This is a genomic window from Microvirga aerophila (assembly GCF_003332305.1).
GTDB lineage: Bacteria > Pseudomonadota > Alphaproteobacteria > Rhizobiales > Beijerinckiaceae > Microvirga > Microvirga aerophila.
This window is the reverse complement of record NZ_QOIO01000002.1, coordinates 170,663-226,803: the sequence shown is the minus strand read 5'-3', so window position 1 is coordinate 226,803 and position 56,141 is coordinate 170,663. Positions and strand designations below refer to the sequence as shown.

56 protein-coding genes and 1 pseudogene (2 of these 57 running past the window's edge) are annotated in these 56,141 nt (G+C 61.2%); 34 read left to right on the top strand and 23 right to left on the bottom strand.

Annotated features, from left to right (window positions below):
• The 3 genes from DRB19_RS02345 to DRB19_RS02335 form a co-directional block, all read right to left on the bottom strand.
• Positions 1-237: the 5' end (the start) of an ABC transporter ATP-binding protein gene (locus tag DRB19_RS02345; RefSeq protein ID WP_308494255.1), read on the bottom strand. It extends 843 nt beyond the left edge of the window; 237 of the gene's 1,080 nt are visible here — the first part of the coding sequence; the start codon lies at positions 235-237; its stop codon lies off the left edge, out of view.
• Between the two features lie 238 nt (positions 238-475).
• Positions 476-1,543: an ABC transporter substrate-binding protein gene (locus tag DRB19_RS02340; RefSeq protein WP_114184411.1), complete on the bottom strand. Its 1,068-nt coding sequence runs from the start codon at positions 1,541-1,543 to the stop codon at positions 476-478.
• A gap of 58 nt (positions 1,544-1,601) precedes the next feature.
• On the bottom strand, positions 1,602-2,375 hold the full coding sequence (locus tag DRB19_RS02335) for an enoyl-CoA hydratase/isomerase family protein (protein WP_114184410.1): 774 nt from the start codon (positions 2,373-2,375) through the stop codon (positions 1,602-1,604).
• Positions 2,376-2,503: 128 nt separating this feature from the next.
• Here DRB19_RS02335 and DRB19_RS02330 point away from each other — a divergent pair, with 128 nt between their 5' ends.
• The 6 genes from DRB19_RS02330 to DRB19_RS02305 all read left to right on the top strand — a co-directional run bounded on the left by DRB19_RS02330 (position 2,504) and on the right by DRB19_RS02305 (position 8,566).
• Positions 2,504-3,316, top strand: coding sequence for an IclR family transcriptional regulator (locus DRB19_RS02330; RefSeq protein ID WP_246690403.1), 813 nt, complete (start codon positions 2,504-2,506; stop codon positions 3,314-3,316).
• Between the two features lie 152 nt (positions 3,317-3,468).
• Positions 3,469-3,795 (top strand): (2Fe-2S)-binding protein, encoded by a 327-nt coding sequence (locus DRB19_RS02325; RefSeq protein ID WP_114184409.1) that lies wholly within the window; start codon positions 3,469-3,471, stop codon positions 3,793-3,795.
• Positions 3,788-5,161, top strand: coding sequence for an FAD/NAD(P)-dependent oxidoreductase (locus DRB19_RS02320; RefSeq protein WP_114184408.1), 1,374 nt, complete (start codon positions 3,788-3,790; stop codon positions 5,159-5,161). Before DRB19_RS02325 ends, DRB19_RS02320 begins: the two co-directional genes overlap by 8 nt.
• Positions 5,158-6,333: an NAD(P)/FAD-dependent oxidoreductase gene (locus tag DRB19_RS02315; protein ID WP_114184407.1), complete on the top strand. Its 1,176-nt coding sequence runs from the start codon at positions 5,158-5,160 to the stop codon at positions 6,331-6,333. The genes DRB19_RS02320 and DRB19_RS02315 overlap by 4 nt, the downstream gene beginning before the upstream one ends.
• 5 nt (positions 6,334-6,338) lie before the next feature.
• Positions 6,339-7,304: an ornithine cyclodeaminase family protein gene (locus DRB19_RS02310; RefSeq protein ID WP_114184406.1), complete on the top strand. Its 966-nt coding sequence runs from the start codon at positions 6,339-6,341 to the stop codon at positions 7,302-7,304.
• A gap of 11 nt (positions 7,305-7,315) precedes the next feature.
• Positions 7,316-8,566, top strand: coding sequence for an NAD(P)/FAD-dependent oxidoreductase (locus DRB19_RS02305; protein ID WP_162815559.1), 1,251 nt, complete (start codon positions 7,316-7,318; stop codon positions 8,564-8,566).
• Between the two features lie 396 nt (positions 8,567-8,962).
• On the opposite strand, the gene DRB19_RS02300 is transcribed toward DRB19_RS02305, so the two are convergent.
• Entirely contained in the window at positions 8,963-9,754 is a 792-nt protein-coding gene (locus DRB19_RS02300; protein ID WP_114184438.1) for a DUF4394 domain-containing protein, read from the bottom strand.
• Between the two features lie 179 nt (positions 9,755-9,933).
• On the opposite strand from DRB19_RS02300, the gene DRB19_RS02295 reads away from it, so the two are divergent.
• Genes DRB19_RS02295 through DRB19_RS31785 form a run of 3 tightly spaced genes read left to right on the top strand, consistent with a single transcriptional unit; the run spans position 9,934 to position 11,207 of the window.
• Complete coding sequence (locus DRB19_RS02295) at positions 9,934-10,437, top strand: sigma-70 family RNA polymerase sigma factor (protein WP_114184404.1); 504 nt, start codon at positions 9,934-9,936, stop codon at positions 10,435-10,437.
• Positions 10,438-10,475: 38 nt separating this feature from the next.
• Positions 10,476-11,027 carry an anti-sigma factor gene (locus tag DRB19_RS02290; RefSeq protein ID WP_245439235.1) on the top strand — a complete coding sequence of 184 codons (552 nt, stop codon included), beginning with the start codon at positions 10,476-10,478 and terminating at the stop codon, positions 11,025-11,027.
• A gap of 12 nt (positions 11,028-11,039) precedes the next feature.
• On the top strand, positions 11,040-11,207 hold the full coding sequence (locus DRB19_RS31785) for an anti-sigma factor domain-containing protein (protein ID WP_276330593.1): 168 nt from the start codon (positions 11,040-11,042) through the stop codon (positions 11,205-11,207).
• Between the two features lie 129 nt (positions 11,208-11,336).
• Here the strand turns inward: DRB19_RS31785 and DRB19_RS30985 are convergent.
• The 4 genes and pseudogenes from DRB19_RS30985 to ampH form a co-directional block, all read right to left on the bottom strand.
• A pseudogene (locus tag DRB19_RS30985) lies at positions 11,337-12,226 on the bottom strand (cyclase family protein).
• A gap of 472 nt (positions 12,227-12,698) precedes the next feature.
• A complete protein-coding gene (locus tag DRB19_RS02275; RefSeq protein WP_114184401.1) occupies positions 12,699-13,763 on the bottom strand; it encodes a DUF2279 domain-containing protein in 1,065 nt (354 codons plus the stop codon).
• A gap of 251 nt (positions 13,764-14,014) precedes the next feature.
• A complete protein-coding gene (locus DRB19_RS02270; RefSeq protein ID WP_276330592.1) occupies positions 14,015-14,440 on the bottom strand; it encodes a YqhA family protein in 426 nt (141 codons plus the stop codon).
• A 166-nt stretch (positions 14,441-14,606) separates the two neighbouring features.
• Positions 14,607-15,743 carry a D-alanyl-D-alanine-carboxypeptidase/endopeptidase AmpH gene (ampH, locus tag DRB19_RS02265; protein ID WP_114184399.1) on the bottom strand — a complete coding sequence of 379 codons (1,137 nt, stop codon included), beginning with the start codon at positions 15,741-15,743 and terminating at the stop codon, positions 14,607-14,609.
• Positions 15,744-16,145: 402 nt separating this feature from the next.
• On the opposite strand from ampH, the gene DRB19_RS02260 reads away from it, so the two are divergent.
• The gene (locus tag DRB19_RS02260; RefSeq protein WP_114184398.1) at positions 16,146-17,306 is read left to right on the top strand and encodes a L,D-transpeptidase family protein; all 1,161 of its coding nucleotides are present in this window, start codon (positions 16,146-16,148) and stop codon (positions 17,304-17,306) included.
• A gap of 144 nt (positions 17,307-17,450) precedes the next feature.
• Positions 17,451-17,924: a VOC family protein gene (locus DRB19_RS02255; protein ID WP_114184397.1), complete on the top strand. Its 474-nt coding sequence runs from the start codon at positions 17,451-17,453 to the stop codon at positions 17,922-17,924.
• 62 nt (positions 17,925-17,986) lie between these two features.
• Here the strand turns inward: DRB19_RS02255 and DRB19_RS02250 are convergent, their stop codons facing one another.
• Positions 17,987-18,709: a GntR family transcriptional regulator gene (locus tag DRB19_RS02250; RefSeq protein WP_114184396.1), complete on the bottom strand. Its 723-nt coding sequence runs from the start codon at positions 18,707-18,709 to the stop codon at positions 17,987-17,989.
• A gap of 156 nt (positions 18,710-18,865) precedes the next feature.
• On the opposite strand from DRB19_RS02250, the gene DRB19_RS02245 reads away from it, so the two are divergent.
• The 6 genes from DRB19_RS02245 (at position 18,866) to DRB19_RS02220 (ending at position 25,145) form a co-directional block, all read left to right on the top strand.
• A complete protein-coding gene (locus DRB19_RS02245) occupies positions 18,866-19,873 on the top strand; it encodes an ABC transporter substrate-binding protein (protein WP_162815560.1) in 1,008 nt (335 codons plus the stop codon).
• 68 nt (positions 19,874-19,941) lie between these two features.
• Entirely contained in the window at positions 19,942-20,706 is a 765-nt protein-coding gene (locus DRB19_RS02240; RefSeq protein ID WP_114184437.1) for an ABC transporter ATP-binding protein, read from the top strand.
• Between the two features lie 11 nt (positions 20,707-20,717).
• On the top strand, positions 20,718-21,581 hold the full coding sequence (locus DRB19_RS02235) for an ABC transporter permease (protein ID WP_114184436.1): 864 nt from the start codon (positions 20,718-20,720) through the stop codon (positions 21,579-21,581).
• A 52-nt stretch (positions 21,582-21,633) separates the two neighbouring features.
• Entirely contained in the window at positions 21,634-23,370 is a 1,737-nt protein-coding gene (gene araD, locus DRB19_RS02230) for an L-arabinonate dehydratase (protein ID WP_114184394.1), read from the top strand.
• Positions 23,371-23,385: 15 nt separating this feature from the next.
• Complete coding sequence (locus DRB19_RS02225) at positions 23,386-24,105, top strand: ribonuclease activity regulator RraA (RefSeq protein ID WP_174799907.1); 720 nt, start codon at positions 23,386-23,388, stop codon at positions 24,103-24,105.
• Positions 24,106-24,143: 38 nt separating this feature from the next.
• Positions 24,144-25,145, top strand: coding sequence for a 2-hydroxyacid dehydrogenase (locus tag DRB19_RS02220; RefSeq protein WP_114184393.1), 1,002 nt, complete (start codon positions 24,144-24,146; stop codon positions 25,143-25,145).
• Between the two features lie 23 nt (positions 25,146-25,168).
• Here the strand turns inward: DRB19_RS02220 and DRB19_RS02215 are convergent, their stop codons facing one another.
• The 10 genes from DRB19_RS02215 to DRB19_RS02170 all read right to left on the bottom strand — a co-directional run bounded on the left by DRB19_RS02215 (position 25,169) and on the right by DRB19_RS02170 (position 35,997).
• A complete protein-coding gene (locus DRB19_RS02215; protein ID WP_114184392.1) occupies positions 25,169-26,251 on the bottom strand; it encodes a Gfo/Idh/MocA family protein in 1,083 nt (360 codons plus the stop codon).
• Positions 26,248-27,288 carry a Gfo/Idh/MocA family protein gene (locus tag DRB19_RS02210; RefSeq protein WP_114184391.1) on the bottom strand — a complete coding sequence of 347 codons (1,041 nt, stop codon included), beginning with the start codon at positions 27,286-27,288 and terminating at the stop codon, positions 26,248-26,250. The genes DRB19_RS02215 and DRB19_RS02210 overlap by 4 nt, the downstream gene beginning before the upstream one ends.
• 1 nt (position 27,289) lies before the next feature.
• On the bottom strand, positions 27,290-28,474 hold the full coding sequence (locus DRB19_RS02205) for an extracellular solute-binding protein (protein WP_114184390.1): 1,185 nt from the start codon (positions 28,472-28,474) through the stop codon (positions 27,290-27,292).
• A 202-nt stretch (positions 28,475-28,676) separates the two neighbouring features.
• Positions 28,677-29,576: an aldose epimerase family protein gene (locus DRB19_RS02200; RefSeq protein WP_114184389.1), complete on the bottom strand. Its 900-nt coding sequence runs from the start codon at positions 29,574-29,576 to the stop codon at positions 28,677-28,679.
• 45 nt (positions 29,577-29,621) lie between these two features.
• The gene (locus tag DRB19_RS02195) at positions 29,622-30,803 is read right to left on the bottom strand and encodes an extracellular solute-binding protein (protein WP_114184434.1); all 1,182 of its coding nucleotides are present in this window, start codon (positions 30,801-30,803) and stop codon (positions 29,622-29,624) included.
• Positions 30,804-30,842: 39 nt separating this feature from the next.
• On the bottom strand, positions 30,843-31,880 hold the full coding sequence (locus tag DRB19_RS02190; protein WP_114184388.1) for an N-acetylglucosamine-6-phosphate deacetylase: 1,038 nt from the start codon (positions 31,878-31,880) through the stop codon (positions 30,843-30,845).
• A 7-nt stretch (positions 31,881-31,887) separates the two neighbouring features.
• Entirely contained in the window at positions 31,888-32,640 is a 753-nt protein-coding gene (locus DRB19_RS02185; RefSeq protein WP_114184387.1) for a glucosamine-6-phosphate deaminase, read from the bottom strand.
• Between the two features lie 387 nt (positions 32,641-33,027).
• Positions 33,028-33,795: an ABC transporter ATP-binding protein gene (locus DRB19_RS02180; protein WP_114184386.1), complete on the bottom strand. Its 768-nt coding sequence runs from the start codon at positions 33,793-33,795 to the stop codon at positions 33,028-33,030.
• The gene (locus DRB19_RS02175; RefSeq protein WP_114184385.1) at positions 33,789-34,853 is read right to left on the bottom strand and encodes a FecCD family ABC transporter permease; all 1,065 of its coding nucleotides are present in this window, start codon (positions 34,851-34,853) and stop codon (positions 33,789-33,791) included. Before DRB19_RS02175 ends, DRB19_RS02180 begins: the two co-directional genes overlap by 7 nt.
• Positions 34,854-34,857: 4 nt before the next feature.
• Positions 34,858-35,997 carry an ABC transporter substrate-binding protein gene (locus DRB19_RS02170; protein ID WP_114184384.1) on the bottom strand — a complete coding sequence of 380 codons (1,140 nt, stop codon included), beginning with the start codon at positions 35,995-35,997 and terminating at the stop codon, positions 34,858-34,860.
• A gap of 208 nt (positions 35,998-36,205) precedes the next feature.
• On the opposite strand from DRB19_RS02170, the gene DRB19_RS02165 reads away from it, so the two are divergent.
• Positions 36,206-36,982, top strand: a complete 777-nt coding sequence (locus DRB19_RS02165) for a class I SAM-dependent methyltransferase (protein ID WP_114184383.1) — start codon at positions 36,206-36,208, stop codon at positions 36,980-36,982.
• 133 nt (positions 36,983-37,115) lie between these two features.
• On the opposite strand, the gene DRB19_RS02160 is transcribed toward DRB19_RS02165, so the two are convergent.
• Positions 37,116-38,519, bottom strand: coding sequence for a fused MFS/spermidine synthase (locus tag DRB19_RS02160; protein WP_147021657.1), 1,404 nt, complete (start codon positions 38,517-38,519; stop codon positions 37,116-37,118).
• A gap of 164 nt (positions 38,520-38,683) precedes the next feature.
• Positions 38,684-39,967 (bottom strand): histidinol dehydrogenase, encoded by a 1,284-nt coding sequence (gene hisD / locus DRB19_RS02155; RefSeq protein WP_114184381.1) that lies wholly within the window; start codon positions 39,965-39,967, stop codon positions 38,684-38,686.
• Positions 39,968-40,150: 183 nt separating this feature from the next.
• On the opposite strand from hisD, the gene DRB19_RS02150 reads away from it, so the two are divergent.
• The 6 genes from DRB19_RS02150 (at position 40,151) to DRB19_RS02125 (ending at position 46,537) form a co-directional block, all read left to right on the top strand.
• A complete protein-coding gene (locus DRB19_RS02150) occupies positions 40,151-40,699 on the top strand; it encodes a cupin domain-containing protein (protein ID WP_114184380.1) in 549 nt (182 codons plus the stop codon).
• A gap of 143 nt (positions 40,700-40,842) precedes the next feature.
• Positions 40,843-41,880 (top strand): ABC transporter substrate-binding protein, encoded by a 1,038-nt coding sequence (locus tag DRB19_RS02145; protein WP_114184433.1) that lies wholly within the window; start codon positions 40,843-40,845, stop codon positions 41,878-41,880.
• Between the two features lie 158 nt (positions 41,881-42,038).
• Positions 42,039-43,103, top strand: a complete 1,065-nt coding sequence (locus DRB19_RS02140; RefSeq protein ID WP_114184379.1) for an ABC transporter ATP-binding protein — start codon at positions 42,039-42,041, stop codon at positions 43,101-43,103.
• On the top strand, positions 43,100-44,287 hold the full coding sequence (locus tag DRB19_RS02135) for an ABC transporter permease (protein WP_114184378.1): 1,188 nt from the start codon (positions 43,100-43,102) through the stop codon (positions 44,285-44,287). Before DRB19_RS02140 ends, DRB19_RS02135 begins: the two co-directional genes overlap by 4 nt.
• 3 nt (positions 44,288-44,290) lie before the next feature.
• Positions 44,291-45,085 (top strand): ABC transporter permease, encoded by a 795-nt coding sequence (locus tag DRB19_RS02130; protein ID WP_114184377.1) that lies wholly within the window; start codon positions 44,291-44,293, stop codon positions 45,083-45,085.
• Positions 45,086-45,148: 63 nt separating this feature from the next.
• On the top strand, positions 45,149-46,537 hold the full coding sequence (locus DRB19_RS02125; protein ID WP_114184376.1) for an aspartate aminotransferase family protein: 1,389 nt from the start codon (positions 45,149-45,151) through the stop codon (positions 46,535-46,537).
• A 142-nt stretch (positions 46,538-46,679) separates the two neighbouring features.
• On the opposite strand, the gene DRB19_RS02120 is transcribed toward DRB19_RS02125, so the two are convergent.
• On the bottom strand, positions 46,680-47,372 hold the full coding sequence (locus tag DRB19_RS02120) for a GntR family transcriptional regulator (protein WP_114184375.1): 693 nt from the start codon (positions 47,370-47,372) through the stop codon (positions 46,680-46,682).
• A 180-nt stretch (positions 47,373-47,552) separates the two neighbouring features.
• Between DRB19_RS02120 and DRB19_RS02115 the strand changes: the two genes are divergently transcribed.
• From DRB19_RS02115 to DRB19_RS02080, 8 genes are all read left to right on the top strand, one after another.
• Positions 47,553-48,533 carry a TRAP transporter substrate-binding protein gene (locus tag DRB19_RS02115; RefSeq protein WP_114184374.1) on the top strand — a complete coding sequence of 327 codons (981 nt, stop codon included), beginning with the start codon at positions 47,553-47,555 and terminating at the stop codon, positions 48,531-48,533.
• Positions 48,534-48,605: 72 nt separating this feature from the next.
• Positions 48,606-49,145 carry a TRAP transporter small permease gene (locus tag DRB19_RS02110; protein WP_114184373.1) on the top strand — a complete coding sequence of 180 codons (540 nt, stop codon included), beginning with the start codon at positions 48,606-48,608 and terminating at the stop codon, positions 49,143-49,145.
• A gap of 4 nt (positions 49,146-49,149) precedes the next feature.
• On the top strand, positions 49,150-50,430 hold the full coding sequence (locus tag DRB19_RS02105) for a TRAP transporter large permease (protein ID WP_114184372.1): 1,281 nt from the start codon (positions 49,150-49,152) through the stop codon (positions 50,428-50,430).
• Between the two features lie 37 nt (positions 50,431-50,467).
• The gene (kduI, locus tag DRB19_RS02100; RefSeq protein ID WP_114184371.1) at positions 50,468-51,304 is read left to right on the top strand and encodes a 5-dehydro-4-deoxy-D-glucuronate isomerase; all 837 of its coding nucleotides are present in this window, start codon (positions 50,468-50,470) and stop codon (positions 51,302-51,304) included.
• Between the two features lie 10 nt (positions 51,305-51,314).
• Positions 51,315-52,073 carry a 2-dehydro-3-deoxy-D-gluconate 5-dehydrogenase KduD gene (kduD, locus tag DRB19_RS02095; protein ID WP_114184370.1) on the top strand — a complete coding sequence of 253 codons (759 nt, stop codon included), beginning with the start codon at positions 51,315-51,317 and terminating at the stop codon, positions 52,071-52,073.
• A 17-nt stretch (positions 52,074-52,090) separates the two neighbouring features.
• On the top strand, positions 52,091-52,441 hold the full coding sequence (locus DRB19_RS02090) for a cupin domain-containing protein (RefSeq protein ID WP_114184369.1): 351 nt from the start codon (positions 52,091-52,093) through the stop codon (positions 52,439-52,441).
• A gap of 272 nt (positions 52,442-52,713) precedes the next feature.
• The gene (locus DRB19_RS02085) at positions 52,714-53,931 is read left to right on the top strand and encodes a multidrug effflux MFS transporter (protein ID WP_114184368.1); all 1,218 of its coding nucleotides are present in this window, start codon (positions 52,714-52,716) and stop codon (positions 53,929-53,931) included.
• A gap of 92 nt (positions 53,932-54,023) precedes the next feature.
• On the top strand, positions 54,024-55,112 hold the full coding sequence (locus DRB19_RS02080; protein WP_245439231.1) for an AbrB family transcriptional regulator: 1,089 nt from the start codon (positions 54,024-54,026) through the stop codon (positions 55,110-55,112).
• Positions 55,113-55,151: 39 nt separating this feature from the next.
• Here DRB19_RS02080 and DRB19_RS02075 read toward each other — a convergent pair whose 3' ends face one another.
• A complete protein-coding gene (locus tag DRB19_RS02075; RefSeq protein ID WP_114184367.1) occupies positions 55,152-55,610 on the bottom strand; it encodes a MarR family winged helix-turn-helix transcriptional regulator in 459 nt (152 codons plus the stop codon).
• A 102-nt stretch (positions 55,611-55,712) separates the two neighbouring features.
• Between DRB19_RS02075 and DRB19_RS02070 the strand changes: the two genes are divergently transcribed.
• A complete protein-coding gene (locus tag DRB19_RS02070) occupies positions 55,713-56,066 on the top strand; it encodes a DUF1428 domain-containing protein (RefSeq protein WP_114184366.1) in 354 nt (117 codons plus the stop codon).
• A 10-nt stretch (positions 56,067-56,076) separates the two neighbouring features.
• Positions 56,077-56,141 carry the 5' end (the start) of a VOC family protein gene (locus DRB19_RS02065; RefSeq protein ID WP_114184365.1) on the top strand. Its footprint extends 712 nt past the window's final position, so 65 of the gene's 777 nt are visible here — the first part of the coding sequence; its start codon is at positions 56,077-56,079; its stop codon lies beyond the right edge, outside the window.

Below are 56,141 nucleotides of genomic sequence, written 5' to 3'. Positions count from 1 at the left end.
CTGGGTCTGGTCGCGTCCGTCGACGAGAATGCGGCCCGAGCTCGGTTCGACGAGGCCGCAGATCATCTGCAGCAGCGTCGTCTTGCCCGATCCCGAGGGTCCAAGCAGGGTGAGGAACTCCCCTGTCGGAACATTCAGTTGTGTCGGCTCCAATGCCGTGACGTCGCCATAGCGCTTGGACAGTCCGTCAATGATGAGCTTCGGCGTGGTCACGCCGTCCTTCGCTACCATCGTCATTGCAACGTGTTCCTTTGTCTCGTCGCGCGCGTCAAAAGCAGATTGCCGCTGCCGTCCGCCGGGAGAATGCAAGAAGCGCGAGCTTCGCCGGGTTCCCGACCAACTGCGTCAGAACCGCGATCAAACCATAAGGTGCGCGCGAAAGCGGCTCCCCGGATGGTTCATGCGCTCCGACTTGGCTTTCCAGGGAGGCGCCGCCGCTCCAACCGCAGATTCCGGCTCGCGGCGGCGCTCGCTATCAGCTCAGCAGCCAGCTGTTGAAGCGCTCGGTTACGGCCGCGCGGTTCTCGCTCCACCAGGCTTCGTTGGCGACGCGCATCTTCTTGAGGTTGTCGGGCGAGGTCGACAGCACTCTGGCTCGCTCCGGCGAGATGCTCTTGTACGCATCGAGATTGGTCGGCCCATAGGCCAGAGCTTCCGTGAACACAGCCTGACGGTCTGCGGTGGAGCAGAACTTGATGAACTGCTTCGCGGCGTCCGCGCGTGGACAGCCCTTGGGGATCGCCCAGCCCTCGATGGAGTAGAGCCCCTGATCCCAAACGATCGTTGCGGGCGCGCCGCCATCGATTGCAGCCTGAAGGCGTGCGTTCCAGCCGGTCGTAAGATCGACCTCGCCACTTTGCAGGATCTGCGTCGACTGTGCGCCGCCGGTCCACCAGATGGCGATGTGCTGCTTGATTTTATCAAGGCTCTTGAAGGCCCGATCGACATCGAGCGGATAGAGCTGATCAATATTCACGCCATCGGCCAACAGGGCCTGCTCGAGAGTGTCGATGGGGTTCTTGCGCAGGGACCGGCGGCCCGGAAACTTTTCTACGTTCCAGAAATCGGCCCAGCTCTTCGGCGCATTGTTCTTGAAGTGGTCGTTCCTGTAAGCAAAGACCGAAGAATAGACGTCCGTGCCCATCCAGTGCTCGGTGATCGCCTCCGGCATCAGGCCAGGCGCCGCGTCCCGGGTGAAGCCGATCGGCTCGAGAAGATTCTGCTTCGCCAGAATGTCCCGGGCTGAGAGCGTCAGCGTGCAGACATCCCAGGTATAGGACTTGGTTTCGACGATCGCCTTGAACTGGGCCGTCGGCTCGGCCTCGCGGGCGACGTTGACCACCTTGATCCCGGTCGCCTTCTCGAAAGGATCGTAGAATGCCTTCCGAAAGGCCGGGCCGAAGGGACCCCCTGGATCGGCAACGGTGATTGTCGTCGCGGCGAAAGCCCGGCCGGAGAGACCGGGCATTCCCAGAGCCAGTGCTGTGCCTCCAGCCGTCTTGAGCAGGTGCCTTCGATTCATCTTCAGAGTCGTATCACTCATGTCGTCCTCCTGTTGCGCAGGTCTTGAACCCGCATTCCCTCGTATTATGGCCCGGGCTTCAGCCCTTCTTTGCCGCGGCCTTGCGGGCCAAGAACTGTTCCATCATCCGTGCCGGCTCTCCCGACGCGTATGCCTCTCTCTGAATCCGGACGCCGGCGGCTAGGCAGTCCCGGAAACCTTCCTCCGTCATCTCGCGGAAGCGCTGGCGATCCAGGCGCATGGCCACGGGCGGCTTGCTCGCGAGCAGCTCCGCGAGTGCAAGCGCCTCGCTCATCACCTTGTCCTGGGGGACCAGACGGCTGAGCACGCCGACGCGGTAGCACTCTTCCGCATCCATCATGCGCCCGGTGAGCGTCAGGTCGATAGTATGGGCAAGGCCGATGATCTCGCGCATGATCCAAGGGCCGGTGGTGCTGGCGATCCCGGAGTTGATCTCCGGTTGGCCCATGGTCACGCCCGGGTGACCGACCCGGAGGTCGCACAGGAGCGCCACCTGGAACGCTGAACCGGCCGCAACCCCATTCAGCGCAGCGACGATCGGCTTCGACAGTGAGCGGATGCGGTCGTACAGCCGCTCCCATTCGCCGATCCACTGTTCCGCCCGCTCGGCGTCGAAGCTCTTGGTCTCGTTGAGGTCCTGTCCGGCCCCGAACGCACGATCGCCGGCGCCCGTGAGGATAACGGCACGAACCTCGGAATCCTCCTCCATGGCCGACAGGGTAGCGGTCAGCTCGTCCCGCATTGCGGCGTTCCAGGCGTTGAGAACCTCGGGTCGGTTCAAGGTGATGACGCCAACAGCGCCTCGCCGCTCACTCAAGACGAATTCAGCCATGGTTAAGAGCCTCCTGTGACTTTTATTGCAATGCAATAGTTATTATTGCATGTTCGGCTCAATATGCTACTATTGTCAACCTCCTTCGGATTTTTTATCGAGCTTGTTTCAGCGAGGGAAACACAAGTATGGCCATCAGCAACGCAAAGAAGATCGAAGACGAGGGACCGCCAAAGCGCAGTCGCGCCACAGATCCGTTGATGGTAATGTCGGTTGAAAAAGCTTTTCGGGTTTTTTCTGTCTTCGATACGCAGAGTGCGAGCTTGAGCTTGTCGCAGATTGCCGCCGCCACTGAGATGGATGTCAGTGCGGCGCAGCGTTTCACCCATACTCTCACAAAGCTGGGCTATCTCCGCAAGGATGCGGAGACGAAGCGATTCGAGCTTACCGCGAAGACACTTCAGCTGGGCTACTACTATCTGCGCAGCAATCGCTTGGTCGAGCGGGCGATGCCTTACCTGATGCATCTCTCGAAGGAGACGGAGGAAACCGTCAACCTCACCCTGCTCGACGACACCGAGATCATCTTCATCTCCCGCTTCATGAGCCGGCATATGCTGAACACCGACGTGATCATCGGTTCACGGATGCCGGTTTACTGCACCGCTCCTGGCATCGCGATCCTGTCGCGCCTGCCGGAAGACGAGGCGATCGCCATTCTCGAGCGTTCGGACCGAAAGCCCATTACTCCCTCGACCACGTGGAAGATGGACGATCTTGTGAGAAAGCTGCGGTTATCGCGGGAACAGGGTTTCGCTACCGCCTTCGAGGAGTTCTATCGCGGCGACGCCTCCATCGCGGCGGCTGTCCTGGACGGGAACGAGCGCCCGTTGGGCGCCATCAACATCGCGGTTCCGCTGTCGCGCTTCTCCGGCGAGGAGGTCGTGGAACGCTTCGCGCCGCTCATCATCTCCGCGGCCCACGCGATCTCTCGCACCTGACAGGCTGACGGGCATTCGCCACCGGCGCGAGAGCTTGAGCTAACGACGCAGAACGGGCGCGGCTTCGGCTCCTATCCTTGACAGCACTTCTCGCTCGATCCTACCATTCCCCAAAGTTTATTGCATTGCGATAAAGCTGTGGTGGTGAAGTGATGTCAGATGAAGCCTTGGGTCGGGTATCCAAGGGGCAATTCGTGAGGGTCGCCACCCGTCGCGGCGCATCATTACGCCTGACCGTTGATGGGGATCCCGTCGAGGCCGTCGAAGGTGACAGTTTGCTCGCCGTGCTCATGCTGAATGGACGGGCTGTCCGGCATCTCGAGTTCGGCGGTGAGCCACGCGCCGGCTTCTGTCTCATGGGAGCTTGCCAGGATTGCTGGGTCTGGCTCGGGGATGGTGAGCGCGTGCGGGCCTGCACCACGCTGGTTGCCGATGGCATCACCGTGTGGACCGATCCCCGGAGGAGCGGCCATGTCTAAGGTGGTCATTGTCGGCGGCGGTCCGGCGGGCATTCGCGCGGCGTCCGTTCTCGTGGAGGCGGGCCTGCGGCCGGTTCTGGTGGACGAGGGTCGCAGGGCGGGTGGGCAGGGCTACCGTGCGCCGGCTCCCAATCTCGACCTCGATATGAAAAGCCTGATGGGAACGGAGGCGGATAAATACAGCCGCCTTCATGCGCTGTTCGCTTCTATGCGGGAGCGGATCGACTACCACCATGGCACTCTCGTCTGGGGCGTCCATGAGCGGGCCCTCCACACCCTGGCCGACGGGGTCGCACGCACGATACCCTACGATGCGCTGATCCTCGCAACCGGCGCCACGGACCGCATCATGCCCTTGCCGGGATGGACCTTGCCCGGCGTCTTCACGCTCGGCGGCGCCCAGGTGATCCTCAAGGATCAGGGATGCCTGATCGGGAACCGGGTCGTCTTCCTCGGCAGTTCTCCGCTGCTGTTTCTGGCCGCGCTCCAATACCGGAAGTCCGGTGCGTCGGTCGCAGCGGTCGTCGACACGACCCCGCTCTCCGCCAAGCTCGTGGCCATGCGCGATCTTATGGCGAGCCCACGCACCCTAGCTCGCGGGGTCATGTACCGCACGGCCCTGCGCAGAGCTGGTGTTCCGTTGATCGACGGAGCGACAGCACTTGGGGTCCATGGGAAAGAGCGGGTGGAGGGCGTTCGGATCAAGGACGGCCGCGGGCATGAGCGGTTCATCCACTGTGATGCCGTCGCGTACGGTCACGGCCTCAAGCCGGAGACGCAACTGGCCGAACTGGCTGGAGCTCACTTCCGGTTCGACCCGGTGTTCCGGCTCTGGTTGCCGGAGACGGACACGGATGGACGGGCCGGACCGGATCTCTATCTGGCTGGCGATGGGGCCACAATCGGCGGAGCGGATGCCGCAGAGGCGAGCGGCGCGCTCGCGGCCCACGCGCTGCTCGCCGACATGGGGCGGCCTTCACCCGAGCCGGAGCTGGCGCGGCTACGGCGGCAGGTCGGTCGTTTGAGGCGCTTCCAGCGTGGGCTGGCCCGGGCTTTCGCGTGGCCGGTCTCGCAGGCAGCAGCTCTTCCGGACGAGACTATCGCATGCCGATGCGAGGCGGTGACTGTGGGAGAAATCAGGGCCGCCATCCAGACGCCGCTCGGCCCTCGGGAGGTGAACCGCGTCAAGGCCTTGACCCGTTGCGGCATGGGCCGCTGCCAGGGACGCTTCTGCGGTCCGGCCCTGCAAGAGATCGTGTCGGGCGCCTGCGGAGAACCCGTCGCGGATGTCGGCCGGTTGCGCTCGCAGGCGCCGGTGAAGCCCATCCCTCTCCATGCAGTGTCGGAGCTGGAGCAAACACGATGAAGACGGCACAGGTTGTCATCGTCGGGGGCGGGCTCATCGGGACCTGGTCGGCCTTCTTCCTGGCCAAGCGCGGCTTTCAGGCGATCCTTATCGAGAAAGGCGTCGTCGGCGCGCAGTCGAGTGGAGTGAATTTCGGCAACCTGCGCCTCCAAGGGCGCTATCCGGGGCAGTACCCACTCTCCCTGAGGTCGCAGGCAATCTGGGAGGAGATCGGGAGCCTGATCGGCGATAGCTGCGAGTTCGAGAAGACCGGCCACCTCTACGTCGCGACGAATGAGGCCGAGCAGGAAAAGTTGGAGCAGCACGCGCGGGTCGCCGAAGGGCACGGCCTCGTCATTGAGCGGATCGACCGCACCGGACTCCGGCGCCGCTGGCCGTGGCTGGGCGAGGAGCTTCAAGCAGCGACCTATTCGGCGCGGGACGCCACAGCCAATCCGCGTCTCGTGTCGCCGGCCGTCGCCCGGGCCGCGCAGCGCCTTGGCGTTGAGATTGTCGAACATGCGTGTGTGCATCGGGTCCGCAAGAACGGCGATGGCTTCACCATCGAGACCGATACGGGCCTCACGGTGAATTGCGCCGCAGTGGTGAACGCGGCAGGCGCATGGGCCTTGTCCATTGCCGAGGCCTTCGGCGAGACAGCGCCCATGTTCGCGGCCGGGCCGCCCCAGTTCGTCACCGAACCCATACCCTACCGGGTCGTGCCGTCCGTCCAAGCTGTGAGCGGCTCCGTTATCTTTCGGCAAATCCCGCGGGGCAACGTCATCTTTGCGGGATATCCACGAACCGTCGCGGATCCCGTGCTCAACCGGGCGCCTGTGCCGCCGCAGAAGACACTCAACGGCATGCGCAATCTGGTGCGGATCGCACCGTTCCTGAAATCAGCGCAGGTCATCCGCGTCTGGTCCGGGATCGAGGGCTATCTTCCCGACATGCTGCCGGTGATCGGGGAGAGCGAAACGACTCCGGGGCTGTTTCATGCCTTCGGTTTCTGCGGGCATGGTTTCCAGGTGGGCCCCGGAGTCGGCGCGGTGCTTGCGGATTTGATCGTGGACGGCAGGACCGACACTTCCATCGCGCCCTTTTCCATCAAGCGCTTTGAAAACGACGTTCAGGTCTCGGAAAAACTGGCGCATGAATTCGATGCGCCAGCGTCTCCTGGTCGGCCGGAGTGAAGGCGATGGGGACACTTCTTTATCTTTCGGCCGAGGATATCGCCGCACTTAGGATATCGCCTCGCGCCGCCCGGGAGGCGCTCGCGCATGCTTTCCTGCGTCACGCTAAGGGAAGAACTCACGTTCAGCCGAAGCTCACCATACCGATCGGGGCAGGTCACTTTTTCCAATCCCTCTGCGCCGCCATGCCTGATCCGCCATACGCGGCGACGAAATGGGTCGGAGTTTCGGCTGTAAACAGCGAAGCCTCTCTACCGAACGTCAACGCGTTGATCGTGGTAAGCGATTTCACCACCGGCGTTCCGGTCGCGGTGATGGACGGCACGCGCCTGACGGTGCTGCGTACGGCCGCCATGTCGGCTCTGGCGGCCCTCCATCTCGCCCGCCCGGACAGCGTCTCCATCGGGTTCGTCGGTTGCGGCGCCCAGGCTTATGGGCACCTCGCCAGCCTGCGGGAGGCGCTGCCGGGGCTGCGCGAGGCGGTGTGCAGCTCGCGCAGCCGCACGTCCGCGGAACAACTCGCGGCATCGGCGATGGAGATCGGTTTCCAGGCCCGGGTTGCGGAAAGTCCCAACGAAGCGCTTGCCTGTGACGTCGTCGTTACGACAGTCCCGGCGCAGCCCGGCCTTGAGCCGTTCCTCGATGCCTCCCTGCTGAGGCCCGGCTGCTTCGTCGCGGCAGTCGATCTCGGACGCCCCTGGCGCGGCGACATGCTCAGAAGCGTCGAGATCTTGGCCACCGATGATCATGCCCAGGCGGCAGATCCCGCCAATCGGGCCAAGCTCGCCTACCCGGGGCCTTTCGATGCCGATCTGGCGTCCCTGGTCAGCAGGACAGCTGCCGGCCGCACGGGCGAGCAGCAGCGCGCCATGTTCCTTTTTCCCGGCTTCGCGCTGGCCGATCTTGCGATCGCGGCCGAGGTCATTGAGCAGGCCCGGCGGAGCGGCCGCGGAGTGCAACTGCCACTTTGAAGGAGAGGGCTGTGGCCAACATCGCTATCGTCGGAGCGGGCGTCATCGGTGTTTCGTGCGCCGCCTTTCTGCAGCGGGACGGGCACTCCGTCACGATCTACGATCCGGAGCCGCCGGGGGAGGGATGCTCCTTCGGCAATGCCGGAAGCATCGGGCCAGGCTCCGTGGTACCGCTGTCGACGCCGGGTATCGTGCGGCAAGCGGCGTCGTGGCTCACGGATCCCGACAGTCCGCTGTGGATCGACTGGCGCTACCTGCCCCGGGCTCTGCCCTGGCTCGCCCGGTTCATCGCGGCGGGCACGCGGCCGCGCGTCGATGCCGTCGCGAAGGCGCTCCGCGCCCTGCATGCCGACAGCTTCAAGCATTACCAGTCGCTTCTCGGCGTCGATGCTGGAAGCCTGCTTCACGTGTCCGGTCAGCTCTATCTCTACGAGAGTGAGGCAGCCTTCGTGAAGGATGCGCTCGGCCGGGAGCTCAGGGCCGCGCTTGGCATTCGCTCCGAGATCCTGGAGCCTGACGAGATCAGGGAGATGGAGCCGTCGCTTGGACCTCGTTTCACGAAGGCGGTCTACCTTCCGGACGCGGGCCATTGCAGCAATCCACATCGCCTCGTGGCGGCAATCGCCGAAGGCGTCGCCCGTGAAGGCGGCCGGTTCGTCCGTGCTGCCCTGAAGGATTTCGAGCGAGAGGGCGAGAAGGTTCGCGCCGTCGTAACGGAGGCCGGCCCGATGCCCTGCGACTTGGTCGTGATCGCGGCCGGCGCATGGTCGGGGCGGCTGGCGAAACGGCTCGGGCTCAGCATCCCGCTCGAGAGCATGCGCGGTTATCACGTGATGTTGCCCATGCCGACGCCGGGTCCGACACGCCCGATCTATCCCCTGGCGGCGAAAATCATGATGACACCTATGGATGAAGGCCTTCGGATCGCCGGAACGGCGGAGATCGCTGGCCTGGATGCGCCGATGAACGAGCGTCGCGCCGCCGTGCTGGGGCGCCTCGCCAAGCGCTACTTCCCGAGCCTGACGGGGGAACCTGTCTCCACGTGGATGGGACATCGGCCGGCGACACCCGATTCCCTGCCGGTGATCGGTCCCTCGCCTCGGCACTCGAATGTCGTTCTCGCATTCGGGCATGGCCAAACCGGGCTCATCGGGGGCTCGACCACCGGACTTCTGATCGCGGACATCATTGCGCGCAGGAGACCGATCATCGATCCTTCCCCGTATAGGGCAGACCGTTTCCAGAGCGTCAGGCGGCACTAGCGGAAACGCGTTTTGCGATCCATCCGACGCTCCACTCCATAGGCACCGTACCATTGAGTGAACCGAAGGCTCCGGTCAGTGAGGCATCGGGTTCAATTCTCTAAAGGATGCGCGAGAGCATTCTCCGGCGAAGCGGCTCCCAGCTAGGAAATGCGGCATGGCGGCGAGGAGAGATGATCCCGCCCAAGAGGGGGGCAGCTCTAGAGCTCACTGGATCTTAAATGTGCTTGGTCAGGCTGCGTGTTGATTATGTCGAGCTGACAATAACGGTGACGGCTATGTTCGACGGAACCTGCTGGTCAACCTTTGCATTGCTGGCATCACCAGGGAGGCCCTCTGTGAGCGCCTCCCTGTACCTGTGCGCTATCCCCGATCACGAGAGCGCTAGTCCCGCCATCACATCATCGCCGGCAGCGCCGCGATGTCCCGGACCAGACCGCTCACCCCAGTGATCTTGCCGACCGAAGTTGCCTTGCCGGTCGCGAGATCGACCTGGTAGAGGGTATCGCCAGCCATGAGCCAGCCCGTGTTCATGCCCTGGCCCGCAGTCTCCCCATAGACGATGTCAAACGCTGCATTCTCGGCCGTCATCCCGGTCATTCCGATCGAGTTGAGGATACCGTCATTCGGCGGGGCCTGCTTCGTCAGGACTCCGGTGGCGTCGATGTCGTAGAGCACGGTCTCCTTCGCGCCTTTCATGGAATTCGTATAGGCGCCAGCCACGATCCTGGGGGCCTTGCCCTTGTGCATATCGTTATCGCCAAACCTCAGTTGACCGTCCTTGGTTACCTTGCCGTCGTCGACATTGGCGCGAAGGTTGGTTCCATCCGAGCCGATCACGCGCAGACGGTCCGCCACCGGATTGAAGTCAACCGTCGCCATCACGCCGGTTGGGATCATCGTGTCGAGCTTGGATTTCTGCGTCGCCTTACCCGACGCACGGTCGATCGTGACGACCGTGCCATCGGACACGAGCCCATAGAGGAGGCCATCCGAGGGCCTGATGTCGATGCCCAACAATTTGCCGGAGAGGCCCGACACTTTCATCGATTTGTCGGTCCGCTTCGTGGCGACGTCAACGAGGGCGATGGTGTCATCGCCGACAAGCGCCGCTACGGTCTGGGCCTGGGCGGCGCTGGCGATCAGCGTCGTGCCGAGGAACGCGACGGCAACGATGGACGACTTCATGGTGGTCTCCATTATGGGTTTCCCGGCACAAAGCGGCCGGCGATGGGGCTACACGGCAGGCAAAGGGGCGGATGCACCGCATTCTGAATTTTTTGTCGAGGCTGCATCCAAGACCGGCACTCCCGTGTAATCTGCATGGACTAGGAACGGAGACCTGCGTGACGGCGGCGTTGGGGACGATGCCTTCCTCGCCTTTCGACCTGAACAACGCCCTGCGCCTCACAGCGAGGGGTGATCGCATCGCCTTGCGCAGCATCTACGATGCGGAAGCATCCCGGATGCTGGGGGTCGCGATGCGCCTCCTGCGCCGGCGCGCGCTGGCGGAGGAGGCCGTGCACGACACCTTCGTGCAGGTCTGGCAGAAAGCGGCCAGCTTCGACCCGGCGCGGGGTGAGGGGCGTACCTGGCTCTACGCCATCCTGCGCAACCGGGCGCTCAACATCCTGCGGGGGGAGACCCGGACGGACCTCACAGAGGATTTCGAGTCGATGGGGCTGGAAGCTCCCGGGGAGGATGCCGAGGCGCTCGTGGTCCGTCTTTCCGACGCAAGCGCCCTACGCCGCTGCCTGGAACGCTTGGAGCCGCTCCGCCGCAAGGCAGTCCTTCTCGCCTATGTGGAGGGTCTAAGCCACGGCGAACTCGCCGGCCGCCTCGGCGTTCCTCTCGGCACCATGAAATCCTAGATTCGCCGTTCCCTCATTGCGCTTCGGGAGTGCATGCCATGACTCCGGAGCACGAACGGCTCGCCGCAGAGTACGTCATCGGCCTGCTCGATGGTGACGATCAGCGCATCGCCCAGCGCCTCGTCGAAAATGATCCTGGCTTCCAAGCGGCCGTTGCGCAATGGCAGGCCCGTTTGGCGGAGCTCGACGCTACGGCGCCGCCCGTGCTGCCGGGAGCCGAGCTCTGGAGCAGGATCGAAACAGGTCTGGACGAGGAGTCGGCGACCTTGCGGGTCGAGGATCCAGCGCCCCCTGTGATCCCAAGCCCGCGCGCCGCCTTCGCGGCGCTCTGGCGCTCTCTTTCGTTCTGGCGTGTTGCAGGCATTGCAGGCGCATTCGCGTCGCTTCTGCTGGCGCTTGGGGTGGGCCTGCTCGCCACGCGCGCGGTGCGGGAGCCGGTGCTCATTGCGGTTTTGCTCACCGAGCAGAACCGCCCAGCCGCGGTTGTAAACGCGTTCGCCGATGGCAACGCCGAGCTCATCCCGCTCGAGGCCATCCCCGTTCCGCCCGGCCAGGCGCTCGAAATCTGGACCCTGTGGGATCGCGCCTGAGGCCCGGTCTCCATCGGCTTGATCGACCAAGCGCGCACGGTGCGTCTCAACGTCGGCAACCTGCCGCAGACCGGGCCGAACCAGCTCTTCGAGATCACCCTTGAGCCGGCCACAGGTTCACCTACCGGACGCCCGACCGGTCCGGTGCTGATGAAAGGCACCACCAGCACCGCGCTCTGAGTAATGAGGCCAGACCAACACCCATGGCTGTCCTTCGGACCAGCGGCACAAGTGCCGCGACTGGGCTAACCGTATGAGCAAACTTGGGTCGTGCCTCTGGGAGAGAAAAGCTCTCCCAGAGGAGAAGTTCTAGCGTAGAGCGATGGGCCGCAGGGCCGTGCCGGCGACTGTCCCGCGAATAGCATTTGTGGAGAGGATATAGGCGAATTCGTAAGCTCGGTCAGCGGCAAGCTGTTCCAGGTTGTTGAACTCCAGAATGTGGACACCCTGTTCCGTCAGCAGATACACGTGAACCGGGTTGAAGCTACCGCCCATGGCCTGAGAGTCTTCCGGCTTGGGAGGGACATATTCCAGCCCGGACGTATCCGACCCAATCATCAGTGCGCCTTTCTGCTCAACGAGCCACTTGGCTGCCTTAAGTCCAATTCCCGACGAATCATGTTGGCCGATCTTCGTGTGGTCGCTGCCATTTGCTCCCCAGTAGCGCGCCGTTCCGGTCCGGATCAAAGCGACAGATCCGGGCGAGACGTCGATGTTCTGGGCCCGCAATGCCCCTCAAGATCTTCAACGGTGATCTCGTAATGGGACGGCAGAGCGTCGACATTCTTATAGCCTGCCACATCGATCAGAACCCCACGGGCAATGATCGGCGGGATGGTCGTGACGTCAGCCTTACGCAGTCCAAAGTCACCGCCCCACTCATCGGCTTTGAAACCGTTGTAGAAGTGGTTGTCCTGGCCGTGGGTGATGTGGCCGAGCCCATCAATCTGCGTGGCGACATTGTCACTGATGAACAGAGCGCTGCTATGCCAAGCCGTGCCGCCCGCGTTGCCGCCCTCCGGTGTGGTGAATGGGAGGTCTTTCTGTCCCTTGACGCCAGCCGGCGTCCGAAAGCTCATGACTTCGCCTGGGCTGTGGCCGGGCCACTTATACGAATTCCGATCATACGCTAGCCCAAGATCATAGGCCTTGCCTTGCTTGACCAATTGCAGGGCCGCCAAACGGGTGGCATCGGTCATCTCGTTAAGAGCGCCGACCTCATCCTCCTGCCCCCAGACCCAGCCCCAACCTTTGCCTTTGGTCCACTTTTTCATGCCCGCGTCCTGCGCGGCTATCGGACTGAACGCGAAAGCAACAAGACCGACGGAGACAATCAACGATCTAAAGAGTCTCATGAGGTATTCCTCCCTAGAAGACTGGCCACTGAAGGCGGCACAGCACGGTAACTTTACGCGAGCCACCGAGGCGAACCAATCCACCCGGAAGGGAGCGCCTTCTCCAAAGAGTGGGTCGAGCCGGAGCGTATCGGGACAGGATAGGTATCTGACTGATCTGAAACTCTGGGAAGCATATTGAACGACTCCCGGCAGCACTGATTCTCATCGTCGGTTCGATGATCGTGACTGGCCTGGTGAGACTAATGACAAGGCCGCCTAACACTCGCCCGGAGCTGGAGCCTGCGGACAGTCGAGCCACGCAAGCCGTCAAGGTTTAATCCCTGAACGTGGTGCCCATCCGGCGCACCGTCGAAAAGCGGTTCTCGTAATAGACGGATGTGTAAGGCACCTGGACGTATTCAAATGTCTTCCGTACCGCCCAGCCAGGGAGCGTGTCCTTGTATCTGGCGAGGTTTGGAGTAGGTCCTGATCCGAAGAGGACCTCGTTGAGGTTAAGCCCCAGTCCGATATAGAGGGATCGCTCAATCGGATAGCCAAGCTCCCGCTCCTTCTCCTCGAAACCACGCGCATCGAAGCCGGTGTGCAGTTCGAGGTAGCGCAGGGGCGTGTTCTTGAGTGTTTCGAACCCGCTGCCCTTCAGGGCCATGATGTAGCGCTGGCGCTCGTACGGTGGGAGAATGCCATTCTCCCCCGTGATGCCCGGCCGCTCGAAGCTTGCAGGTGTGTACATGATCCTCCAATCCAGCTTCTCTCGGAGCCCCGGGATGGAATTCCGGAAGACTGAGAAGAGCGCACCAGCGCCGTTCGCAATGATGTCCTCACGAGAAAAGCGGTGCCTCCCCGTGAACCCGTCTAGGGTCTCGACCAATCCCATGATGCCGAATGCGATGAGCGAGGCTGTGATCGGGGCGCCTGCCGGATCCGACGCGTTGGCGCGGATCCGGTCCGTCAGAAGGTCGGCGATCACGTAGGTCGAGAACGAGTGTCCGATCTTGTCCATCCCGCCGTGCCGGGTGTTCTTGGAGAACCAGCCTTCCTCGATGGTCTGGAACCCGGAGCCGTTGCCCCAGTCCCAATCCTTGATGCCAACGGTGGCGATCGCCGCTCCGACGACGGCCAGCTCCCACCGGACCGCATGCAGATGATCGCCCAGATGACTGACCGAGTAGAACGTCGGAGGGATTGGGATCGGCTCAGGGTTTGCCGTCGCGGTCGGCGCAGCCGTGGCGACCGCGGCTGCTTGCATTTCCGCATGTTGCCCCTTCGCGCGGAGGGCGGGGCGGTACTGCGATGGTCCGCTTGGTTGCGCCAGGGAAGCCTCAGGGCGCAAAACGGTGCTCAGGACTGCAAGGCAAGCCACGAAGGCAACGACCCGCATTGGCCGATCCTCTTCCAGTGCCCCCTGATCGTATCTTTCAATGGTAAGGGGCGGAACTCAACCCCCTGGCAGAAACTCTATCCTGCCAGGGCCGCAAGTCGGCAACGACGGTAAACGGAACCTCAAGGCCCATATGCCGGTACCTTGGAACTGAAAACTGGGAGTGGCGCACTAGGCCTCTCGGCATGACTGACGCGCCGCCTCGAACAAGAACGCTTCATCCTGGCGCCAAGTGGAGACATTCACTGATGTCACCGATTTCGTGCCGGCGGTTGCCCCATGAGGCACAGGGCAGCGGCAATCAGCACAATGGAGATGGGCTTTATGAGCGTTTGCCATGCCAGGGCATTGCTGCCGACCGCGAGGTCGGTGGCAAAATCGACCACAAGGTAGACGATGATGACCTCGACCAGTATGTGCTTGAGCTCACTGACGCTCTCGACATGCATCAGCCCTGGAATGTTCTCAGGCGCCTTGCCGCCCCGCTGGAACACGAACCCAAAGGCGATCGCATAAGCGAAAATGATGAGAACGACACCGAACAGGAAAGCGTCCGTGGCCCCCATCACGGCAGCCGAGACTTCCCCGGCCTGCCCGAAGCCGCTCATCCAGAGCGCTTCGGCTCCATGGAGAAGTTTCACTCCAGCGAGTCCGAACATCAGCAATGCGCCGAGCAGCGCCCCAAGGCAATCAGCATCAGGAAGCGCAACGGGAGGAGATATCGCACCATTTACCCGACCCTGCCTGAATTCTCCTCTGGAATGGTTCTCCGGTGATGAACCAGCCTAATCCCGTCGAGCGCGACGACCCTTGAACGCGACAGCCTCGACGACGCGGCCTCCATCACCTCGGTGTGAGTTCGCCGATGAGGTCGTTGACCTCCTTGGCCATGGTCATGGCGGCCGAGAAGTTGAACCGGTTGATTGCGACAAACACGCCGATGCCTTGGGTTGGCGAAAAGGCTGTGTAGGTAAATATACCCTGCAAGCCTCCGGCCTTCTGGAGGATCAAGGGCCTGCTGCCCTCCGGCCGCATGATGATCCAGCCAAGCCCCAACGCGTCCATGTGACCTGACTCATCAAGGCTGAAGACTGGGCGCAACCCCTCGCGAGCGACATAAGCCGCGTGGTCGAGGAGGCGAACTTCCGCACCGGTTCCATCTGTTCGATTCAGGTGCCAAGCCAACCAGCGCAGAATGTCATTCGTCGAAGAGTAGAGGCCGCCCGAGCCGACGGCCATTGGGCTTGTCAGGACAACCGGCATGGGACTGCCATCGAAATCATGGCCCTGCATCAGGTTAGCGCGTTGCACCTCGGTGAGCGAGAAGCTTGTTGCCGTCAGTCCCGCAGGCCGAAGAACACGCTCGCGCAGCAGGTCCTCATAGGGGAGCTTGGCGGCCGACGACAATGCAGCCGCGAGAAGGTCGAAAGCGAAGTTCGAATAGAGCGCACCTGTTCCTGGGGCGAAGAGAAGCCGATCCTTTTTCAGGTTGGCGATGAACTCCTCCTTGGTAAGAGTCTTCATCGGATCCTCTGGCGGACTCGGGGGGCGCTCGATCTCCCGCGGCAAGCCGCTGGTATGCGTGACGAGGTCGATCAAGCGAATAGGCCGACCGTCACGGGCCGGAACGGATACATTCCAGTCGAGATGCTTATCGAGCGGGTCCGTCAGGTGCACCGTCCCGTCAGCCACCAGGCTCGCCAGAACCGTGCCGGTAAAGACCTTTGTGATCGATCCCACCCGCATCATGGTGTCGCCGTCAGGAGCCCGATCGACATCGTTGCCAATGCGGCCAAAGCCGGCAACCGCGGTCTGGCCGTTGCGTACGGCTCCGATGACCAGCCCGGGAACGCCCAGGCCGTAGGAGAGGATCGCGCCGGTGAAGCTGACGGTTTCCTCAAGAAGCGGGTCTTGCGCCCTTGCAGGCGAGCCCAGACCGATGGCAACTGCCGCAACGGCGATCACGACCCACGGCCTCATGGCAGGCATCCTCCCAATTCGGGTGCAGCCACATTAGCAGATGCCTGCCACTGAAGCTTGAGAGGTGAAGCTGGGCCTATCCTAAATTGTCAGAACCGACCCTTTGCGCAAAGTTTGCTGCTAGCACGCGGCAAACGTTACCCGAGGTTCTACATTCGGGCCGCAAGCGGCCCCTTCACGGCCAAGCTTAAAGGTCCTTTTCGACGTTAAGCTGGCTTTCGAGTGCAGCTAGCGTGCAGGCATGCCCCAGTATTCCAGCCCAGGTCCAGCCACTTGTTGCCGCAATTGCCTGCAACAGCAGATCTACTCTGTTGCTCACGCCACAGGCTATAGTCACGCACCTTAACAGAAAGCTGCCCAATCGTGACGCTTAGATGTCCACCTCTGCCTATCTTGGCCCTCATGGCCGCTGCCCTGATGGTTCAGGCTGGGCAGGCTGCGTCTGGATATCCCAAGCACGAAGCGCCCATTCCCGCTGCCACGGTGGCTCTGATGAGGGGGAAGAACACCTCGCCAGCGGAACCAATGCTGATCCGTGTGTTCAAGAAGGAAGCGGAACTGGAAGTCTGGAAGCGCAGCGCAAGCGGGCGGTATGTTCGCCTCAAGACATTCCCCATCTGCCGCTGGTCAGGCCAACTTGGTCCCAAGCGGAAGGAGGGCGACCGGCAGACCCCGGAAGGCTTCTACGCCATCACCGCCTCTCAGATGAACCCGAACTCCAAGCACTATCTCTCCTTCGACACAGGGTTTCCCAATGCGTATGACCGGGCCCAAGGGGCAACCGGGTCTGCCCTGATGGTTCATGGAACATGCTCCTCCGCGGGCTGCTACGCCATGACGGACGCGGGTATTGCGGAGATCTACGCTCTCGTGCGGGAAGCATTCAGAGGCGGTCAGAAGGCCGTCCAGCTGCAAGCCTATCCGTTCCGCATGACGGCAGAAAATCTCGTCCGGCATCGCTTGGACCCGAACATCGCGTTCTGGCGGCAGCTCAAGGAAGGTTCGGATCGCTTCGAGGCGACCGGTGAAGAACTCGTCGTGGGCGTCTCGGCGGGGCGATATGCCTTCCGACCGGCCAGGAGTCAGGAGACGGAAACAGAGGTGCTGGCCTACCGGGCGATGGAAGACGACCATATGGTGGTGTTGCTGGAGGAGGGGAGGGCGGCCGTCCGGACCACCTATGCGGATGGTGGGCAGCACCCATCGTTCACTGCCCTGTGGCGCCGCGGCGTTTCTCTGGGCGAGGTGAGCCGCCCGGAGGCATTGGCTTATGCCGGGCTGGAGCGTGTGATCACGCCGGCGCGTGGGACACGACTGGCGTGTCTTGGGACAGGCTCTTGCTCACCCCCATCCACTGAGGGGAGGGCCGTCTCTCCTCCCGCAGCGGAAGAGCGGCTCGTGACAATCACACCCGCGGAAGGCCCTCTCGTGTGGTTGGAGAAATTACCATCCCTGTTCACGTCCGCCGCGAGCGGTGGCGCGACCATGAGCTTCAGGCACGACCAGGCAATGATTTCAGGGGCTCATGGAATCGTGCCTGCCCGCTTGGCAAAGCGTCTCTGACAAGGCTTGACGCAAACCTAGCGGACGGTAGCGATCGCGTCCGACGCGGACCGATCCGAGGTGGAGAAATGCGGCTCTCTATCTATTTTGGAAGAGCGATGGGAAAAGGGCGAAGTATTGGCTTCAAAGCGAAAGGGACACGCAATGGCAAAGAATACGATTTGCCTCTGGTACGATAAGGACGCCGAGGCTGCCGCTCGCTTCTATTCCGAAACCTTTCCTGACAGCGTGGTGGGAGCCGTGCACCGCGCCCCCAGCGACTTTCCGTCCGGCAAGCAGGGCGACGTGCTGACGGTCGAATTCACCGTTGCGGGCGTTGCCTGTCTCGGCCTCAACGGCGGGCCTGTGTTCAAGCACAACGAAGCCTTCTCGTTCCAGATCGCCACCGACGATCAGGCAGAGACCGACCGCTACTGGAATGCCATCGTGGGCAACGGCGGCCAGGAGAGCGCATGCGGCTGGTGCAAAGACAAGTGGGGCGTGTCCTGGCAGATCACGCCACGCGTACTGACGGAGGCGCTGGCAGCAGGCGGCGATCAGGCCAAACGCGCGTTTGATGCGATGATGGACATGACGAAGATCGATGTCGCCACAATCGAGGCGGCGCGGCGCGGCTGATGCTCCGTCGCGTATGGCGGCGCAATTGCTGCAAGCAGTTGTCCACTCCGAGTACAGGCTGACTATCGCCTAACATACCCAGGATACTGGACGCTGATCTCATCCACATGGGAAAGGGTGCCTGACAGGTGATCACGAAGGTGCTTTTGTGCCTCGTCAGGTTTGCCTTCCGCGATTGCTTGTACAATCAGTTTATGATGCCGCACGATTCCCTGAATTTTGCCGGGGGTCGGAAGGTAGAGCCGCCGCAGGCGGTCGATATGTCCGCTGCGGCTGCGCACCAGCATCCAGAGGTCCTGCATCTGGGCGGCTTTGTAGAGCTGCCGGTGGAAAGCCTGATCGGCGGCCTCGAAAGCTTCCAGGTCCTGAGCCTCCATTAAAGCCTGCTGCTGCGCCAGCAAGCCGTTCAATCTCGCGATGAGTCGCGGCTCGGGGGCAAGAGCAAGGCTCCGCACGATCTCGAGCTCCAGTGAGCGTCGTAGGAAGTGGGCTTGGCTGGCCAGCGTCAGGTTGATGGGGCTGACCACCGTGGCATGCTGGGGAAAGACCTCGACGAGACCTTCCTCTTCCAAGCGCATCAGCGCATCGCGAATTGGGGTCGAACTGACGCCGAACTGGGTCGCGAGGGTGGTGCGCGACAGGGTGGTGCCGGGGGTCAGGTCCAGCGAAATGATCGCTTCCCTCAGGCGCTCGAAAACCTGAGGGGCCGCTTGGCGGCCGCGCTCCAAGCGCTCCACCGCCTTCGGAATGTGCTGCTGCTTGAGTGCTGATCTAGAGGATGACATGCAATAACCCAAAGCTTCCCTAAGGCACTTTATAACACACTTGTGGCCGATGCGCTAATGCATTAGTGTATGAGTTGTCGGTACGGAAAGCCGGCCTTGATCACTCCAGCCCCCGCCAAGAGGGGCACACATTGAGGAAACGCCATGAAGAAGCAGATGAGGCGCGTGTGCGCCGGCGTCGCGGCTGCGGTTGGCCTGCTCGCTCTTGCGAATACGGCCTCGGCTCAGCAGAAGTCCGAGATCTCCATCACCCGCCAGCCCGGCATCCTTTACTTGCCGACCCATGTCATCGAAAAGCAGAAGCTCATTGAGAAGCATGCGGCTCAGCTGGGCCTTGCCAATGTCACGACCAAATGGGTGACCTTCAGCGGGGGCGGGGCCCAGACCGATGCGCTCCTGTCGGGCGGCGTCGACATGGTGAATACCGGTGTCGGCAATCTGCTCCTGCTCTGGGACCGCACGAAGGGCGGTGTGAAGGGCATTGTGGCGACGTCTGCCCAACCCCTGGCGTTCGTGACACACGATCCCAAGATCAAGTCCCTCAAGGACATCGGCTCCGGCGACAAGATCGCGGTGCCGACCGTGAAGGTATCGACGCAGGCCATCCTTTTGCAGATGGCGAGCCGCCAGCTCTTCGGCGAGGACCAGTGGTCCAAGCTCGACGCGAATACGGTCCAGCTCGGGCACCCCGATGCGCTTGTGGCCATGACGAACCCGCAGCACGAGGTGAAGAACCACTTCGCGGCGCCGCCCTTCCAATACATCGAGATGAAGACCGTGCCGAACGCGCGGATCATCCTGCAATCGCCCGACATCATCGGTGGGCCGCTCACACAAGGGCAGTTCTTCACCACGACGAAGTTCGCCGAGGCCAATCCAAAGGTGATCGAGGCCGTCCGCGCCGCCTCGAAGGAGGCTCAGGACTTCATCCGGTCCGACACCAAGGCGGCAGTAGACATCTACAAGGAGATCACTGGAGACAAGACAAGTCCTGAAGATCTCCTCGAATGGCTGAAGCAGCCGGGCATGATGGAGTGGAACCTGGAGCCTCAGGGCACCATGAAGTTCGCCGAGCATCTCTTCAAGATCGGCACGCTCAAGACCCAGCCCAAGTCCTGGAAGGACTTCTACCTGCCGATCGCGCACGATCTCAACGGCAACTGAGAATGCTGGTGCGCTTCGTCGGATGAGCGGAGCGCACCATTCCCTATCCCTTTTCAGGAATGCATTTGATGACCGCTCTTCTCGACGTCAGTGGCGTGACACTGCGCTATAAGACGCCCAGCGTTCTGGTGACCGCGACCGAACGGGTCAGCTTTGGGGTCGATCGATCGGACCGCTTCGTCCTGCTCGGGCCTTCAGGCTGCGGCAAGTCCACGCTCCTCAAAGCTGTAGGCGGCTACCTGCACCCGAGCGAAGGCAAGATCCGCATCAAGGGACGCGAGGTGACCGAGCCCGGTGCGGACCGCATGATGGTTTTTCAGGAGTTCGACCAGCTTCTGCCCTGGAAGACCGTTCTTGAGAACGTCATGTTCCCCTTGCTGGTCGCCCGCAGGCTGCCCCGCAAGGAGGCTGAGGACAGAGCGAAGGCCTATATCGAGAAGGTCAATCTCACCCGGGCCATCAACTCCTATCCGCACACGCTCTCCGGCGGCATGAAACAGCGCGTCGCGATTGCTCGCGGCATGGCGATGGAGCCGGACATCCTGCTCATGGACGAGCCTTTCGCGGCGCTTGACGCCCTGACTCGCCGCACCTGCCAGGACGAACTTCTTCAACTTTGGGAAGACACGAAGTTCACCGTGCTCTTCGTTACGCACTCGATTGCGGAAGCCATCAAGATCGGCAACCGCATCCTTCTCCTGTCGCCCCATCCAGGCCGCGTGAAGGCCGAGGTGAGCGACGTTGATCGCGTGTCGCCGACGGACGGCAGCGCGGGCCAGCTCGAGAAGCACATCCACGACCTTCTCTTCGCCGAAGAAGAAACTGCACATTAGGGATGATGCCCATGAGCAATGCACAGATCGTGATGCGTGCCGACACGGGACCGACGCAGGCGCATACGGGCGAGGTCGAGCGCAAGCTCAGCACCCTGGAACTCGCTTGGGGCAACGGCTTCGTCAGGAAGACCGCCATCATCATTCTTCTCGGCCTCATCTGGGAAGCCTACGGCCGGTATCTCGATAATCCGCTTCTCTTTCCGACGCTCCTCGATACCCTGTCGACCATGCGCGACCGGATCGCGGACGGCACGATCCCGCTCCGGGCCTGGGCGTCGATCAAGGTTCTGCTGATGGGGTATGCGTCCGGCGTCACCATCGCGTCGGTACTGACGGTGCTGGCCATCAACACCCGCATCGGGACGGACTTTCTCGAGACCATGACGGCCATGTTCAACCCGTTGCCGGCCATCGCGCTGCTGCCGCTGGCGCTGATCTGGTTCGGGCTCGGCAACGGCAGCCTTGTGTTCGTCCTCATTCATTCGGTTCTCTGGGCGGTGGCTCTCAACACCCATTCGGGCTTTCTCGGGGTATCGCAGACTCTGCGGATGGTGGGGCGCAACTACGGTCTGAAAGGCCTTTCCTATGTATTCAGGATTCTTGTTCCGGCAGCGTTCCCGTCGATCCTGACCGGCTTGAAGATCGGCTGGGCTTTCGCTTGGCGCACACTGATCGCGGCCGAGCTCGTCTTCGGCGTGTCGTCGGGGCAGGGCGGTTTGGGCTGGTTCATCTTCGAGAACCGCAACCTGCTCGACATCCCGGCCGTGTTCGCTGGTCTTCTCACCGTCATCACCATCGGCCTCGTGGTCGAGAACCTGATCTTCAGGACGATTGAGCGCAAGACCATCCGTAAATGGGGTCTCCAGAGCTGAGTGTGTGCTCAGCTTTTGAAACTATCTTTGAATTTCACTAGGTACTTGCACCATGACAACCAAGAAGTCGCCCGAGTCGCTCCGGAGCGCGCGCTGGTTCGCACCTGACGATCTGAGAGGGTTCGGCCACCGTTCCCGCATGATGCAGATGGGCTATGCTCCTGAAGATTGGGCCGGACGTCCCATCATCGCCATCCTCAACACGTGGTCGGATATCAATCCCTGTCACGCCCACTTTAAGCAGCGCGTCGACGACGTGAAGCGCGGCGTTCTCCAGGCGGGGGGCTTCCCGGTGGAGCTTCCCGGGATTTCCCTCGCGGAGCAATACGTCAAGCCGACCACCATGCTCTACCGCAACCTGCTCGCCATGGACGTGGAGGAGTTGCTGCGCTCCCATCCGGTGGACGGCGTCGTCCTCATGGGCGGCTGCGACAAGACCACGCCGGCGCTGCTCCTGGGCGCCACGAGCGCCGGATTGCCGACCATCTATCTGCCAGCCGGGCCGATGCTGCGCGGCAACTGGAAGGGCAAGATCCTCGGCTCTGGCTCCGATGCCTGGAAATATTGGGACGAGCGCCGCGCCGGCACGATCACCGATGCGGACTGGCTCAACATGGAAGCAGGCATTGCCCGCAGCTACGGCACCTGCATGACCATGGGCACCGCCAGCACCATGACGGCCATAGCAGAGGCTATCGGCATGACCCTGCCCGGGGCCTCGTCCGTCCCGGCGCCCGACGCCAACCACATCCGCATGAGCACGGAATGCGGACGGCGCATTGTCGAGATGGTGTGGGAGGACCTGACGCCCGGCAAGATCCAAACCCGCGAGGCGTTCCTGAACGGCATCGCGGTCGCCATGGCCATGGGCTGCTCCACCAACGCCATCATCCATCTCATCGCGCAAGGCCGCCGCGCCGGTCAGGAGATCGGCCTCGAGGAGTTCGAGGAAGCGAGCCGCAAGGTGCCAGTCATCGCCAATGTCCGCCCGAGCGGCGACACCTATCTGATGGAAGACTTCTTCTATGCGGGCGGCCTGCCGGCATTGATGACCCGCATCAAGGACCACCTGCATCTCGACGCCCTCACGGTGACGGGCAGGACTCTGGGCGAAAACATCGCCTTGGCAGAGGTCTACAATGACGACGTCATTCGCACCGTGGACAACCCGATCTATGCGGAAGGCGCGCTGGCGGTGCTGAAGGGCAACCTCGCGCCGGATGGCTGCGTGATCAAGCCGAGCGCCTGCGATCCCAAGTTCCTGCGCCACACCGGCCCAGCCCTGGTATTCGACGAATATCCGTCGATGAAGGCGGCCGTTGAGGACGAGAACCTGGATGTGACAGCCGAGCACGTGCTGATCCTGCGCAATGCCGGTCCGCAGGGCGGTCCCGGCATGCCGGAATGGGGCATGCTGCCCATCCCGCGGAAGCTGGTGAAGCAAGGCGTGCGCGACATGGTGCGCCTTTCGGATGCACGCATGAGCGGCACGAGCTACGGCGCGTGCATTCTGCACGTCTCGCCAGAGGCCTATATCGGTGGACCGCTGGCGCTGGTGCAAACCGGCGACCTGATTTCCCTCGACGTGGCGGCCCGTACCATCAATCTCGAAGTCTCGGCCGAGGAGATGGAGCGGCGCAAGGCTGCCTGGGTGGCGCCGGAGCCACGGTTCGAACGCGGCTACGGCTGGATGTTCACCCGCCACATCCGCCAAGCCCACGAGGGCTGCGACTTCGACTTCCTGGAAACAAGCTTCGGTGCGCCCGCGGGCGAGCCTGCCATTTACTGACCCTCGGAGACAATCATGAGCACCCTGAGCCCGGAAATCCGCGAGAAGCTCAAGACCGTCAGCACCGCGACCCTGTGCACCGCTCTGTACAAGCGCGGCCTGCGCAACCAGTTCATTCAGGACGTTCACCCGCTCAATTCCAATCTCGGCAACATGGTGGGCGAGGCCTTCACACTTCGGTACATTCCGGCCCGGGAGGACCTGAACCCGATCAGCGTGTTCCAGAACCGCGAACACCCGCAGCGCAAGGCTGTGGAGGAATGCCCGCCCGGCGCTGTCATGGTGATCGACAGCCGCAAGGATGCCCGCGCGGCGTCGGCCGGCGGCATTCTGGTGTCGCGCCTGATGAAGCGTGGGGTCGCCGGAGTCGTGACGGATGGCGGTTTTCGGGACTCGCCAGAAATCGCGCTCCTCGATATCCCGGCCTACCACAACCGCCCCTCGGCTCCGACCAACCTCACGCACCACCAAGCTCTCGATATCAATGTGCCGATCGGCTGCGGCGACGTTCCTGTATGGCCGGGCGATGTGGTGGTCGGCGACGGCGAGGGCGTGGTCGTAATCCCGGCGCACCTCGCGGACGAGATCGCCGCTGAGGCGGTCGAGATGACAGCGTTCGAGGATTTCGTCCAGGAGGAGGTGCTGAAGGGACGTTCGATCCTCGGCCTCTATCCTCCGACCGATCCGCAGACGCCCACCGATTTTGCGGCCTGGCGTGCGGCGAACAATCGCTGATCGAAGGTCCCAAGGCATAGCATCAGGAGCGGACGGGCATGACGTCAGTCGTCAAGGTCTTCTACAACAGTCTCGGCACGCCTGAGATCTATGACCTCATGCAGCGGGTGAAGCCGCCCGGCCTCGAACTAGTGCTGCTGGAAAAGGACGATGACGACGAGCGGGTCGCCAAGGTCAGGGACTGCGAAGCCATCATTGCGGCGGCGACGCGGCTGACCAGAAGGACCATCGAGGCTGCTGATCGTCTGCGCTTCGTTCAGCACCAGGGGGCCGGCTATCACGACACCGTCGACGTGGAGGCACTGATCGAACGCCGCATCAGGCTTGCGGTCAGCACCGCCGGAACCATTGGAGTCGCCGAACACGCGGTGATGCTGGCCCTTGCGGCGGCGCGGCGATTGACCTTCGCCGATCCAGAACTTAGGCGCGGCCACTGGCACGCCAACAGCCTGCGGCCGGTTTCTGTCGAACTTGCCGGCAAGACAATCGGATATGTCGGCATGGGCCGGATCGGTCAGGCCGCTGCCGAGCGCTTCAGCGGGTTTAGAACCAAGGGGCTCTATTCCGATCCTTACGTCCAGCTTCCGCCGCAGCGGGAGGCTGAGCTGAACCTTCAGCCCGCCTCCCTCGACCGCATCCTGGAAGAGGCCGACGTGGTCACCCTCCATCTGCCCTTAACCGAGGAAACCCGTAACCTGATCAGCGTTGATGAACTGGCCCGCATGAAGCCGAATTCCATCCTTATCAACACCGCGAGGGGAGGAATTGTAAACGAAATGGCCCTCGTCGAGGCCTTGAAAGCGGGCCGTCCGGGCGCTGCCGGTATTGACGTATTCGAAACCGAGCCGCTCCCAGCTGATCATCCGCTCAGCACGCTGCCCAACACGGTCCTTACGCCCCATATCGCAGCCGGGACATGGGACTCCTTTGTTGGAAAGATGGAGTCCGTGCTCACCAATATCGCAGCCTTCTTCGATGGTGGACAGCTCCAGAATGAAATTCTGCTTACTTCCCCGAGAGAAGCTAGCTTTGTCCGCTGATCAAGCCGGAGCTGAATCCGAGACTACCGCGCCATACCCTGTGGCGCCTCAGCGCCGGTTGCCGAAGGGCCAGGTTCGGCCGCTGACAGGGACGCTTTTTGAAGCGACGATGTGCCAGATGTAAGCACTGTCTGAACAAGACGCTGGCTCGCAAGAGCCTCTTCTCCAGAGACGAGTGGCTGCCTATCCTCCGTAATGGCATCGATGAAGTCTACTATCACGGCGCGGTGCGCATCATGGGGAAAGTCCATGATGCTGGCGCCGCTGCCGGTCTTGCCTTCTGCTTCCACTGTCTCTTCCCGGCCATCCAGGAAGGACATGCGCAGCGCTCCGCCGATGAGGGATGCGAACCCTTTCGTGCCGATGATTTCGATCCGTTCAGGGTATCCAGGGTAGGCCGCCGTCGTGGTCATCAATGTGCCTGGTGCTCCATTGCCGAGCCGCAGAAGCGCCGCCACGTAGTCCTCCGTCTCCATGCGATGGAGGTCGGTCGTGCGGACGTCGGCCGCGATCACCCCTGAGACACCCACGAGAGAGCGGAAAAGATCGAGGGAGTGGATGGCTTGGGTGAGGAGAACCCCGCCGCCATCGCGGGCCAGCGTCCCGCGGCCAGGCTCGTCATAATAGCTCTGCGGTCGCCACCACGGGACTGAGAGAAAAGCAGCCTGAACGGTCCCAAGCTCGTCGGACGTGAGGGCCTGCCGGAGCCGCAGGCTCGCTGGTCTGAAGCGGTGTTGGAGAACGACGCCGAACCGCCGTCCTGATGTCCTTGCGGCTTCAACCAGACGCTCCGCCCGCTCAAGTGTGAGCTCGAGCGGCTTCTCGACAAGAACATGCTTGCCGGCAGAGAGACATCGCTGCGACACCTCGAGATGGCTGCTCGGCGGCGTAAGAACCAGGACAGCTTCGACGGCTGGATCGTCGATGGCGGCCTCGATGTCGGTCGTTGTGCGAAAGGGGAACTGCTGTGCGTACGCATCCGCACGCTCGGAGGAGCGGCTCGCGGCCCAGCAAACCTCGACGCGATCGGAGAGATCGAGAAGGCTTCTCGAATGAGGCTGAGATGCCGGTCCCAAGCCGATGATGGCCACACCGATTTTTTTCATCGAACGGATGCTTCTCCGATTGGGGGTCTAAAATCCTTTGGCAGCCGGGTGGCGGCCGCCTGGGCCTCCAGAGCGAGACGGCACACGGTGAAGACATGAGATTGGGCCATTGCAATCTCGGTCCGGTCTCGGACGTCGCTCAGAAAGTTCCGGAAATAGGTGAGGGGTTCGCGACTTCCGTCGATGTGGCGCGTGCCGGTGCGGTCGACGAGGAAGAGATGGTCGGCGCCAGACCTTCCGTCGAGATCCACATATTTGCGCAGCTCTATCGTACCCTGCGTTCCCAGGATGAAGAGCCGTCCGTCCCCCCAGGTGGGCAGGCCGTCAGCCGTGAACCAATCGACGCGGATGTAGCCGTTCCCTTGAGGGCTCCGGATCAAAATTTCCCCGAAATCCTCGAAGTCCTTTAGATCTTCCGGGCCAAAACGGCCAATGCTCGATGCTATGATCTCGGCATCGCTCGATCCGGTGAAGTGCAAAAATTGATCGATTTGATGGGACGCAATATCCACCAGAATGCCGCCATAGTGTTCGCCGCTGAAGAACCACGGCGGACGGAGGCCACGGTTGAGCCGATGTGGTCCCATGCCCATCGTTTGAATCACACGACCAATGGCTCCGTCGGAGATGAGCTTTTCGGCCACGATGGTCGATGGAACGACGAAGCGCTCTGAAAAGCATATCGAAAAAATGCGGCTTGTGTCACGGACCGCCTGCTGAACGGCTGCCAATTGCTCGAAGGACGTCACGCCCGGCTTGTCGATCATCACGTCCTTGCCATGCGACATGGCATCAACCGCAATGCCCGCTCGATCACAGGGGATTGCCGCCGACAGGATGATGTCGATGGACCTGTCCTCCAACAGAGAACGTCTCTCCACGGGGGCGAGGAGGGGAAAACGCTCCTGAAATCCTTGGAGAACCCGTGCATCGCTTGTGTTCGGGTCATAGCCGGCGCAAGTTGCGCCGGCCTCAAGCAACCCACCGACCATATGGTAGATGTGCCGGTGGTCGAGACCAATGACGGCAAAGCGCATTCTACTTTGCTTTATTTCCGATTTCCTGGTCCCAGCGCCTGAAGGCTGCCACCAGTCTTTCCGGCGAAAGGGGCACCTCCGTCGGGAGCTTGGCGATCAGGTCGTCATAGGTGGCTCGGCCGAAATCTTTGAGGACATTGCGGTTTTCTTCCGGCGCCATCGCCAAGGTCACGCCTTTGATGGCCGGGCCTGGATAGAAATAACCCTTGTCATAAGTGAATGCCTGCTGCTCCGGCTTGAGCATGAACGACATGAGAGCGAGGAGCACGCTGATCTTCTCGTCAGAAACGCCTTTCGGGATGCACATGAACTGCGTATCCGGAATCCATCGGGTGCCCTCCAGGGCGAAGACTTCGGCCTCCTTCGGGACAATCCCGAGAGCCCTTGGGTTAATGTCCCAGCCACAGGTCGTCACGATCATGTCGCGCGTGCCTTCGCCCAGTTCCTTCATGGTGGCCGCCGTTCCGGCCGGATAGTAATCGATCCCGGTTCCGAGTTCCTTGAGATAGCTCCAGGTCTTATCCCATCCATTCACGGGATCCTTCGGGTCCTTATCGCCGAGGATGTAGGGCATCCCCATCAGGAATGTCCAACCCGGTCCCGAATTAACAGGCCTGGCATAGGTAAAACGGTTTGGATTAGCCTTGACCCAGGCAAGGAGATCGGCGGCGGTTTTGGGCACTGTCTTCACGCGGTCCGGCATATATTCGAACAGTGGGCCGGAGGGCGAATAAACGACGGCCACTCCTTGATCCTGTCCGAAGTTCTTTTGCATCACGAGTGCCTGCTCGTGATAGACATCTTCAGGCTTTGGCAGGCTCCCTGCATAGGATTTCCAGACCTCGACCCAGAGATTCTGCTGGATCCCGTCGGACATGGCGCCCGGTCCCGTCAGCACCAAATCGATATCCACCCTATTGGCCTGCTGCTGGGCTTTAAGCTTGCCCGGCAATTCAGGCGAAGGAGCGCGGCTGAAGGTGAGCCGTGAGACGAGCTTCGGGTTTTCGCGCGCAAAGCGTTCGATTGCGGCCTGGGTCAATTGAAGGTTGCCCGCGACATCGATAATGTTGAGGGCAACGGGATTATCCGGGAGCTTGGCAGATTGAGCGAGTGCTCCGGATGCATACAGAACTGCCGTGCTGGACAGTCCATTCAACATTGTGCGGCGCGTTATCCTATAGGGCATCGTTCCTCCAAATGGAGCCTTCTTGGACCTTGCGAGACTCAAGTTCTCGCAAGCGCGAGGCTCTCTGCGGAGAGGCTAGTCTGCCGAAACCGCTAGGGATATGTCTTTTTCGTATTAGGTCGGACCCCGCTAGTGCGCCTGTCCGGGTTTGGCTGCTGTAGATCGCGAGAGAGTCAAGGGTCTTAGTCGCGAATGTCCGATCTCATGTACCTTCGGGACTTCGGAAAGCGAGTTCGACTCGGTGCTGACTCCGGGCGTCCGGCGGAAGCAGAATCATCGATGGTTTGTCGACAAGTTCTCCGGCAAACCCTTCCGGATCGGCATGACCTGTCCACGCTTCAAGCGACAGGAACGGTGCTCCCGGCTTAGTCCAGGCTGCAAGGTGCGGGAAATTCTGCAGGCGCATTTCGATCGCTGAGCCCGACGGCGCCACGAACTGCCATGACCGGCTGCGCGCATTCAGAAACACCAAGGCATCCTGGCGGAAGAGTTCTGGAGTGAGCGAGAGGCGATTCTCCATCAAGGGAATGCTTCGATGCTCGCTTCGCAAAAGGCCGCTTGGCGTGATGATCGGCACCTCCGCCTTCTCGTCCGCCTCGAACCGGAGATCGAAGTCCGTTTGCAGACCTGCATCGAATGGCCATGGGAACGCGGGATGAAACCCGAGCGCATAGGGCAGAATGTCAGATCCCGGATTGCTGACGGTAAACTCGAGCGACAGCGAACGAGGCTGCAGGACGACACTCAGATCCAACTGAAACGGAAGAGGGAATGAGGTCTCGGCTGTTTCCTGGTCAAGGCGAAAACGGGCGGAGTCTTCGCCCCGTTCCAAGCACCGGAACGGAGAGGTTCTGGCAAATCCGTGTCGGGGCATATCGTAGGTCTGGGACTTGATCCGCACCACACCACCGTTCACCTGCCCGACAACCGGAAACAGCACCGGGGCACGCCAGCCCCAGTGCTCTGGATCTCCGCTCCAGAGAAGATCACGGCCATCGACCCTCCAGACTATGGGCTGCCCGCCTGCAAGCGCAATGGCAGCCTCGCTGCTCCCAGCCGACAGTCGGACGACACTGCCGGTCTCGACATTTGATTGAGACATGGCAATCGCACCGTGATGACAGATGGGAGCAGGTTTTCTGGCCGGTTACTTCGGTCTCTTCGAGCCGATTTCCTCATCCCACCGCCGGAATGCAAGCACCATCTTGTCGGGCGTGAGGGGAAGTTCGATCGGGTTGTTGGCGATGAGATCAGCGTATTCAGGTCGGCCATATTCCCGAATGACGTCTTGGCTCTCCTTCGGGGCCATGGAGAGGGAAACGTTCTTAACCGCAGGCCCCGGATAGAGATAACCCTCGTCATAGGCGAAGGCTTGGCTCTCGGGCTTCAGCAGGTACCCCATGAGATCGAGGAGCACAGCCAGCTTATCGTCGGAAACGCCTTTGGGGACGACCATGAAGAAGGCGTCTGAGACCCAGTGGAAGCCTTTGAGGGTGGCAATCTTCGCCTCTTTCGGCACGATGCCCAGGGCGCGTGGGTTGATGTCCCAGCCGGTTGTCGTGACAATGATGTCCCGCGAGCCCTCGCCGAACTCCTTCATCGTCGCCGTTGTGCCTGACGGGTAATAATCGATATGCGGGTTGAGCTCAGCGAGGTAGGCCCAGGTCTTGTCCCAGCCGTTGACCGGATCCTTGGGATCCTTGTCGCCCAGGATGTAGGGCAGGCCCATCATGAACGTCCGACCGGGACCGGAATTGGCAGGGCGCGCATACATGAATCGCTTCGGGTTCGCCTTGGCCCAGGCGAGGAGCTCTTCCGCCGTGGTGGGAACAGTCTTGACGCGCTCCGGGGCGTACTCGAGCAGGGGGCCGGACGGATAATAGTTGATGACGACGCCGTAGCCCTGCCCCTGCGCTCGATGAAGGTTGAGCGCTGCGGGCTCATAGTTCTCCTCCAGACCGGCAAAGCGATCCCCGAAGGTCGGCAGGAGCTTCAGCCATAGGTTCTGCTCAAGGCCGGCCGCAAGCCCGTCGCTCCCGGTGAGGATCATGTCGATATCGATGCGTCCTGCATCCTGTTGCGCCTTGACCTTGCTGGCGAGTTCAGGAGCCGGGGCCTTGACGTAAGTGATGCGGGAGACGAGCTCCGGCTTGGCCTGGCGATACGCCTCGAAAGCCTTCTGCATCAAGGCCAGAGCGCCGCCGACATCGATGACGTTGATCGCCACGGGGGCCTTCGGAAGAGCGGGTGCCTGCGCGCGGGCGCCAGTCGCCTTGAGGGCCATAAGACCTGCGGCTCCGCCGAGCAGGCCGCGCCGGTTGATCTTCATGCCATAATCGTTCATCGCCTTTCTCCCTGGGATCGCAGCTCATGCGAGCTGTCTTGTTGAATGTATTGTCCGTTTCACCAGCCCTATGCGAACCTCGCGCGGGCGAAGGTCTTGCGACCAAGCGACTTCACCTTCATGGCTCTCGATCGAGAAGGCCTTGAAGGCCGGAAGCATGAGGTCGCGCGGGTTTTGAGAGGCCATTCGCACCGCCTGTTCCGGCGTCGCGAGATCCCAATTCACGAGGTTTCGCACCGCCGCATCGAGCGTCAGCGCTGACCCTGCGAGATAGCGGCTTCCAGGCAGGCGGACGCTGCCGTCGCTAGCATGCTCTACGAGCATATCGGCGAAGGGATAAAGGCCCGGTCCGGTTGCCGCCGCCGAGACGGCATCACTGACCAGAATGGAACGTTCAAGCCCCTTGACCCGAAGGATGACTTTAACGGCCTGTGAGGGCAGGTGAATGCCATCGGCGATGAGGCTGGCGCTCAAACCATCCTCTGCGAGTTGCCAAAACAGGGGATTGTCCACCTTGTGCAGCATCTGGGGCAATCCGTTGCCGAGATGTGTCGACAGGCGCGCGCCTGCCTGGGCGGCGCGCGCGACGGTTGCTGCATCGGCCGCGGAGTGCCCAATGGCCACCAGCCTTCCGGTGGATGCCATTGCGGAAATGAAATCGAGGCTGCCGGGCAGTTCCGGCGCAACGGTCACGAGCAGGATGGGCCGTAGAAGATCGCGCGTCAGCCGCTCGATCATGGCAATGTCCGGAGCCGTCATGGCGCTTGCCGGGTGGCAGCCCGCATAGCCCTCCGTCGAATTGAGGAATGGGCCTTCGAGGTGATAGCCCGGCACCATTAGCGGTCCGAGCCTGCTTCCGGCGACGGCCCGGTCGAGGCTGGCGAAGCGAGCGGCAAGCCTGTCGGCTGATGCTGTGATCAAAGTTGGCAGGCATGAGGTCACGCCGGTGGCGAGCATGGCCTCAAGGGCATGATCGAGTCGATCTGCATCGATCTCTTCCGAATTGAAGTCCACTCCGGCAAAGCCATTGACCTGAAGATCAAAGAGGCCGGCGCTGCGCATCTTGACCTCAGCTCCGGTTGGGCTGCGAGAGCAAAGACGCAGCTGGCGGGTCGAGATAGAGAATGCAGTTCTCGTGTGTTTGAAGCACGGAGGCAGGATAGTCCGGCGAGACCTTGCCCTCAACCGCCGCGCGAACGGCCGGAGCCTTCCGGGAATCGGGCACGCTGAGGATCACGCGCTTGCTCTTGAGAATCTGGCGGATGCTCATGGAAATCGCCCGTTCGGGAACGTCCTCCAATGACGGAAACCATCCTTCGCCCATCTGCTGACGGCGACAGGCGTCATCGAGAGTGACCACGATATAGGGCGCATCGACGTCGAAATCGGCAGGTGGATCATTGAAGGCCAGATGACAATTTTCGCCGATGCCGGCGAAGCAGACATCGACCTCACGCGAACCTAGGAGTGAATTGAGGCGCTTGATTTCCGCTTCGAGATCGGTCGTGTCGCCGTGAACCGGCACGAACTGACCAAGCCCCGGGACGCGAGATACAAAGCGATCCTGCAGATACTTACGGAAACTCGCCGGATGGGTCTCTGGCAGGCCAACATACTCGTCCAGATGAAAGGCCGTGACCCGAGACCAATCGAGATCCGGCTCGGCGACCAGCGCATCGAGCATCTCGAACTGACTGGCGCCTGTTGCGACAATGATCGTGCTCTCTCCCTTTGCCGCCAGGGCATCGCGAATCGTCTTGGCTCCCTCGGAGGCTGCCTGCCGTCCGAGTGAAGCTTTGTCAGGAAGAGTTTGTACGATCATCGCGAGCTAAACTTCTGAAGTGAATCGCTGATTTTCGGCTTCGATAGATCAGCGCATGTCTGCGTCGCGACAGTGAAACAGAAAAGCGCCCGTTCAGCAATCGTTGCCTCGCAGGCACTTAAGGCGACCCGTCACAAATATTTGCCACGAAGTTTCATATTTTGAGGCTCGGCTCTGGCTGTGACATGCCCGGTCTGGCCATACGAGCCATAGCCGACAGGACAGACCTGACTAAGACGCCCAGCCTGCTGCACACCACGTTGCCCTAGAGAACCGCTAAGCCGCTCCGGGCTTCAAAGATGCGCCGTGGCGGCCTGACCAGTACTTTCATGAGAGATCGATACGCGATGTGCATCACCGACAGATGATTGTAATGTCGGATCAGGTTTAATGGACAATAGGGCCATCAATGATGACCTGCGAGCACAAGCGGGAGCATCGCTCGATCCTGCCGTCGACCTTGTAAATGTCTCTCAGAAGCTGAGGCGTGATCACAGCCTCTGCAGGACCACATCCCACCATTGTTCCTGCATCGATCACCATAACGCGATCTGCCACCCGCAGGACTTGGTTGAGATCGTGGATCGCGAGCACCACGCAGATCTGCTGCTTTCGCGCCAGAGACTGGATCAGCGCCAGCACCTCCACCTGCCTGTGAAGGTCCAGCGCACTCGTTGGCTCATCCAGGAGCAGGATCTTTGGATCCCGCACAAGGGTTTGAGCCAAGGAGACGAGTTGCCTCTGGCCGCCGCTCAGCTCGGACAAGCCCTTGAACGCGATGCTCTCAATGCGTAGCGATGCAAGAATCTCGTCCACGGCTCTAAGGTCATCGTCGCTGACGCGTGGATCCGAGCCCCGCTTTCTCGCCAGTAGGATTGACTCGTAGACCGTAAGGACTGTGTTCACCGAGGTGTCCTGAGGCATGTAGCAGACGCCACAGGTCATAGGCCCATCTGCGGGGCTACCGATGACAATATCCCCTGGCCCGCTGAGAAGACCTGCGATTCTCCGGAACAGGCTCGATTTGCCCGCCGCATTCGGTCCGATCACGGCGGTCACTTCGCCACCTGTCAGCACAGGCGAAGTGATCCCTGAAAGAACCTGCTGCTTGCCATAGCGAACGCCGACGTCGTTGAGTTGCAGGGTCGCTACCATGCTCGTCTCCGGTTGGTCATGATGAGGCTGAAAAGGAACGGTACGCCGATCAACGCCGTGATGATCCCGATGGGGATGATGCTGCCGGGGATGAGAGACTTGCTGATCACGGAGGTCAGTGACAGCATCGCGGCGCCTGAAAGGGCCGACGCCGGCAGGAAGAAGCGCTGATCCTCGCCGATGAGCATTCGGGCGATATGGGGGCCAACCAGTCCGACAAAGCCGATCGTCCCAACGAAGGCCACCGGCACTGCGGCAAGGACGCTGACGATCAGCATCGTCTCAAGCCGCAGCCGACGGACGTTGACGCCGAAGCTCGCCGCCTTGTCCTCACCAAGGCGAAGCGCCGTCAGTGCCCAAGCTCTGCGGAAGAACAGGGGCAGCGCTACGACAACAACGAGCGTAGTGATCGCCAGCTTTGGCCAGGTCGCACGAGTCAGGCTGCCCATGGTCCAGAACACGACCGCTGCCAGCGCCTGCTCGGAGGCAAGGAACTGCACGAGGGCCAGCAGGGCGTTGAAGGTAAACACAAGGGTGATGCCGAGCAGGACGATGGTCTCAACCGTCACGCCGCGCTTTTGGCTCATCAGGTGGATGAACAAGGCGGCCGCCACAGCCATGATCAGAGCATTGATCGATACCACATATTCAATAGCAAAGGGCAGGAGGCCGACCCCGAACACAAGAGCGAGTGATGCGCCGAAGCTCGCGGCAGCCGAGATGCCGAGCGTGAACGGGCTTGCGAGAGGGTTGTTGAGGATCGTTTGCATCTGTGCGCCCGCCGCCGAGAGCGCTGCGCCGACCACGACCGCCATCAGGGCCACCGGCATTCGGATGTCCCAGATCACGACGCCGACCTGATGCGACACGTCCGATGACCCGGCGAGCGCAAGCACGACCTCTCGCATGCTGTAGCGAGCTGGCCCGAGACCAAGATCAGCAATAATTGAAAGAACCAGGACGATTGCGAGCGCCAGCAGCACAAGCTTCTTGCGCTGCACGAGGGCGCGGTAGGCACCGCGCCCTGTTTGGGCCGCAACGGGTGTTGCGTGGGCCAAAAGGCTAGTCCTTGTCAGCGAGAGAGACCCAGTAGCCAGGCTTGTAGGCTACCGGCAGGAAGCGCTCGTAGAGAGTGCGCATGGTCTGGTCCGGATCGAGGTCGGCGAACAGCTCCGGATGCAGCCACTTTGCCATCTGCTGAATGGCGATGAACTGGTAGGGGCTGTTGTAGAACTGGTGCCAGATAGCGTGGACCTGCTTGCGTTGCACGGCTTTTACGCCCGTATAGGCGGGGCGCTTCATCAGCGCCTCAAGCTTGTTCCGAGCCATGGCTGCGTCGGCGCCGGAGCCGACGCCGACCCACGCTCCGCCAGGAACATAAAGCTCCCAGTTCGATCCGGTGGCGATTACGTGGTCCGGGTTGGCGGCAATGATCTGCTCAGGGTTCACGACGCCAAAGGTGCCAGGAATGATCTTGCCGGCAAGATTGATGCCCCCGGCAATCTCGACCATCTTGCCGAAATTCTCGTTTCCGAAGGACATACAGCAGTCATCGGTATAGCCCGCGGCACGCTCCATCATCACGAGCGGCTTGGCAGGATTGGCCTTGGCCAGGCGCTCGGTGACACGCTGGATCTGCTCCTTGCGGAATGCAATGAACTCTTCTGCCCGAGCCTCCTTGTCAAACAGCTTGCCGATGAGCCGCATGCTCGGCTCAGTATTTTCAAAAGGCTTGTCGCGGAAGTCCACGAAGACGACCGGGATGCCGACCTTGGCAAGTTTCTCGGTAAGCTTTGCGTCATCCGTCGCAGTCTTCGCCTCGACATTCATGATCATCACGTCGGGAGCGAGCGCGACGGCTTGCTCGATGTCGAACGTGCCTTCCTTCGAGCCGCCGAACTTTGGAAGCTTTGCGATCTGGGGATACTTGGCGAGATAGTCTCTGTATCCGTCAAGATCCGCCTTCTCGAAGTCGTCCCGCCAGCCGACGACGCGCTTGAAGGGATCTTCGCTGTCGAGAGCTGCTACGAAATAAACCTGGCGTCCCTCGCCGAGGATCACCTTGTTGACCGGAGATTTGACTTCGACCTGCCGACCAGTGACGTCGGTGACGATTACCTTTTTATCGGTCGCCTTGGATGGGGCAGGCACAAGTGAGACGAGCGCCAGGGCCGCACAGAGGGCCAGTTTGGGAAACTGCATGGTGTGCCTCGTATGAGAAGGAAAGCGGCTCCTCGTAGGGCGGCGTCAGTAGTATTACAAGCGTTATCTTTTAGAATTACTAAAATGAATGCTGTCATAAACACTGTTTAGAATGATTCAATTCTATATTTTAGAATACTTACAATTTGACGCTTGCTACGAACGACGTTAAATCGCCCCTCAATTCTGGAATGAACGAGCGTGCCTGATGACGTCAAACTACACCCTTCGTGACGAGATCCGAGACTACTGGTCAGCACGCGCGGCGACCTTCGACGAGCAGGTTGGACACGAGATCTTCTCGGAGGCGGAGAGGGAGGCGTGGCGCGAGCTTTTCCTACGTCATCTCGGATCCGGCAACGGCCGCCAAGCGCTCGACCTCGCAAGTGGGACAGGGGTGATCTCGCACCTGCTCGATGGGCTTGGCTTCCAGGTTACTGGCCTCGACTGGTCAGAGGCCATGCTGGCCCGCGCACGGGCAAAGGCGGAAGCGCGAGGGGCGCGGATTCGTTTCGTCATAGGCGACGCGGAGCGCACGTTGGAGAAGCCGGAGAGCTACGACGTCATCGCGACGCGACATCTGGTCTGGACCCTGGTAGATCCGATCGTTGCCTTCAAAGATTGGCATTCCTTGCTCAAGCCGGGGGGCAAGGTTCTCATCGTTGATGGCGACTTCGTCTCGGAGACGCTGGTGAAACGCATGATCCGCGCGTTCGAGCGGCTTACCGGGAGAGCGTCCTCGACCTCTCATACTCCCGACGCCATGCGCGAGACTCATGAGCGGATTCTGCAGCGGGTCCATTTTTCCAGAGGGGCACGAGCAGGCGAGGTCGTGAGCTTGTTACGTCAGGCTGGCTTTGCTGAAACGTCCGTGGACTATAACCTGAAACGAATCCATCGCGAGCAGGCCAGGCATATGCCTCTGCTTAAGGGTGTGGAGCGTGCAACCCAGCACCGCTACGCTGTCGTAGCGACCAAACGTTAACGGCTCACGGCCCTATTGTCGGGAACAAGCCAGACGCCAGGAGTCCTAGTGTGCGGACGTTGCGCAGCACCACTCTATGTAACCCTGTGACCTACATCCGGCCTAAGACGGAAAACGAAGGTCCTTTCAAGAACTAATGATCCAGAAAGGAGCGGTTCCGGTCGTCGGTGTACAAACCGTACGATGGAGTCTCAATCCTGTTTGCAAGATAGAGGATGCTGGCGACGGGGCCCGTTTGGGTCTGGGGCAGGATTTGGCGGGTGACGAAAGGGAACACGCTGCGGATCGTTGCATCGATGCTGCGGCTGAACCTGTCCGCAAAGGTTGGTGACGTGATGATGTTCATGATCACCTGACCTCCCGGTGCCACCGCCTGCCGGACTGCTGCAAACGCCTCGTGAGTGATCAGGTCCGGCGGAAGGCTGATCCGGTTGGTAAATGCATCCAGCACCACGACATCATAGGTCTGGGCGTTGCGGCGCAGAAAGGCGCGGGCCGATTCAGGTATGAAGCTCTTGTTTGGGGTCAAGGGCTGGCGCAGAAAATGCTCTTCGCTCACATCCCGCAGGGCAGGGTCGATATCGACATAGGTGTAGGAATGTGACCTATCCTCCAGGCCGACTGTGAACCCACCAGCCCCGATCACGAGGATGTGGTTGGGCCGACCTGAGTCGAGCTTTGTGAGGACTTCCTTCTCGATGAACTTTATGTAGGCAAAGCGGTGCTCAGGGTCGGCCGCTATTTTAGAGGAGGGGCTGTTGTTGATGACCAGCAGCCGGCTGTCCTCGACTGGATTAGCCACAACCCTAACCTCGCTGTAGAGATTGTTGCTGACGATGCCATATGCACGAACCGCCGCAGGGCTATTGATAGCAACGATATAAATCCCAAGTGCGCTGGCGGTGAGGACCACCCTGATCCGATTCTCCATCGACCAGCCGATGAGCGCCGCCAGCAGCACCAGAAGTCCGAGAGTCAAAGCCACTGTGATGTGGACGCCCAAGAAGGTCATGAACACAAGAGTCGACACGACTGAGCCCAGGAAGGACCCAAGGGTAGACACGAAAAGCATCAATCCGGTGGAGCGCGGCAGACTTGCGCCAGTGGAGCAAAAAGCCACCAAGGGAATGGTCTGCCCCAGGAGATAGACGGGATAGACCAGGAATAGAGACGTATGAGCCGCAGCCTGGATCAGGCGATGTGTGAGCCCAATGCCATCGAGCAGCTGGAAAAGGGCAGCCAGAAAAGGATGGGATAGTCCCAGGCTGAGAATGAAGGACGCAATCAACAGATTTTGGGTGAGCTGACGGCGCACCCCTGTCTCATCGCCGGGGGTGAAGTTGGCCCGACCCCCAGCCTCGTAACCGAGAGCAAGAGGGAGAAGAACTGCAGCGATCACAATGGCGACCACGTCGGTCGCGTTGCCGACGTAGGGAGTAAGCTGACGAATGGCGAGGAGTTCTACCGCCAGGACAGCATAGCCCTCAATGGCAATCGCACCGAGCAACAACCGGGAGGAGGATATATGCGTCCACATGCCTTTGGCCCAGGAAGATGTGCGGTAGTGCGTCGGCTGTGAATGTAGATCCAATTCCTCGGAAGATGTACGCGCGAAGTTCCAGCCCACCAAGCGCCGCGCCCACAGGTTGAATTGAACCAAAGCCTGCGTCCATTGAGACGCAGGCCTTTGGATAGAATGTTTTAACTCGTCGCCATCCGGAATGCCGCAGCCCGACGATGACCTTCCAGGCCCTCGCTCTGGCTCTGCCTTGTTGCGGGTGGCGCAACGGCCGCAACTCCACGCTCGTCCAGCCATTGATGCGTGCAGATCTTAACGTAGGAGCCGACCCAGAGGCCGCCCGTGTATCGGCCGGCGCCCATGGTAGGCAGCGTATGATTGGTCCCGCAGCACTTGTCGGAGTACACCACGCTTGCGAGCGGGCCGATGAAGAGGGAGCCGTAGTTGCGCAATTTCTGCGCGGTGTCGTGAGGCGCGGCCGTGTGAACCTGGAGATGCTCGGCCGCAATGAAATCGGAATAGGCGATCATCGCCTCCTCGTCCTCGCACACCACGATCTCGCCGTAGTCCCGCCAAGCGGGGCCGGCCACAGGAGCCGTTGGAAGACCTTCCAGCTGCCGTTCAACCTCCGCAAGCGTCGCCTCCGCCAGCCTCGCGCTGGTCGTGATGAGCCCCACCCGCGTCCGCACATCGTGCTCGGCCTGAGCCAGGAGATCGACGGCGATCATTTCCGCGTCTCCCGTGTCGTCGGCGACCACGAAAATCTCGCTCGGTCCTGCGAGTTGATCAATGCCGACCCGCCCGAAAACCTGCCGTTTGGCCTCGTTCACATAGGCGTTGCCCGGCCCGACGATCTTGTCGACGGCTGGAATTGTCTCGGTGCCGAACGCCATTGCGGCGACGGCCTGGGCGCCGCCCACACGGAAAATCCTGTCCGCGCCGGAGAGATGGCAGCCGGCAATCATGGCCGGATGAGCCTTAGGCGGCAGGCAGGCGATGACCTCCTCGCATCCTGCAACCTTCGCCGGCACGAGTGTCATGATCGGAGCCGACAGGAGGGGATACCGTCCACCAGGAACGTAAGCGCCGATGGTCCGGATGGGAATTACCCGATGACCGAGGTGAAGGCCCGGCAGGGCTTCCACCTCGAGCGGCAGGATCGTGCCCAGCTGGGCCTGCGCAAAGGCGCGCACACGTTCGATGGCGAATTCCGTGTCCTGGCGCGTTTGCGGGTCCAGGTTCCGCACCGCCTCCGATCGCTCCTGATCATTTACCTCGAAGATGGTGACGTCGGCTTGGTCGAACGTTTTGGAATACTCACGCAAGGCAGCATCCCCCCGGTCGCGAACGGCCGTGATGATGTTCCGGACAGTTGCCTCGATCACCCCGGTCTCCGTCGCCTCATCGCGCTTGGACTCTTTAAGGAATGTAATCTTGGCGCGTGCGCCTGCGGGAAGGTTCAACATTATTCTGTCTCCGTTTCAGGAACTCAAATTCAAGGATCATCAGGCTGCCCTCAAGGCGGTGTGGACCGGTTGTTCAGAATTCTCACCAGGGATAGGGTTGGGCCAGCGCAGACTGATGGGAGGGCTTTCAACGCCGCCATTACGACGCTCATCGACGGGTCAGGCACATAAGACAGGAACGCAATGCCGAAAATTGGAACACGCCTAAGAGAGTTGCGTCGCCGGCGGGGGCTGGGCGTCAGGGAGCTAGCGTTGCGGTCGGGCATCTCGCACTCGTCGATCTCCCTGATCGAACGCGACCGCATGAGTCCATCGGTCGATACCCTCAGCGCGATCCTCGATGCCCTGGGAACGACATTGACCGGGTTTTTCGCGGACATGAACGCCGGCGTTCCCTATTCGCCATTCTATCCGGCCCATGAGTGGGTAGAGATCGGAAAGACGCAGACGATCTCCTATCGGGTGCTGGGGATGAACCACCCCAACCGCCAGATTCTGATGCTGCACGAGACCTATGCGGTCGGGGCGGATACAGGGGCTCCGTTTTCCCATTCGGCTCAAGAGGCCGGCGTCGTCGTCCGCGGTTCGGTCGAGGTGACGGTCGGGGACGAAAGTCGGATCCTTAAGGAGGGCGACGGCTACTACTTCGACAGCAGGATCCCCCATCGCTTCCGGAACACATCGGGCGGGACGAGCACGATCCTCAGCGCAGTGACCCCGCCGACCTACTGAGAACCGAATATTCCTGTCACAAACCTGTGTTGGTGAATATCCTCACCAGGATCGACCTTGGCAGCCCTGGAAGAGCGGGAGTATGGTTGCCTTCCCCAGAGGAAAATAACCAACAGAGGGATAGACCAATGAATTCCGCGAAAATGTTAACAGTTGCCGGTTGTCTTTCGGCCCTGCTCGCAGGCTGGAGTACGCAGGCCGTTCAGGCCCGCGACCTCACGGTGGTGTCCTGGGGCGGCAACTATCAGGACGCCCAACGCAAGATCTACTTCGAGCCCTTCGCTAAGAAGAGCGGCAAGCCGGTTCTTGAGGAAAGCTGGGACGGGGGCATCGGCGTCATAGCCGCCAAGGTGAAGGCCGGGGTGCCCAATTGGGATGTGGTTCAGGTTGAGGCCGAGGAACTGGCGCTTGGCTGCGCGGACGGCTTCTACGAGAAACTCGACTGGAGCAAGGTTGGCGGAAAAGACAAGTTCCTGCCCGCCGCCGTGGACGATTGCGGCGTTGGCGCCATCGTATGGTCGACCGCGCTGAGCTATGACGCCAACCGCCTGAAGCAGGCGCCGACCTCGTGGGCCGATTTCTGGGACGTAAACAAGATCCCCGGCAAGCGCGGTCTCCGTCGCGGCCCGAAATACGCTCTTGAGTTCTCCCTCATGGCGGATGGTGTTCCACCGGCCGATGTCTACAAGGTGCTGGGAACGCCGGAGGGCGTCGATCGGGCATTCAAGAAGCTCGATCAACTGAAGCCGCACATCGTTTGGTGGGAGTCCGGCGCGCAGCCCCTGCAACTCCTCGCATCCGGCGAAGTGGTCATGACCGCCGCCTATAACGGGCGCATCTCGGGCATCAACAAGACGGAAGGCAAAAACTTCAAGGTCGTTTGGCCGGGCAGCCTGTACGCCATCGACAGCTGGGTAATCCTCAAGGACAGTCCGAACAAGGACCAGGCGATGGACTTCATCGCCTTCGCCAGCATGCCGGAGAACCAGGTGAAACTGCCGGAGTACATCGCCTACGGTCTGCCGAACAAGGAAGCCGCGACGGCCGTGCCGGCAGCGATGCAGAAGGAACTGCCCACGGCGCCGGAAAATCTCTCCGGGTCCGCTCCGCTCAATGCTGACTTCTGGGTGGACAACATTGAGGAGCTGAACAAGCGCTTCAATGCCTGGCTTGCCCAGTAACCGTGGGGTCGACCTCCTAACAGGCGGAAAGCGTGCGGGAACCTCCCCACGCTTTCTCCTCCGGGTTCGCTTCAACCACATCTGGCTCTCAGCCGGGCGGGGATGCGCCAGTCAACCATCTCGCAGGGCATGATCAGAGTCGGATAGAGCAGAGAGACATGCAGCCCTTTATTCAGTTCGAGGCCGTTTCCAAGAGCTTCGGCGCACACACCGTGATCGATTCGCTCGATCTCACCATCCAGCAAGGTGAGTTCCTCAGCCTCCTTGGACCCTCGGGATCCGGCAAGACAACGATCCTGATGATGCTGGCGGGCTTCGAGCGACCTACTCGCGGCACCATCACCCTTGAGGGGACGCGCATCGATCAGTTGCCGCCGCACCGGCGCGAGATGGGGGTGGTTTTCCAGAACTATGCCCTCTTCCCCCACATGACGGTTGCAGAGAACGTTGCCTTTCCGTTGGAAATGAAAAAGCTGCCCCGGGCCGAGATCGCCACCAAGGTCGAGCGAGCGCTGGATATGGTGCGGCTGGGTCAGCTGAAGAACCGTCGGCCCTCGCAGTTGTCGGGAGGGCAGCAGCAGCGCGTGGCCTTGACGAGGGCTCTTGTCTTCGAGCCCCGGGTGATCCTCATGGACGAGCCCCTTGGAGCCCTCGACAAGCAATTGCGGGAGCACATGCAGCTCGAAATACGGGAGCTTCACAAGCGGCTCGGCCTGACGATCGTGTTCGTGACTCACGATCAGTCCGAAGCCCTGACGATGTCCGATCGGATCGCCGTGTTCAACGGGGGCAGGATCGAGCAGATCGACAGTCCCTTTGTGATTTACGATACGCCCCGCACACGTTTCGTGGCGCAATTCATCGGCGAGACCAATCTGATTGAAGCAGATGTCGTCAATGTCCAGGGTGGCCGGGCGACGATCGCCCTGAGCGACGATCTCGTCGCTCAGGTGGACGCTGCTCCCGAACTCGCCAAGGGACAAAAGGCGTGGTTCTCCCTGCGTCCGGAGCGCATGCGGCTTGGAGCCGACCCGGCAGGGGACAACGCGCTTACCATGACCATTGCCGACTGCATCTATCACGGCGATCACATGCGGGTGCAACTGGCCCAGGGTCAGTTTACGTTTACCGCCCGGTGCGAACGCCTCGCCGGCGACTGGAAGGTTGGCGCTCCCGTCGTGGTGTCCTTCGATCCCCGCGACTGTACTGTGCTCGCGCCATGAGCAGGGCATCCGCACGTGAGACACTGGGCGCATTGCTGTTGATCGTGCCGCTCCTGGCATTCTTGGCAGTTTTTTTCCTGTGGCCCCTCTGGACGATGGTGACGGCTGCCGTGGTCGATGACACGGTCAGCCGTGTCCTGCCGAGGACAGCGGCTGCGATCGTGTCGTGGGATGGTCGAGACCTCCCGCCGCCGCAGGTCCACGAGGCTCTCGTTGCAGATCTCAGGCAGGCCAACGACCAGCAGGCATTAGGGGAGACGGTGCGGCGGCTCAACAGCGCTGTGTCTGGCTTTCGCACCCTGCTGTCTCGAACGACGAGTTCCGCTCGAGATGGGGCCGACCCCAAAACCATCGATCTGGCAGCTGTCGATCCGCGCTGGAAGGACCCGCGCTACTGGCTGGCGCTGAAGGATGCTGTCCCGCCTTATACCGACCGCAATCTCCTCGCGGCTGTCGACATGAAACGGGATGCAGACGGAGCGGTGGTGAGCGAGGCCCCCGGAGCGTCCGCCAATCGCCTGATCATGTTCCGCACGTTCCTGATCGCAGCCATCGTTACGGCTGCCTGTGCTGCCATAGGCCTGCCTTATGCGATGCTCGCTGCCGCCGTGACCGGCTGGAAGCGCTCGGCGCTCTTGCTGGCGGTCCTGGTGCCATTGTGGACATCGTTGCTGGTGCGGACCACCGCATGGTTCGTGCTCCTTCAGAACGAAGGACTGATCAACGGCGCGCTGCAGGCCATTGGGTTCATCGACAGCCCCTTGCCGTTGATCTTCAACCGGCTTGGTGTCGTGATCGCCATGACGCATGTTCTTTTGCCGTTCATGGTCCTGCCGATCTATAGCGTTCTCCTGTCCGTTCCGCGCAACCTCATGCAGGCCGCCGCATCCATGGGAGCAAGCCCTCTGCGGGCCTTCTGGCGCGTGTTGCTGCCGCTCAGCCTTCCCGGTCTCTTGTCCGGTTCGCTCCTCGTGTTCATGGTGGCCATAGGCTACTACATCACTCCGGCTCTCGTCGGCGGGGCAAACGACCAAATGATCAGTTCCGTCATTGCCTTCTATGCGACCGGAACAGCCAACTGGGGCTTGGCCGGAGCACTCGGCGTGATCCTGCTTCTGGTGACGACGATCCTCTATCTCATCTACGGGCGGCTTTCGAAGTCTCCCCAGTTGCTGGGAGCGTGAGGCATGTTTCGAGCGATCCAAACATTGTTCGGCGTCACGATCGTGGGTTTTCTTCTGCTGCCGATCGTTGCGATCCTGCCTCTGGCCTTCACGTCCAGCGTCTTCCTCACGTACCCGATCGAGGACTATTCGCTCCGCTGGTTTACCGAACTCGCGACGGCGGATGCATGGCGCCTGTCGATCATGAACAGCCTGATCATCGGCCTGGGTGCCACGCTGCTCTCCACGGTTTTGGGAACACTGGCGGCATTGGGCATGCGTTCGGAAGTTCTGCCCCTGGCGAGCCTGTTGAGGACGGTGTTTCTGCTCCCTATGGTTGTGCCGGCCGTAGTACTGGGCGTAGGCATGCAGATGCTCTTCGTGAACTTTGGACTCGCGAGCACCTATCCGGGCGTCATCGTCGCGCACGCGGTTCTGTGCGTTCCTTTCGTGATCGTCAGCGTGTCCGCATCCCTTCAGGGGATCGATCGCGCCGTAGAGAAAGCCGCCAGCAGCCTGGGCGCCTCTCCGGTGACGGTATTCCATCGGGTGACGTTTCCATTGGCGCTTCCCGGCATCATTTCCGGGGCCGTGTTCGCGTTTGCGACATCCTTGGACGAAGTGGTCATCACTCTTTTCGTGGCAGGTCCCAACCAAAGGACCCTGGCTCGGCAAATGTTCTCGAGCATTCGGGAAAACATCAGCCCGACTGTGGTCGCAGCCGCCTTGCTGCTCATCATCGGCACGCTCTGCCTTGCCGGTCTGGCTGCCGCGTTACGGTGGCGTCAGGAGCGGAATGCTCTTCGGGCCGCCCCATGAGCGGCATCAATTCACGTTTCCTTGGAACTCGATAATTCAGCGCACAGAAGGACAGCAAAAGCCATGCGTGGACACCCGAACTCGATTTATGCACGCGACGTGGAGTACGTGCTTCACCCCGTCACCAACGCCCGCAAGCACGAGGAGATCGGGCCGATCGTGATTGATCGGGGGGAGGGGATTTACGTCTACGATGACCTCGGAAATCGTTACATCGAGGCGCTGGCGGGCCTTTGGAGCGTGGCGGTCGGCTTTGGCGAGAAACGCCTTGTCGAGGCGGCCAGCCGCCAGATGAGCAAGCTGCCCTACTACCATACCTTCTCTCACAAGACGAACGAACCCTCGGTCGAGCTCGCGGAACGGCTTGTCAAAATGACGCCCGCCCGGCTCAGGCGCGCCTTCTTTACCAATTCAGGGTCAGAGGCGAATGACAGCGTCATCAAGATGGTGTGGTACTACAACAACGCGCGAGGGCTGCGGCAGAAGAAGAAGTTCATCTCCCGTACCAACGCGTATCATGGGATCACGATTGCATCCGGCAGCCTGACAGGACTTCCGGCGAACCAGCGGGATTTCGATCTCCCGTTCGTGCCCGTGCGACACGTGACTTGTCCACATTACTACCGGTTTGCGGAGCCAGGCGAAACCGAGGAGGCGTTCGCCGACCGTCTTGCCGCGGAGCTTGAAGCGACGATTCTGGAGGAGGGGCCCGACACGGTGGCGGCCTTTATCGGTGAGCCACTGATGGGCGCGGGCGGCGTCCTTCCACCGCCGGCCACCTACTGGGAGAAGATCCAAGCCGTCTGCCGCCGGCACGACGTCTTGATCGTCGCTGACGAAGTAATTAACGGCTTTGGCCGCCTTGGGACGATGTTCGCCTGCGACTATTACGGGATCGACTCGGACATCATGGTGCTCTCCAAGCAGATCACCTCATCCTATCAGCCGCTCGCGGCTGTGATGATCAGCCACGAGCTCTATGAAGGCATCGCCGACAATTCTGGGAAGATCGGCACGTTCGGTCATGGCTTCACGGCCTCCGGCCATCCTGTTCCCGCGGCGGTCGCGCTGGAAAATCTCGACATCATCGAAGAGAAGAATCTGGTCGAGAATGCGCGACGCGTGGGCGAAGTGATGCAGGACGAACTTCGCAAGCTAGCGGATCATCCCCTTGTCGGCGAAGTTCGCGGCGTAGGATTGATCGCAGGCGTGGAATTGGTCGCGGACAAGGCAACCAAGGCGAAGTTCAACCCTGTGGGCAAGGTCGGAGCCCAGGTATTCTCCCGCGCCCATGAGCACGGATTGATCATTCGGGCCATCGGCGACACGATCGCCTTCTGCCCGCCTCTGATCATTACGGAAGATCAGGTTCGCGACATGGTGGAGCGTTTCAGGGTCACTCTTGATGAGACGGCGGCGATGGTGCGGGAGACTGAGGTGGCGGCCTTGTAATCACAAGGCAAGCTGTTCGAACCAACTGCGGCCACCGCGTGAGGATTGCTCACGCCCCTAGTGGCCGCGCTTGGTTGAGGTGCCGATGCCTGTGGGATCTGCTCGCCGGCCCTTGATCCAGGGTCGGCGAGGTTCTCCGGGATTACGAGCTGAAAAGCTCCGGATGCTCGGCTTCGATCCGAGGCAATGCCCTTAAGATCTCCGTGAGGTGCTGGCGCATGGCGTCAGCGGCTGCATCCTCGTTGCAGGCGTCCACGGCGGCGATGATAGCGCGATGCTGTTCGATGAGGGGCAGCATCGCGTCCGGGCCGGGGAGAGTGAGCTGGCAGACACGGTCCATATGGGCCTTGAGGTCTTGGATCGCTTCCCAGGCCAGGGGGCAACCGGCGCCCTCAGCGAGGGCAATATGGAAAAGTTCGTCGTAGCGCTGAAAGGCTGCGTGGTCGTCGCGCCGGGCCGCATGGTCCTGCATTTCAAGCAGATCGTCGATCCTCAGCCGCGTCTGTCGGTCAAAGGATGAACAGGCCCTGCGCACGACGGCCGTCTCGATGGCCTCCCGGACGAAACGCGCCTCCATCATCTTCCTGACGGATATTTTGACGACCACCGTCCCCCGCTGAGGCTGGATCTCTACGAGGCGTGTCTTGGCCAAGCTGATCAGGGCTTCGCGAACTGGCTGCCGCGACACCCCATGGCGCTCGGCAATCTCCTGCTCGGACAGGCGGCTTCCAGGCGGAAGCTCCAAGGCCACGATCAATCGGCGCAACTCTGTCTCGACACGCTGAGCTGCGGAGCCGGCGTTAACGGAAAAAGGCGTGTTCACATCGGTTCTCATTCTTTTGGCGAGTTGCGGCTCATATCAGTGTATACTACCATACAATTGTCGACCAGTAAGCCGCAACAAGCGGCAGCTGATCCCGGTTCGGGTGCCTAAGGCATTCCTGTCCTGGCGCACCGTTCAGCCTGGAGGCTGAGCGCAAACCAACAACATTCGAGGAAGCCTAAGGAGAATATGATGCTGACGAGACGAACTCTAGCCGCTACCGCTGTTGGAATGTGGGCGGCCCTGATGAGTGGCGCTGCAGGCGCACAGACGACCCTGCGCTCCGCCGATATCCACCCGGACGGCTATCCGACCGTTGAGGCGGTGAAACATTTCGGGTCCCTGCTCGAGAAGAAAACAAACGGGCGCTACAAGGTCCAGGTCTTCCACTCGGCCCAGCTGGGCCAGGAGAAGGACACGATCGAGCAGACCCGCTTTGGCGTCATCGACCTGAACCGGATCAACATGGGTCCGTTCAACAATTTGATCCCCGAGACCCTGGTCCCGTCCCTGCCGTTCATCTTCCGGTCGGTTGAGCATATGCGCAAGACCATGGACGGACCGGTCGGCGACCAGATTCTGAAGGCCTTCGAACCTCACGGCCTCGTAGCGCTGGCGTTTTACGATTCGGGAGCGCGCTCCTTCTACAACTCCAAGCGTCCCATCAACACGCCGGCGGACCTAAAGGGCATGAAGGTGCGCGTGATCCAGTCCGATCTCTTCCTCGACATGGTGAATGCGCTAGGCGCCAACGCCACGCCAATGCCTCCCGGGGAAGTTTACTCGGCGCTGCAGACCGGCGTCGTGGACGGAGCAGAAAACAACTGGCCGAGCTACGATTCCTTCCGACACTTCGAGGTCGCGAAATTCTATTCGCTGACCGAACATTCCATGTCGCCGGAAGTGTTGGTGATGTCGAAGAGAACCTTCGACAAGCTTTCGCCCGAGGACCAGAAAGCCGTGCGTGAGACGGCCAAGGAATCGGTTGCGAAGATGCGTGAGCTCTGGGAAGCACGCGAGAAAGACGCCGAGAAAAAGATCAGATCCAGCGGCAGCCAGATCAATGCGGTCGAGAAACAGCCGTTCATCGACGCCATGAAGCCCGTCTACGAGAAGTACGTGAAAGACGCGAAGGTGAAGGACCTCGTCTCGCGCATTCAGGCAACCAACTGAACCTCGCGGGTTCGGAGCCTCCGTCGGACCGGCGTCGGCCGGTCCGTCCTTTCCTGATGGAGATCGTTATCAATGCGCGCTGATCTTGCCGCGCTGTCCCGTATCCTTGGCGCCGTGAACCGGGCGGCGCTCTGGATATCAGGGATTGGCCTCATTCTGATGACAGCCTTTATCGCGTGGCAGATTTTTGGCCGCTACGTCCTCAACCAGTCGCCGAGTTGGACGGAGCCGGCCTCCCTGCTGCTCATGAGCTGGTTCATTCTTCTGGGTTCTGCGGTGGGAGTGCGGGAAGGCAATCATCTCGGTTTCGAGATTGCCCTTCATCACGCGCCGCAACGGATTCGCCGAATCATGCTCGCTGTCACGGAGGTATTGGTGATTGCCTTCGGCGCAGCGATGGCCTGGTACGGTACGGAGCTTGCCATTGGAACTTGGTCGGCCGCCATGCCAGGATTGGCGATTCCGCAGGGCATGGATTACGTGCCGCTCTCCGTCGGCGGCGCTCTGATCGCACTCTTTTCCTTAGAAAAGCTCGTCCGCCTTCTGCTGGCCGGGGAGGAGGCTCCTCTGGTTCGCGTGGATGAACCCCATCTTGTTGTCGTGAAGGATTGATACGATGGAGGTCTGGGTTCTCTTCGGCGTATTCACGCTTCTGCTTCTCATTGGCACGCCTGTCGCATTCTGTCTTGGCATCGCGTCTACCGCGACTGTCCTTTACATGGGACTGCCGCCAGTCGTGGTGTTCCAGCAGGTTAATTCCGGCATGAACGCATTCGCCATGATGGCGATCCCGTTCTTCATCTATGCGGGTGACCTGATGATGCGGGGTGGCATCGCCGACCGTCTCATTCGCCTTGCTGCCGGTTTCGTCGGTCACCTTCGCGGGGGACTGGGTCAGGTGAACGTCGTGGCTTCCACGCTCTTCGGCGGGATCTCTGGCTCTGCCATCGCGGATGCCTCCGCGATCGGCGGCATCATGATCCCGCAGATGGAGAAGCGCGGCTACGCCAAGGATTACAGCGTCAACGTCACCGTGAACGCAGCGATCATCGCGCTTCTGATTCCGCCCTCCCATAACATGATCATCTATTCGATCGCGGCGGGTGGCACGATCTCGGTGGCGGATCTGTTTACGGCTGGCATCGTGCCCGGCTTTCTGCTAGCCGCAGCTCTGATGATCACCGCCTACGTGGTTGCCGTGCGCAGAGGCTATCCGGCAGATCCGTTTCCAGGTTTCCGGTTGCTTGGATATTTCTTCGTCTCGGCCGTGCCGGGTATCCTGCTCATCTTCATCATCTTCGGCGGTGTTCGCTCTGGCGTGTTCACCGCAACGGAGAGCTCGTGCATCGCAGTTGTGTATGCGGTTCTCGTCACGCTCTTCGTTTATCGCGAGCTCGACTGGCAGGGCTTCGTAGAGGCGACCCTCGGCGCTGTGCGCACCACCGCAATGGTGCTCCTCGTCATCGGCACGGCCAGCGCCTTCGGCTGGCTCATGGCGTTTCTCCAGGTGCCCCAAGCGACCATCGCCCTGATGAAGACGGTGTCGGACAACCCGATCGTCGTCCTGCTCCTCATCAACGTCATCCTGCTGGTGCTCGGCACCTTCATGGACATGGCGCCGATGATCATCATCTGCACGCCAATCTTCCTCCCGGTGATCAAGGCCTTCGGCATCGACCCGGTGCATTTCGGGGTGATCCTGATCCTCAACGCAGGCATCGGCCTTAATACGCCGCCAGTGGGGTCAGTGCTGTTTGTCGGTTGCGCCGTGGGTAAGATTACGATCGGCGAGGCGATGAAGACCATCTGGCCCTTCCTCGGAGTGAGCGTCCTCGTGCTGCTCCTCGTCACCTACATCCCAGGTTTGTCACTTTGGCTCCCGGCCCTGTTCCGCTGAGCACTTTTTCCATCCTCCAGTCGTCAAAGAGGTACTGATGTCCATCGAAGTCCGGCAGGTGTGCCATCCCGAAGCTGTCCGCCATTTCAGTTCAGCCGAGCTGCGTGGCCACTTTCTGATCGAGAGCCTATTCGTTCCCGGAGAAATTAAGCTCACCTACAGCCATATCGATCGGCTGGTAGTAGGAGGGGCAGCTCCGACCTCAGGGCCGCTTGTGCTGGAATCGCACAAGCAGATTGGCTCCCCGAACTTTCTCGATCGCCGCGAGCTAGGGGTGGTGAATCTGGGCGGTTCGGGCCGTGTCTACGCGGACGGTCAGGTACATGACCTGGAGCCGCGGGATGCCCTCTATATCGCCATGGGCACACGGGAGGTTCGCTTCGAATCCGTCGACGCGAGCGCTCCAGCGAAGTTCTACCTTGTCAGCACTCCCGCCCATGCCCGGTTTGAGACCGTGAAGATCGGCCTCGATCGCGCTCGCCGCGTCGATCTCGGCGATGTCGCGAATGGCAACGTCCGCACGATCTTCCAGATGATCCATCCGGAGGTTTGCCGTTCGGCCCAGCTGGTGCTCGGCATGACGCAGCTGAAGCCCGGTAGCATGTGGAACACCATGCCGGCTCATGTCCATGACCGCCGATCAGAAGTCTACGTCTACTTCGACCTGCAACCGGACGCTCGGGTGTTCCATTTCATGGGTGAACCCGAGGAGACCAAGCACCTCGTCGTTTCCAACGAGCAGGCGATTCTCTCGCCTGGCTGGTCGATCCATTCAGGCGTCGGCACGAGCAACTACGCGTTCGTCTGGGCTATGGGCGGTGACAATCAGGATTTCACCGACATGGAGATGGTGCCCATGGAAACCCTGCGTTGAGGCGCCCATAATGTCGATTTCTTTTGATCTCACCGGCAAGACGGCCGTGGTGACCGGGGCCAATACGGGCCTCGGTCAGGGTATTGCCGTGGCGCTTGCCCGAGCTGGCGCCTCAATCATAGCAGTGGGGCGCTCGGCCATGGATGAGACCGAGCGCCTGTGCCAGGGCATGGGCGCAAGCGTCCATAGCGTGCAGGCCGACCTGTCGAGCCTCGAACCCATCGAGCACATCATGGCCGAGAGCGCTAAGGTGGGCGAGCGCGTCGATATCCTGGTTAACAACGCGGGCATCATCCGACGGGCCGATTCCATTGAGTTCACGGAGAAGGAATGGGATGACGTGATGAACGTCAATCTCAAATCCACGTTCTTCCTGTCGCAGGCGGTGGCCAAGCGCATGCTCGAAGACGGGGCGGGCGGCAAGATCATCAACATCGCCTCCCTCCTGTCCTTCCAGGGCGGCATCCGCATTCCATCCTACACGGCGAGCAAGAGCGGGTTGGCGGGCCTGACGCGCCTGCTCGCCTGCGAGTGGGCCGCGAAAGGCATCAACGTGAATGCCATTGCGCCTGGCTATTTCGTCACCAACAATACCGAAGCTCTCCGCGACGATCCAAAGCGAAGCAGCGAAATTCTGGGCCGCATCCCGGCGGGTCGCTGGGGCGACCCGACCGATATAGGCGGCGCTGCTGTGTTTCTGGCTTCCTCGGCAGCGGATTACATCCACGGAGTCGTTCTGCCGGTGGATGGCGGATGGCTCGCGCGTTAAAGGTCGGAGGAGGAAATATGGATCGTAAAGGGCAGTGCTTCGCGTTCGACAGCGATATCCATTGGGAGCCCGCCGACACCGGCATCCGGCGCAAGATATTGACCTACGATGCGGGCGTGATGATGGTACGGGTGGCCTTCAAGGCTGGAGCCGTTGGTGCTCCTCACTCTCATCCTCACATCCAGTGCAGCCTGGTCGAAGAGGGCGTGTTCGATATCACCATTGATGGCCGGACCGAGCGTCTGCGGCGCGGCGACAGCTTCCTGGTCCCTTCGAACGCTATTCACGGGGCTGTTGCCGTTGAAGCTGGAGTTCTCTTGGACGTTTTCACGCCGATGAGGGAGGACTTCGTCGCGTCTACGCCATGATACCAGGCATCGACCGTGGGCCTGAAGCAGCCAGCGTCTCCAATGCCCATGTTCGGCACATGAGGGGCAGGTTGGACCGCCATGGTGTACCGGAGAGTGCAGGATAGCATCAGAAAGCGGCCGATAGGCTCCAATCCAGGTCCCCCATCCTGAGGACCTGACATTCTGGGTCTGCTCATGGATGGGAGCTAGCGTGTGTGGTCAGAACAGGTATAGAACGGTCCCGTTCCGCTCGACCGTCGAATGCCTTATCACCGGACGATCCACACGACATGACCTCTACCGCTGAGGCACCGCCTCCAATTGCCAAGCCTTCCTTTATTGCACTGCTGATCGCCGTCGCGGCCGTAAGCCCGCTTGGCATCAACATGTATCTGCCCTCAACGCCCGGTATGGCGCGGGCGCTTGGGGTGGATTTCACCACCATTCAGCTGACCCTGTCGCTTTATCTGGCTGCGATGGCGGTTGGCCAATTGATCATCGGGCCGCTCTCCGATCGCTTCGGCCGGCGGCCCGTGCTCCTGATCGGGCTCGCAATCTTCGTGATGGGCTCGCTGATCTGCCTCATGGCGCAGGGGATTGTCCTCCTGATCTTCGGTCGTATCGTCCAGGCCGTTGGCGGCTGCGCGGGAATTACCTTGAGCAGGGCCATCGTTCGCGACCTTTACGGGCGTAATCAAGTGGCGAGCATGATCGGCTACGTCACGATGGGAATGGCGATTGCCCCGATGCTTGCCCCGACCATCGGGGGCATCCTCGAAACGTTCTATGGATGGCGTGCCTCTTTCGTCTTCCTGATGGCGTTCGGCAGCCTCGCGTTGCTCTTCGCGTTCCTGCAACTGCACGAGACGAACAACAATCGTGGCGCGGCAGGCTCGGCCAGAATGCTGTTGCGTAGCTACTTCGGCCTTTTCGGCTCTCGTCTGTTCTGGGGCTATACACTGGCGACCAGCTTCGTCTCTGCCGTGTTCTTCGCTTTCCTGGCAGGTGCGCCCTACGTAATGATCGAGCTGATGGGGCGCAGCCCAGCGGAGTACGGCTTTTACTTTGCCATTGTGCCGTGCGGCTACATTCTGGGAAACTTTGCATCCGGTCGGTTTGCGGGTCGGGTCGGCGTCAACCTCATGATCCTCACTGGGACCATCATGACGCTTGTCAGCGTTGCGGTGATGGCCGGGATATTCGCCGCAGGCTTCATTCATCCCGTGGCTCTCTTCGGGCCAATGTTCTTCATCGGGCTCGGGAACGGCTTGGTCCTGCCGAGCGGTATTGCGGGTGCCGTCAGTGTGAAGCCGGACGCCGCAGGAGCAGCGGCAGGCCTGTCGGGGAGCCTCCAGATTGGCTTCGGGGCGATGGTCGCCCCCCTCGTCGGCTCTGCCTTAGACATGACGGTGTGGCCGTTGATAGCCATCATGGCCGCTTGCGCGCTGTTCGCGATAGCCTCGTTCGCCTTGGTCGCCAAGCGTCGCAAAGCCCCGGCCGCTGGTTGAAATATTGAGGCTGCATCGAGGATAGCCCAGTACACACGACGGCGCTTCAAGAGACTTCGAAGGCTGTTGGCGCGATTGAGGAGGAAATCGTATTGCATAAACTGACCAAGGCATGCCTGAGGTGGGCGTCCGGCTTTGCGTTCGGCTCATTCCCCTATGGTCGGTTTCTGGCTGCCTTGCTCGTCGGCTCTCTCGGCGGTTGGATCTTTATGAGTTTGCGCCTGCCTCTGCCGTGGATGCTCGGCTCGATGACAGCATGTACCCTGGCGGCTCTCGCCCGTGCGCCGATTGTAGCGCCCAGTTCCGTGCGGCCGCCCATGACGATGGTGATCGGCGTTATGTTGGGCGCAGGGTTTACGCCTCAGGTCCTCGAAAATGCCATCAACTGGGTTCCGACCGTGTTGGGGCTGGCGGGGTTCGTCCTCATCAGCGGAGCGGCCTGCGTCATCTATTTTCGACGTGTGGCGGGCTTCGATGTCCCAACGGCTTACTTCGCCGGCATGCCCGGCGGCTTGGTCGAGATGGTGATGGTAGGTGAGGACAAAGGTGGTGATTCACGGACCATTGCCCTGGTTCACTCGGCCCGAATTCTGCTCGTCGTGCTCACGCTTCCATTTCTCGTGCAGTTGTTAGGCGGCGGGTCCCTTGGTGCTCGGCCTCAGTTCGGAGCCTCGATTTTCGAGACGCCATGGACCGATGAGGCCTGGCTAGTGTCGACAGCAATCATCGGCGGGCTGGTGGGATATGTCTTGCGGCTGCCGGCGCGGCTGCTTCTCGGCCCAATGTTGGTCAGCGCACTCGTTCATGTGATTGGGTGGACGCGGTTCGTGCCACCCATTGAGATCGTCAATCTTGCCCAGCTTGTTCTTGGAACGACCATTGGCTGTCGGTTCGCCGGCACGGCTCCGCGAGAGATCCTGCGCATTCTCGTGCTGTCGCTGGGCTCGACCGCGATCCTGCTTGGAATCACGCTTGCTTTCGCGACCGGAATAAGCCGCATCTCGTCCTATGGCCAAGTGCCGCTGCTCCTGGCTTATTCTCCCGGCGGCCTTGCTGAAATGAGCCTCGTTGCGCTGTCTCTTGGCATAGAGGTCGCGTTCGTGTCCGCCCATCACATCATCCGGGTGTTTCTCGTGATGATAGGAGCCGCGCCTTTGTTCGCTCTGGTAAACCGGAGATGAGCGGGCTCCACAAGTCCGACGACGATTCTAGGCGGCTGATCAGGGGCGCGGGGAGGGCTGCGAGAGGGTCTTCAGCGCGCCACGGAGATCATCGGGCTCAAGCCCGAGCAGCCCAGCCTCAAGGGTCGCATGGGTATCGCGCCAGATCGGCACGGCAGAAGCAAGGACGTTTTGGCCCTTCTCCGTAAGACGCAGAAGGCGGTTGCGCCGGTCGGTGGAATCAACGGCAATTGCCACGAGCCCATCCCGTTCGAGCGGCTTCAAGGCAGCCGTGAGTGTCGTTCGATCCATAGCGAGCAACTGCGCAACGGGCCCGATCGCGGGCGGCTCGGGGCGGTTGAGGGCGTTCAGCAGCGAGAACTGCCCACTGGTTAGACCCACCGGCCGCAGCGCCTCATCAAAGCGCCGCGCGAGCGCACGCGCAGCTCGCTGGACATGCAGGCACAGGCAGGTATCGCGTACTTGTATGGTGGTCGAAAACGAATCCTGCTTTGACATAGTCCAATTATGTTGATATCAACACTAATGTCAAGACTCGCACTCAATCAGGGCAGGGCCGCTTGGGCCAGTCACTGTCCAGCGAGCCAAGGGAGACGCTCAATGAAATACGTAGAAGGTTTCGTGGCAGCCGTGCCTGCTGCCAACAAGGAGATCTACCGCCAGCATGCCGCCGAGGCTGCTCCTTTGTTCAAGGAGTTCGGGGCGAGCCGTGTGGTCGAATGCTGGGGCGACGATGTTCCGGACGGAAAGCTCACGGATTTCCGGGGCGCCGTAAAGGCGAAGGACGACGAAATCGTGGTGTTCAGCTGGATCGAATATCCGTCCAAAGAAGCTCGGGACGCCGCAAATGAGAAGATCATGACAGATCCGCGCATGAAGACGATGGGCGAACAGATGCCCTTCGACGGCAAGCGGATGATCTTCGGCGGCTTCGCGCCGCTCCTCGACGTCTGAGGGGTGCGGCATGGCCAACAACCACGGCGATTTCATCTGGTACGAGCTCTGGACGACGGAGGCCGATGCTGCCAG

Bases quoted from the DNA above. Each gene is read 5' to 3' on its own strand.
- ampH (WP_114184399.1), bottom strand. From the start codon at position 15,743: ATGAGGCCGTGGGTCGTGATCGCCGTTGCGGCAGTTGCCATCGGTCTG.
- DRB19_RS02075 (WP_114184367.1), bottom strand. From the start codon at position 55,610: ATGTCAAAGCAGGATTCGTTTTCGACCACCATACAAGTACGCGATACC.
- DRB19_RS02195 (WP_114184434.1), bottom strand. From the start codon at position 30,803: ATGAAGATCAACCGGCGCGGCCTGCTCGGCGGAGCCGCAGGTCTTATG.
- DRB19_RS02325 (WP_114184409.1), top strand. From the start codon at position 3,469: ATGTCAGATGAAGCCTTGGGTCGGGTATCCAAGGGGCAATTCGTGAGG.
- DRB19_RS02335 (WP_114184410.1), bottom strand. From the start codon at position 2,375: ATGGCTGAATTCGTCTTGAGTGAGCGGCGAGGCGCTGTTGGCGTCATC.
- DRB19_RS02110 (WP_114184373.1), top strand. From the start codon at position 48,606: ATGCGCGCTGATCTTGCCGCGCTGTCCCGTATCCTTGGCGCCGTGAAC.
- kduI (WP_114184371.1), top strand. From the start codon at position 50,468: ATGTCCATCGAAGTCCGGCAGGTGTGCCATCCCGAAGCTGTCCGCCAT.
- DRB19_RS02340 (WP_114184411.1), bottom strand. From the start codon at position 1,543: ATGAGTGATACGACTCTGAAGATGAATCGAAGGCACCTGCTCAAGACG.
- DRB19_RS02085 (WP_114184368.1), top strand. From the start codon at position 52,714: ATGACCTCTACCGCTGAGGCACCGCCTCCAATTGCCAAGCCTTCCTTT.
- DRB19_RS02105 (WP_114184372.1), top strand. From the start codon at position 49,150: ATGGAGGTCTGGGTTCTCTTCGGCGTATTCACGCTTCTGCTTCTCATT.
- DRB19_RS02125 (WP_114184376.1), top strand. From the start codon at position 45,149: ATGCGTGGACACCCGAACTCGATTTATGCACGCGACGTGGAGTACGTG.
- DRB19_RS02215 (WP_114184392.1), bottom strand. From the start codon at position 26,251: ATGAAAAAAATCGGTGTGGCCATCATCGGCTTGGGACCGGCATCTCAG.
- DRB19_RS02190 (WP_114184388.1), bottom strand. From the start codon at position 31,880: ATGCGCAGCGCCGGCCTCTTTGATCTTCAGGTCAATGGCTTTGCCGGA.
- DRB19_RS02225 (WP_174799907.1), top strand. From the start codon at position 23,386: ATGAGCACCCTGAGCCCGGAAATCCGCGAGAAGCTCAAGACCGTCAGC.
- DRB19_RS02165 (WP_114184383.1), top strand. From the start codon at position 36,206: ATGACGTCAAACTACACCCTTCGTGACGAGATCCGAGACTACTGGTCA.
- DRB19_RS02185 (WP_114184387.1), bottom strand. From the start codon at position 32,640: ATGATCGTACAAACTCTTCCTGACAAAGCTTCACTCGGACGGCAGGCA.
- DRB19_RS02120 (WP_114184375.1), bottom strand. From the start codon at position 47,372: ATGAGAACCGATGTGAACACGCCTTTTTCCGTTAACGCCGGCTCCGCA.
- DRB19_RS02320 (WP_114184408.1), top strand. From the start codon at position 3,788: ATGTCTAAGGTGGTCATTGTCGGCGGCGGTCCGGCGGGCATTCGCGCG.
- DRB19_RS02150 (WP_114184380.1), top strand. From the start codon at position 40,151: ATGCCGAAAATTGGAACACGCCTAAGAGAGTTGCGTCGCCGGCGGGGG.
- DRB19_RS02090 (WP_114184369.1), top strand. From the start codon at position 52,091: ATGGATCGTAAAGGGCAGTGCTTCGCGTTCGACAGCGATATCCATTGG.
- DRB19_RS02315 (WP_114184407.1), top strand. From the start codon at position 5,158: ATGAAGACGGCACAGGTTGTCATCGTCGGGGGCGGGCTCATCGGGACC.
- DRB19_RS02330 (WP_246690403.1), top strand. From the start codon at position 2,504: ATGGCCATCAGCAACGCAAAGAAGATCGAAGACGAGGGACCGCCAAAG.
- DRB19_RS02200 (WP_114184389.1), bottom strand. From the start codon at position 29,576: ATGTCTCAATCAAATGTCGAGACCGGCAGTGTCGTCCGACTGTCGGCT.
- DRB19_RS02210 (WP_114184391.1), bottom strand. From the start codon at position 27,288: ATGCGCTTTGCCGTCATTGGTCTCGACCACCGGCACATCTACCATATG.
- DRB19_RS02300 (WP_114184438.1), bottom strand. From the start codon at position 9,754: ATGAAGTCGTCCATCGTTGCCGTCGCGTTCCTCGGCACGACGCTGATC.
- DRB19_RS02205 (WP_114184390.1), bottom strand. From the start codon at position 28,474: ATGCCCTATAGGATAACGCGCCGCACAATGTTGAATGGACTGTCCAGC.
- DRB19_RS02140 (WP_114184379.1), top strand. From the start codon at position 42,039: ATGCAGCCCTTTATTCAGTTCGAGGCCGTTTCCAAGAGCTTCGGCGCA.
- araD (WP_114184394.1), top strand. From the start codon at position 21,634: ATGACAACCAAGAAGTCGCCCGAGTCGCTCCGGAGCGCGCGCTGGTTC.
- DRB19_RS02275 (WP_114184401.1), bottom strand. From the start codon at position 13,763: ATGCGGGTCGTTGCCTTCGTGGCTTGCCTTGCAGTCCTGAGCACCGTT.
- DRB19_RS02135 (WP_114184378.1), top strand. From the start codon at position 43,100: ATGAGCAGGGCATCCGCACGTGAGACACTGGGCGCATTGCTGTTGATC.
- DRB19_RS02255 (WP_114184397.1), top strand. From the start codon at position 17,451: ATGGCAAAGAATACGATTTGCCTCTGGTACGATAAGGACGCCGAGGCT.
- DRB19_RS02220 (WP_114184393.1), top strand. From the start codon at position 24,144: ATGACGTCAGTCGTCAAGGTCTTCTACAACAGTCTCGGCACGCCTGAG.
- DRB19_RS02235 (WP_114184436.1), top strand. From the start codon at position 20,718: ATGAGCAATGCACAGATCGTGATGCGTGCCGACACGGGACCGACGCAG.
- DRB19_RS02250 (WP_114184396.1), bottom strand. From the start codon at position 18,709: ATGTCATCCTCTAGATCAGCACTCAAGCAGCAGCACATTCCGAAGGCG.
- DRB19_RS02145 (WP_114184433.1), top strand. From the start codon at position 40,843: ATGTTAACAGTTGCCGGTTGTCTTTCGGCCCTGCTCGCAGGCTGGAGT.
- DRB19_RS02290 (WP_245439235.1), top strand. From the start codon at position 10,476: ATGACTCCGGAGCACGAACGGCTCGCCGCAGAGTACGTCATCGGCCTG.
- DRB19_RS02295 (WP_114184404.1), top strand. From the start codon at position 9,934: ATGCCTTCCTCGCCTTTCGACCTGAACAACGCCCTGCGCCTCACAGCG.
- DRB19_RS02160 (WP_147021657.1), bottom strand. From the start codon at position 38,519: ATGTGGACGCATATATCCTCCTCCCGGTTGTTGCTCGGTGCGATTGCC.
- DRB19_RS02180 (WP_114184386.1), bottom strand. From the start codon at position 33,795: ATGGTAGCGACCCTGCAACTCAACGACGTCGGCGTTCGCTATGGCAAG.
- DRB19_RS02240 (WP_114184437.1), top strand. From the start codon at position 19,942: ATGACCGCTCTTCTCGACGTCAGTGGCGTGACACTGCGCTATAAGACG.
- DRB19_RS02260 (WP_114184398.1), top strand. From the start codon at position 16,146: ATGGCCGCTGCCCTGATGGTTCAGGCTGGGCAGGCTGCGTCTGGATAT.
- DRB19_RS02115 (WP_114184374.1), top strand. From the start codon at position 47,553: ATGCTGACGAGACGAACTCTAGCCGCTACCGCTGTTGGAATGTGGGCG.
- DRB19_RS02130 (WP_114184377.1), top strand. From the start codon at position 44,291: ATGTTTCGAGCGATCCAAACATTGTTCGGCGTCACGATCGTGGGTTTT.
- kduD (WP_114184370.1), top strand. From the start codon at position 51,315: ATGTCGATTTCTTTTGATCTCACCGGCAAGACGGCCGTGGTGACCGGG.
- DRB19_RS02170 (WP_114184384.1), bottom strand. From the start codon at position 35,997: ATGCAGTTTCCCAAACTGGCCCTCTGTGCGGCCCTGGCGCTCGTCTCA.
- DRB19_RS02245 (WP_162815560.1), top strand. From the start codon at position 18,866: ATGAGGCGCGTGTGCGCCGGCGTCGCGGCTGCGGTTGGCCTGCTCGCT.
- DRB19_RS02070 (WP_114184366.1), top strand. From the start codon at position 55,713: ATGAAATACGTAGAAGGTTTCGTGGCAGCCGTGCCTGCTGCCAACAAG.
- DRB19_RS02310 (WP_114184406.1), top strand. From the start codon at position 6,339: ATGGGGACACTTCTTTATCTTTCGGCCGAGGATATCGCCGCACTTAGG.
- hisD (WP_114184381.1), bottom strand. From the start codon at position 39,967: ATGTTGAACCTTCCCGCAGGCGCACGCGCCAAGATTACATTCCTTAAA.